The following is a 55,663-nucleotide window of genomic DNA, read 5'->3' on the forward strand; positions in this document are numbered from 1 at the left end:
GGGAACAGCAGACATCGAAGGCTCCGGGGAACTCATGGGTGGCCTGCCGGGCGCGCTGGCGCCGCTGCAGCAGGGGGCGTGGCAACGGTGGTGTCGCCAGGCCCGGTCAGACGGACGAACAATTCTTCCAGCCGGTTGCTCTTGGTGCGCATCGAGCGCACCCGGATGCCGGCATCGCCCAGGGTGGCGAACACGCGGTTGAGGTCCATCGCGCGCGGCATGTCCAGATCCAGCGTATGGCCGTCGATCGCGGTGAGCGTGGTGCCTTCGATCACCGGCAGCTGCGCCGGCAACTCACCATCGATATCGAACAGGAAGCCTTCCACGTCGAGCTTGGCCAGCAGCTCGCGCATCGGGCCCTGGGTGACGATCTGGCCGTGGTTGATGATGGCCAGGTTGCGGCACAGGTGCTCGGCCTCTTCCAGGTAGTGGGTGGTCAGGATGATCGTGGTGCCGGCGGCATTGATCTCCTTGAGCACGCGCCACATGTCGCGGCGGATCTCGATATCCACACCGGCGGTGGGCTCGTCCAGGATCAGCAGCCGCGGCTGGGTCATCATGGCGCGGGCGATCATCAGGCGGCGCTTCATGCCACCGGAGAGCGTGCGGCTCATCACCTGCGCCTTTTCCCACAGATGCGCGCGGCGCAGCTCGGCCTCCGCCAGGGCGGCAGCCTGCTCGCGCGGCATGCCGTAGAAACCGGCGTAATTGACCAGGATGTCGAAGGGCTTTTCGAACAGGTTGAAGTTCACTTCCTGCGGGACCAGGCCGATCAGCCGCATCGCATCGCTGCGGTGGCGGACCAGATCGGTGCCGAAGACCTCGACCTGGCCCTGCGAGAGGTTCACCAGCGAGCTGATGATGCCGATCAGGGTGGACTTTCCTGCCCCGTTGGGGCCGAGCAGGGCGAAAAAGTCGCCAGGCGCCACGTCCAGCGACACGCCCTTGAGCGCCTGGGTGCCGTTGTCGTAGGTCTTGCGCAGGTCGCACACGCGCAGGGCGGGTGCCGCGGTCGGGGATGGGGAATTCAAGATGGTCCTTCGCGTCAGCGTGACGGCGCAGCGAGTTGCAGCCGCTATTATAGAAGCCCGTGGGGGTTCGCCCCGATCACAGACTGTCCTAAATCCGTTCGTGCCCGTTCAATTCCCCCTCAAGCTTGTCGACAGGCGCATGCTCGCGCCCACTGTGGCCCACTGCCAGTTCCTGCGTGATGACGGGCAGCCGCTGGATTTCCAGCCCGGGCAGTTCATTCAGATCCATTTCCAGTACGCCGATGGCACCGATGCCAAGCGCAGCTATTCGCTGGCGACCATCCACGACCACGCGCTGGGACCGGGCGAGGCGGTGGAGATCGCGGTGAGCTTCGTGCCCGGCGGCTCGGCCACCGCGCTGTTCGAAGGCCTGGAGATTGGCGACCAGCTGCAGGCCAGCGGCCCCTACGGCAAGTTCTGTCTGCTGCCGGGCGACCACAACCGGCGCTACCTGCTGATCGCCACCGGCACCGGGGTGACGCCGTATCGCTCGATGCTGCCGCTGCTGGCCGAGGCAATCGCCAGCCGTGGGCTGGAGGTGGTGCTGCTGCAAGGTGCACGCACGCCCGCCGAGCTGCTGTACGGCGATGACTTCCGCGCGTTTGCCGATGCGCATCCGCAGTTCCGCTACGTGCCGTGCTTCTCGCGCGAGTTGCCCGAACACCCGCATGCCGACGTACGGCATGGCTACGTGCAGCAACATCTGGCCGAGTTCGCGCCGACGGCCGATGGCGACATCGCCTACCTGTGCGGCAACCCGGACATGGTGGACACCTGCGCGGTGGCGCTGCGCGAGGCCGGCCTGCCGAATGCACAGATCCGCCGCGAGAAATACGTGAGCTCGTCACCGCCCAAGCCTGCGGCTTGAGCGCGGTGCGTTAAGGCGGCCGCCTGCAACGTGTGTGCAGGCGCAGCGTCAAGGCAGGGAGGCGGCAACGCTCAGCGCGTTGCCGGTTCCAGCGTCAGCAGCACCACATCGTTGCTGCGCATCGGCACCGTGACCGCAACCGCACCGTCGGCGCCCACGCGCACGCGACGGTCCTGCTCGGGCGCATCGCGCGTGGCCTGCTGCAGCCGGGTCAGCTGGTCTGCAGCAAGTTGCTTGGGCATGCCCATGTCGATGTAGAGCGACAGCGGGTCATTGCGGCGGTAGCCGGTCTTGCGCACCTGCAGCCGATAGGTACCCGCCGGCACATGCGCCAACCGGAACACGATCGCTTTGCTGTCGCTTGCCGGCACCTGGCGGGTATAGAACGGCGTATTGCTCACCGCCTGCACCGGCTGCTGCCAATCCCAGGCCACCGCGGCAATGCGCTTGCCGTCCACTGCGGCAAGCGTGTGCGCATCGTCCACCGCAAGGCTGCGCCCCTGCAGGGCATTCAAATACTTGTAGGCGAACCAGGCTGGCTTGCGGATGCCTTCGCGGTTCATCAGCCCGAAGCCGCCGTGGAAGGGCGTCGGCGGCGGGCCGGGCTCTTCGAACAGGTCGGTATAGGTCCAGTAGCTCATGCCCTGCACCACGCCCTGCACCTGCTTGAGTTTGGTCAGGATGTACGGCGCGCTGATGTAGCTGTCGTGGACGAAATCGCGCGGCGTGTAGCTGCTGCTCCACTCGGTGAAAAACAGCGGCAGATCCGGATATGGCGAGGCCTGGATTTGCGCACGCACGCGCCGCACATCGCCCACGATGGCCTCGGGCGATGCGGAGAGCTTGGTGTCCTGCTTGCCGTCTTCATCGAGAAACCCGCCATCTACGCCATAGGTGTGGGTGGTGACGAAGTCGATCGGCAACTTGTTTTTTTGCACGAAGGCCAGCAGCTCCGGCACCCACGCCGCGCCGGCGGTGGAAGGGCCGCCCACGCGCAGCTGTGGGTCGATGGCCTTGATGGTGCGCGCGGTGTTGGCGTACAGATCGAAGTAGGCCTGCTGGTCGGCGTTCTCCCAGAAGTCCTTCAGATTGGGCTCGTTCCATACTTCGAAATACCACTGGCGCACTTCATCCGCACCGTAGCGCGCGCGAATGTGGCGCACGTATGCATCGATCAGCTGCGTCCACTTGGCCGGGTCCGGATGCGAGGTGTTGCCCTTCCAGTAGAACAGGGTCTGCTCGGAGGTCTTCATCGCGGTCGGGGTGAAGCCCAGTTCGACGAATGGGCGGATCTTCTTGGCCAGTAGTGCGTCATAGAGTTTGTCCAGCTGCGTCCAGTCGTACACGAGCGTGCCGTCGACCTCCTTGACCGTGCCGAGCACGTCATGGAACACGTCGTGGAAGCGGATGTAGCGAAAGCCCAGTTCCTGCACCGTGGGCACCAGATGCGCCTGGGTGTCGTCGCGGATCAAGGTGCCTGGAAAATCCGAGCCGACCGATAGCGCATAGAACCGATCCACCGGTGCGCCGGCGCTGGCGATGTCCAACTGGATCTCACGTTGCGCGGCAGGTTGCGCCGAGGCCGCGGTTGCCAGGCAACATGTCAGCGTCGTGGCCAGTAACAGGGTCAAGCGCATCGCGACTCCCGAGCATGAGTGATGCGCAAGCGTAGCGCACTCCTGCACGTGTGACGGCTGCGCGCGCACTGCTGCGCCCGCTGAAAAGCGCGCTCAAGCGCACGTTGCACGGCGGTGGGCGATGCACTGCTGCCATGCGCGATCGCACGGCGCATTACGCGTCTTACACCACTGCAGAAGCGCCGTCGGGGCGCTGCACTTCCACCGTGATGTGCACCAGTTCTTCGTGGATCTGTAGCGCGGCGCGGATGGCTTCTGCGGCGACGGTGGCTTCGGTGACGAGACTGATCAGACAGGCGTAGCGGTCTGTGCCGATGCGCCACACATGCAGGTCGGCAATGCGTGCGGCGTAGGGCAGTGCAGCGATCACCTCGCGGATTTCCTTCACCACCGGCGCATCCATCTCTGCATCCAGCAACACCCGGCCGGTGCTGCGCAACAGCCCCCAGGCCCATACGGTGACCAGCACCGCACCAACGATGCCCATGAGCGGATCCATCCAGGTCACGCCCCAGCGCATGCCGACCACCAGCGCCACGATCGCCAGCACCGAGGTGGCTGCATCCGCCACCACGTGCAGATACGCCGCGCGCAGGTTCAGATCGCCGTGGCCGTGCGTGTGCGCGTGGCCATGTGGTCCATGTCGGTGCGCATGTCCATGCCCATGCGCGTGATCATGGTGATGCGCATGGCCGTGCGAATCGCGCAGCCACCACGCACAGATCAGATTGACCAGCAGGCCGACGACCGCGATCGCGGTGGCTTCCGGGTAATGCACCGGTTTGGGCGAGACCAGCCGCTCCACCGACTGGAAGGCCATCAACCCGGCCACGCCCAACAGCAGGATTGCGCTGGTGTAGCCGCCCAGCACTTCGACTTTCCAGGTGCCAAACGCGAAGCGCCCGTCGCGGGCGTGGCGGCGCGCGAACGCGTAGGCGAACAACGCCAAGCCCAGTGCCAGCGTGTGCGAGCTCATATGCCAGCCGTCGGCAAGCAGGGCCATGGAGTTGAGCACCCAACCGCCCACGATCTCCACCACCATCATCAGCGCGGTCAGCACGACCGCCTTGCGGGTGCTGCGCTCGGCAAGCGGGTTGCCACCGACAAAGGCCTGCGGTTGCGCGCAGTGCGGAATAGGCGGGGTGTTCGACATGGGCGAGGGGCCTGACTAAGATACCCCCCGATGGTATCCGAAATACCCCAGGGGGGTATCTGCATGGCGCATTTACATCAGGACAAATCCAAGCTGCTCGCGCGGGTCCGCAAGATTCGCGGGCAGGTCGAGGCACTGGAGAAAGCGCTGGCGCAGGACGTGGAATGTACCGCCTTGCTGACCCAAGTCGCTGCCTTCCGCGGGGCTGCGCAAGGCCTGATGGTGGAGCTGCTGACAGAGCATCTGCAGCACCATGTCGCCGCACCGGACGCGCGCGGCACGCGCGAGCAGGCCGTGGACGAGGTGGCGGCGATTCTCAAGACGTATTTGAAGTAGCGCGCGGCGCGCGCTGCATGCGGCGATTGAAGCGTCGTATGCAATCGCGTGGCCGCCAATAACGACTCATCAATCGCATCGCTGCCGGCACGCGCGCTGCGGCGCTGGCGCAGAAAGTTTTGACTCGGCGGCTCCGGAGATATTCCCTCGTCTTCGGGACGTCACGATCGCCTCGAAGCCGCTCCCAGGTCGAATTCGTGCGTGCCCGGACCCGCAACGCTCAGCCTCTGGCGCATGATCCACCAACCGGTGATCCATGGCAGCCAGGACGCCCACGTGCCGCCTGCCGCGCCGCGCAACATGTAAAGGACGCTTGACAGTCTGCCCGGCGCCGCGCATTGTGCCTGTCAAGTGAACTTGACAGGCATGTCGCATGCATCAGCACCTCCCGCCGCACTGGGCGTCAGTGCCTCCGGCAGCACCGCGTCGCCGCAACCACGCGCACGCTGATGCACTGCAATTGCACGCAGCATCCGCAAAGGCCCAACGCGCATGAGCGGCTGCAAACGCAGTGCACTGGTGGCGTTGGGCATCAGCTTGAGCTTGCTGGGCGGCGGTGCACTTGGGTATTGGCGGGTGCTGCCGCTGGGCCAGTATCTGATTGGCCTGTGCGTCGGTATGGGAGCGGCGGGCCTGTTGATGGCGCTGATGCTGTGGCTGTCACCCGGCGGCATGCGCGACAGTGCACTGCCGGCGCTGGCGCGGCGTTACTACCGTGAATTCGGCATCCCCATGCTGTTGTATGTAGCGGTGATGCTGTGCTGGCCAACGCTGCTGGCGCGCGTGGGGCCGCACTGGGCGCGCACGCTGATCGCGTTGTTGCCTGCGCTGTTGTTGATGCTGGTGATCCGTGCGGTGGCGCGTTTCGTGCGTGATTCGGACGAGATGCAGCGGCGGATCGAACTGGAATCGATCGCCATCGCTGCCGGGCTGGTGAGTGCTGCGTACATGACCGGCGGGTTCCTGCAGGCGGCGCAGTTGATCGACATTCCGGCCACGGTCGCGATGTTGTGGGTGTTCCCGGTCCTGTGCGCCACCTACGGCATCACCAAGGGCGTCAACGCGCGCCGCTATCAATGAACAGCCGCGTGCGGGAACTGCGCGAGGCCAGTGGCTGGTCGCAAGGGGAGTTGGGCGAACGGCTGGGCGTGTCGCGGCAAACGATCAACGCACTGGAGACCGGCAAGTACGATCCCAGCCTGCCGTTGGCGTTTCGCATCGCGCGTCTGTTTGGGGAATCGATCGAGCACGTTTTTCTGTTTGAAGACGGGCAGTAGCCGCAGCGGTCACGTCTGGCCGGATGCAGCGTCACAGGACCATGGATCACACGGAGAGCAGCGGGAATGGCAAAGCACGTCAGGATAATAACGCTGGTGCTTGCGCTGGCAGTGGCGCTGGGCGGCTGCCAGCGCGCGGGCGAGGGCGCCGTGGCGGCCACGGGCAAGGGGCAGGCCGCGGCCAGCACGGGGGCGGGCAATGCCTACGGCCGCCTGCAGTTTTCGCCATGCACGCTCAGCTCCGGCAGCGCCGCCGGCAACATCGAGGCGCAGTGCGCACAGTTGCAGGTACCGGAAAATCCGGCCGCGCCGAACGGGCGCAAGCTCGCGCTCAAGATCGCCTGGCTGGAAAGTGACGCAGGTGCCAGCCACGCGCCGGACCCGGTGTTCTTCATCGCCGGCGGGCCCGGGCAATCGGCCACGCAGGTGGCGGCGATCGTCGACATGGGCCTGCGCGAAGTGCGCAAGCAACGCGACATCTTTCTGGTCGATCAGCGCGGCACCGGCGGCTCGCATCCGCTGGAATGTCGCGATGCCGACGGCACGCCGCTGGCACTGGAAAACGACAGCGCCGCCACCGCCGAGCAGCTGAGCGCCTATGCGGCGCGCTGTGCTGCAGGGCTGCGCAACGATGCCGACCCGCGTTATTTCACCACCAGCGAAGCCATCGGCGATCTGGATGCGGTACGTGAGGCGCTGGGCGCGCAACAGATCAACCTGATCGGCGGCTCCTACGGCACGCGCGTCGCGCAGCAGTACGCGGCGCGTTACCCGCAGCACACGCGCACCGTGGTGCTCGATGGCGTGGCTCCCAACGATCTGGTCATTGGCGGCGAATTTGCGCGCACCTTTGAAGACGCGATTGCGTTGCAGACCACCCAATGCAAGGCGCAGCCAGCCTGCGCCAAGCGCTTCCCGGTGGACACGCGCACCCAGCTGCGCCAGGTGGTGGAGCGCCTGCGCCAGGCGCCGGTCGCGGTGGATTACCGCGACCCACGCACCGGTGAACTGCACCACCAGGAGGTCAACGCCGATACCGTGGCCGGCCTGGCATTCGGGTTTTCGTATGCGCCGGAAACCGCGTCGCTGCTGCCGCTGGTGCTGGACGAAGCCGCCGCGGGGCGCTACGCGTCGTTGATGGCGCTGGCGCAGATGAGCGGCTCGGACATGGCCGACCAGATGAATCGCCCGATGCAGTGGTCGGTGCTGTGCAGCGAAGATGCGGGGCGCTATCGCGCGCCGGCTGCGCAGGACGACACCTTGCTGGGCGCGCAGGTGGCGGAGATGTTCTTCGCAGCGTGCAAGACATGGCCGTCCAAGCCCACTCCGGCGGCGGCATTTGCGCCCTTCCGCTCCACGCTGCCGGTGCTGTTGTTGTCCGGCCAGCTCGATCCGGTGACCCCGCCGCGCTATGCCGCGCGCGTGCTGCAAGGCCTGCCCAACGGCCGGCATCTGATCGCACCCGGGCAGAGCCACGGTGTGTTCCGGCTGGGCTGCATGCCCAAGGTGCTGGGGCAATTCCTGCAGACCGCCGATGCCAAGGGCCTGGACGCGCGCTGCGTGGACAGCCTGACCGATGTGCCCGCGTTTACCTCGTTCAATGGATGGGAACCATGAGCCGCACCGACCACGCCACGGAGGCGCACGCATGATCGTCGTCGACAGCTTGCACAAGTCGTTCAAGACCAAGACCGGCCTGGTGAAGGCGGTCAACGGGGTCAGCTTCAACGCCGCCGATGGCCAGATCACCGGCTTGCTCGGCCCCAATGGTGCCGGCAAGACCACCACCTTGCGCATGCTCTACACCTTGATGACGCCCGACCAGGGCAGCGTCCGCGTGGACGGCGTCGATGCCGCGCACGACCCGATCGCGGTACGCCGCGCGCTGGGCGTGTTGCCGGATGCGCGCGGCGTATACAAGCGTTTGAGCGCACGCGAGAACATCGCCTACTTCGGTGAATTGCATGGCATGTCGCGCACGCAGATCGCCGAGCGTACGCGCCTGCTGTCGCATGCACTGGACATGGACGACATCCTGGACCGGCAGACCGAAGGTTTCAGCCAGGGCCAGCGCACCAAGACCGCCATTGCACGCGCGCTGGTGCACGACCCACGCAACGTCATCCTGGACGAACCCACCAACGGGCTGGACGTGATGACCACGCGCGCGATGCGCGGCTTCCTGCAGCAACTGCGTGCCGAAGGGCGCTGCGTGATCTTCTCCAGCCACATCATGCAGGAGGTGGCGGCGCTGTGCGATCGCATCGTCATCATTGCCAAGGGCACCGTGGTGGCCGCCGGCACCGCCGATGAACTGCGCGCGGCTACTGGCGAAGACAACCTGGAAGACGCCTTCGTCAAGGCGATCGGTTCGGACGAGGGACTGCACGCATGAGCAAGATGTCATTTTTCGCCACGTTGGGTACCGTGCTGCGCAAGGAACTGCGCGACATCGGCCGCGACCGCCGCACCCTGGCACTGGCCTTGTTGTTGTCGCCCTTGCTGTATCCGATCCTGATCCTGGGCATGGGCGCGCTCAGCGAAAGCCGCGTGCGCACGCAGATCGACAAGCCGCTGGACATCCCGGTGCTTGGCCGCGAGCACGCGCCCAATCTGGTGCGTTTTCTCGCCGCACAAGGGCTCAACGCAGTGGACGCGCCGGCCGATCTGACCGCCGCCATCCGCGACCAGGACGTGGACGTGGCGCTGCGCATCAGCGCGCACTACGCCGACGACTGGCGTGCCGGGCGGCCGGCGCTGGTGGAGATCATCAAGGACAGCACGCGCCGCGAAGCCGACGTGCCGGCGATGCGCCTGCAGGCCGCGCTCAGCGGCTACAGCCAGCAAGTGGGTGCGTTGCGCCTGCTCGCACGCGGGATCGATGCGCAGGTGGCGCGGCCGCTGGAGATCGCCGCGCAGGACCTGGCCACCGCCGAGGCCAAGCGCGGGCAGATGATGGCGATGCTGTTGCCGGTGCTGCTGGTGATCACCTCGTTCCTGGGCGGCGCGTCGTTGATCCTGGACGCCACCGCCGGCGAACGCGAACGGCAGTCGCTGGAACCGCTGCTGGCTACGCCCGCGCCCCGCAGTGCGATCGTCAGTGGCAAGATCGCCGCAGCCTGCGTGATCGGCATGGTGTCGCTGTTGCTGACGTTGCTTGCCTTCAAGCTCAGCGCGCAGTTGTCCAGCTCCAACCTGGGGCGCCAGCTCAACGTGGGCTTCGTGCCGATCCTGCAGATGCTCTTCATCCTGGTGCCGATGCTGTTCATCGGGACCTCGCTGCTGACCTATCTGGCCGCTGCCGCCAAGAGCATGAAGGAAGCGCAGGCGCACATGACCTGGCTGCTGCTGCTGCCAATGCTGCCCGGTTACGCGCTGATGGCGTATCCGCTGAAGACGCAGTTGTGGCATTTCGCGGTGCCGTTCCTGGCGCAGAACCAGATGTTGCTGAAGGTGATCCGCCACGAGCAGATCAACGCGCAGACCTGGGCGGTGTACCTGCTGGCCGGGTTCGGTCTGGCGGGGGTGCTGTGGTACGCCGCCGTGCGTCGGTATCACCAGGAGCGGCTGGCGATTTCGGGCTGATGTTCCTTCTCCCGTCGGGAGAAGGTGGCGCGCAGCGCCGGATGCGGGTACGGGTTGTTGGTGCGAATGCCTGTTACAGCTGTTGATGTTGAATGATTGAGCGTGGCTGTTGCCGATGCAGTTCGTGATGTCCAATCTGCCGCCGTACCCTCATCCCAACTCCTCTCCCGCAGGAGAGGGGCTTTAATCCTTCTCCCCTCGGGAGAAGGTGCCCGAAGGGCGGATGAGGGTACGGATGGCCAGCCAACAAAAAGCCCGCATCGCTGCGGGTTTTTTGTTGGGCGCCTGGTATTTGCCAGAAGTGCAGTGCATCAATCGTCAGCAACCATCAACCATCAACCATCAACCATCAACCATCAACCATCAGCCATTGGCCATTGGCCATCAACAACGACCAACGTACCAACTCAGCCGCGCGTAGACCCTGCAAGCACCCAACCACTCACTCAGCCGCCCGGGTTGAACGATAGCGTGCGGCGGGTGGTCACCGGCGCGGCCACCGGCTCGAAGCGCCAGCGCTTCACGGCGTTGAGGGCTTCACGGTCGAACACGCGCGGCGGGTTGGCACGCAGCACGCGCGAGGCGGTGATCGAGCCATCGGTGCCCACGGTGATCTCCACCAGCACTTCGCCGGAGGTACCGGCGCGCAGGGCTTCGGGGGGATAACGCGGGGCCGGGGTGCTGATCGGGCGCAGCGACGCGGCCGCCGGAGCGGCAGCTGCAGCGGCCGGCGCCGGGCGTGGTGCGGCGGGCATGGGTGCCGGCTCGGCGGGGCGCTTGGCGGCGGCCTGGCGTTCGGCTTCGGCCGCCTGCTGGCGCGCTGTTTCCTGTTGGGCGGCGATCTGCTGGGCCGCAGCGGCCTCGCGCGATTGCTGCTCGGCCAGGCGCTTCTGCTCGGCGGCCTGCTTGGCCTTGTCTTCAACCAGCTTCTTGGCCTGCTCGGCGTCCTGCTCGGTGCGATTGGCGGCCGTCTTCATGCCGGTTTCCAGGCCGCTCTTCAGACGCGGCAGCGCCGGTGCCTTGGGGTCGACCTTTTCGATCAGCGCGATCAGGCGCTGCGCTTCAGGGAATTCTTCACGGCTGATGCCTTGTTCGGCGGCGATCAGCGTGTACGGCATCAGGTCGGTCAGCGCGCTGTTGACGGTGGCGTCCTGCGGCTGCTTCTCGCGCAGCGCCAGGTAGTACTCCACCGCGTTGTCGCCGGCCGGGGCGTACATGCGGTTGTCCTGCAGCGCCTTGGTGGCCGATTCGCGCAGCTGATCGGCTGCCATCGACTGCACCTGCGGGGAGACCGCGGTGGCTGCCGTAGGTGCCGGCGCGGTGGCCGGTGCCGCTGGCGTGGTGCCCGCGCTGGCGGCAGGTTTTTCTTCCTGCTTGGAGCAGGCGGCCAGGCCAACCAGCAAAATGACCGGCGTGATCCGGCGTGCCATACGGCCCTGTGTCAGATCCAACATGCGTCCCCCTTACCCCGAGTGCGAAAGATAACGTTGCTGCGGTGAGCGCCGGCCCTTGTTCCCGCAAGGGTCGGCAATGCCGCAATCTAGCATTGCTGGGGCGGTCTAAGCCAAGGGTTGCCGAGATGCCCGCGAAATTCAGGCAGCCGGTGCGGCGAGCGGCGTGCCCGGTGCCGGCTGTGGCATGGGCGCGGGCAGTGCCGGGGCCGGGCAATAGCGGCGCAGGAACTCGGAATGCGGCGGCAGGCGGGCCAGGGTGGCCTCCACGCGCTGGCGGATGCCCTCCAGGAACTGGCTCAGCTCGACATCGCCCATCAGGTCGGCCACCGGGTGGTGGTGCCGCGGCACGATGCCCTGGCCCAGCATCACCTGGATCCAGGAATTCTCCGCGAACAACTCATTGCCCTGGTGGAACACGCGCCCGCTCTGGCGGAACAGCTCCATGCGGTGGCGCAGGCTGTCGGGGATCTCCATACCGGCGCAATCGCGCCAGAACGCCGTGTCGCGGCGGTCGGTGGCGTGGTAATGCAGGATCACGAAATCGCGGATATGCGCGATCTCCTCGGCCGCCTGTCGGTTGTATTCGGCGATGTCCACCGGGTCGATGACCTGCGGAAACGTCTGCAGCAGGCGGACGATGCCGCGCTGGATCAGATGGATGTTGGTGGACTCGATCGGCTCCAGAAAGCCGCTGGCCAGGCCCAGCGCCACGCAATTCTTTTCCCACACGCGGTGGCGCTGGTTGGGGGTGAAGCGCAATGCCCGCGGGGTGGTGAGCGCGCGGCCCTGCAGGTTGTGTTCCAGCACCTGCGCGGCGCTGTCCTGGTCCATGTAGCGGCTGGAATACACGATGCCGTTGCCCACCCGGTGCTGCAGTGGAATGCGCCACATCCAGCCGGCGCGATCGGCGCGCGCGCGGGTGAAGGTCACTGGCGCGCCCACCGATTCGGTCTGCACGGCCAGCGCGCTGTCGGCGAACAACCAGCGCGACCAGTCTTCGCTGCCGACGCCCAGCGTCTGGCCGATCAGCAGCGCGCGGAAGCCGGTGCAATCCAGGAACAGGTCGCCCTCGATGCGGGTGCCGTCGTCCAGCACCAGGGCGGCGATGTCGCCGCTATGCGCGTCGGTCTGCACGCTGCCGATGTGGCCTTCGATGCGCTGCACGCCGAAGCCTTCGCTGAAGCGACGCAGGAAGCGCGCGTACAGCCCGGCGTCCAGGTGATAGGCGTAGTTCATGCCGCCGTTGGGCAGATGCGCAAAGCGGCCTTCCTGCGCGGCCCGCAGCTCCAGGCAGTAATCGCCGAAGTCGCGCGCCATGCCGCGTGCGCGCGCCTTCAGCCAGAAGTGCTGAAAGCCCGCGCTCCAGTGATCGGTACCGGTGTGACCAAAGGAATGGATGTAGTGGCGGTCCACATCGCGCCAATGTTCGAACGCGATGCCGACCTTGAAGGTGGCCTGGGTGGCGGCCATGAACTGCGCTTCGTCGATCTCCAGCAATCGGTGGAAGGTCACCAGGCTGGGGATGGTGGCTTCGCCCACGCCCACGGTGCCGATCTCGTCCGATTCCACCAGGGTGATTTGCAACTGCCGGCCGAGCAGCTTGGACAGCGCGGCGGCGGCCATCCAGCCGGCGGTACCGCCACCGGCGATGACCACGCGGCGGACCAGGCGTTGCGACTCGGAGGGGGCAGGGGCGTGCATGGGAAATCCTCAGCGATTCAAGCGTTGCAGCAGGCGCGCGCGCAGTGCGCGGGCGCGGGCGTCGTCCATCGGGGCGAGCACGCCGCGCGCGGCCTCGGGCAGATGTGCGGCGGTGTCGGCATCGGCGTCGAACACATAGTGGCGGAACACTTCCTGCCAGGTGGCGCGTTGTTCGGCCGGCAGGTCGCGGATGGTGAGCAGCGCCAGCATCAGCGCGTTCATTGGCGAATCCATGTAGGCCGGGCTTTGCCGCCACCAGAAATTGACCAGCACGTTGAAGCCGTCCAGTGCCTGGATGTGGTGCCACCACATGCTGGGCATGAACACCGCATCGCCCGGTTCCAGGTCGGCCACCAATGCGTGTTCCAGCGCCTGGGCATAGCGCGGGAAGCGCTCCAGGTCCGGCGCGGTGATATCCACCAGGCTGACCGGTTGGCCGGCCGGGGTCAGATCCAGCGGGCCGATGTAGAGATTGGCCAGCTGCTCCGGTGGAAACAGCGTGAAGCGGCGGCGCCCGGCCACCACGCAGGCGAGGTTGTCGGGCAGGTCCTGGTGGGCGGCAATGCGGGTGCGGTTGCCGATCCAGATGCTGGCCAGCGGCTCGGCCTGCGGCAGGGTGATGGGGTTGTCCGCGCGCAGGCCGGGCAGGTAGGTGTCCAGCGTGGTGGAGCCGACGTAGATCGCCGGCGGCTGCGCAACCTCCAGATCGCGCAGCAAGGTCTCCAGCACCACCGCCAGCGGCACCCGCTCGGGCCGGAAGTTGAAGCCACTCATGTCGGCGTTGTAGAAGAACCGCCCCGCGATCTCCGGTGGCCCGACCTGCGCCACCACCGCCTCGCCGCGGTCGAACCTGCGCAGGTACTGGGCGGCGGCCTGCGCAGACTGCGCGCCGGCGCGGGCCAGCGGCCAGTCGCGCACCAGCCCGCGCAACACCAGTGGCGTGGTCGCGCGCAGCAGTGCCGGATCCAGTTGCTGTGGATCCAGCCCGTGCAGTTCGGCGATGGGGCGCGGCTCAGCCGGCATGGCGGCGGTTCATGCGGTCCAGCAGGTGGCGGAACTGCGCGATCGAGGCCACCGCCATGTACAGCGGTTCCAGATCGCCATGCTTGTGCAGGCTGAGCAGTGCTTCGTCACCCAGCGCGCGCAGGCGCTCTTCGTGCACCGCATACAGGCCGGCGAGCCGGCATTCCACGCCGTTGTCCAGCGTGGCCTCGAACACGAACGGTTCCAGCAGGTCGTGCGCCAGCACGCGGCCCATGAAGTCCCGCGTGGCATGCAGCCCGTCATGCAGCGTACGCAGCACCTGGCTGATGTGCTCCAGAAACTCGGTGGTGCCACCGTGCTCGCGGAACAGCGGCTCGCCTTCGGCGGTGCTGATGCGCGGGCTGTCCAGGTCCACATGCACCATCGGCCCGTCGGGCTGCTGGCCGATCAAGAACGGTTGGCGCTGGATCGCCAGTGGCACATATGGCGCATCCCAGCGCGCGCCGTCCAGGAACAGGTTTTCGCCCATGCGCAGGCCCAGCAGGGCCAGCGGCTGGAACTGCCCGTCGGCATCGCGATGGAACACGATTGGGTATTGCGCCTGAAGCTGGCGGAATTCCAGCGGAAAAGTGGCGGCCGACATCACGTTGTCGCCATAGGCGGCGCCGTGTGTGGTGATCACACGCAGGTCGCGGTGATCGAGATTGTTCAACAGCACGGGATCGGTCATGGGGAATGGCACAGCACGCGGGGCGCGTGGCCCATGCTTCAACGAATCGCCGTGCGACGGCAAGCCCCATGGCGCAACGCCGCAGGGCCGGCCGCAACGGCCATGTACGTTTCCCGACAGCCAGGCTGCCGGGAGACGCGTTGGATCAACACAGCAATCGCATCAGAACCGCATCACCAGAACTTGTAGCGCACGCCCAGCATGTAGCGCGGGCCGGTCTGGGTGGCATAGACGATCTGGTTCGACTGCCTGCCGTGCTGGCGCTGCACCTCGTCGGTGAGGTTGATCGCCTCCAGGCTCAGCGACAGGTTCTCGGTCCACTGGTAGCCGATGCTCAGATCCAGCTGACCATAGGCTTCGGTATAGACCGGGTTGGGCTGGCCGCTACCATCGAAGCGCGCGGCCAGGAACTCGTCGCGCCAGTTGTAGGCCGCACGCACCTGCCACTTGTCCCGGTCGTAGAAGCCCACCACGTTGGCCGAATCGCTCAGCCCTTCCAGCGCGAACTGCTCGCCGATCACATAGTTGTCGTAGGTCAGGCCCGAGTCGACCATGGTGTAGTTGGCCGAGACGCCGAACCCGCTGTCTCCGAACATGTGCTGCAGGTTGAATTCCCAACCGTCCAGCGACGCCGAGCGCTGGTTGGCCGGCGCGGTGATGGCGAAGTTGGCCACGGGGTCGCCGGGCTGGCCGCTGATCACGCCAGTGGCGTTGCCGTTGGCATCGTCGGCCCCGCGCACCACGCCGGGCGCGCCGCCGCGGTTGCGGAAGATGTAGTTGCGGATACAGGTCAGGTCGGCCGAGGCGCAGCCGTTGCCGAGCGCTTCGTTCCAGTACGCGCCGCCGACCGGGGTGTTCAGGCCCAGCGAGGCATCGTTACGCGTGGTCACACCGATGTAGTTGTCGATGTTCTTGCGGAAGAAGCCCACCGAGGCGTAGCTGGCATCGCTGTAGTACCACTCCAGCGAGAAATCGATGTTGTGCGAGAGCAGCGGCTTCAGGCCGGGATTACCTTCCTGGCCGGTGCCGCCTTCCAGACGTGCGATCTGGTTGAGCGTCTGCCCGCCCTGGATATCGCCCCAGCCAGGCCGGCCGATGGTTTCGCCATAGCTGGCGCGCAGCACCAGGTCGTCGGTGAGCTTGAAGCTCAGGTCCAGGCTGGGCAGCCAGTATTCGTACTTGCCGCTGCCGCTGGCGAATGCCGAGTCGGCCAGGCGAATCGGCAATTCGTTGTTGGCGACCCAATCGATGCCCACTGCCACCGGCACCAGTGCCTGTGCGTCCACCTTGGTTTCTTCGTAACGCACACCGGCGGCCAAGCTGATCGGCACGCGCAGATCGTCCCAGCTGTTGTTCCACTGCAGGTAGGCGTTCTTGGATTTTTCGGTCACGCGGCGGTCGGTGGTGAACACCGGCGAGATGCGGTACAGCGCGTCATCGCCCGCCGCTTGCGCGGCGGCCTGACGTGCGCGTTCGAAGTCGAACAGGAACAACTGGTTGAACTGCGCCGGGTTGCCGCTGCCGTCGATCGCATCGAAATACTGCGCAAACGAACTGGGAATCCACAGATCGTCCGGGTAGTCGGCCGCGGTGCCGTTGCCGCCCCAGGTATCGCGCTGCACGTTGGAGAACGCCGAGCGGTTCTTGACTTCGGTGCTGCCGATACCGAACTTCAACTGCGAATAATTTTCGAAGGTGAAGTCGCCGTTGACCTGCGCCTGGTCGATCTCTGACTTCATGTAGCTATTGCGGAATGCCGAGCCGGTGACCAGCGTGCGCGAGGGGTCCAGCCCGTTCAGGCCAAAGCCCAACTGCTGCTGCAACACCGGGAAATCCTTGCTGAAATCCACCACCGAGGTGCCGCGGTAAAAGCCGGACACGCCCAGCGAATTGCTAGAACCGTACGGGCTGTCCGCACCGGCTTCGGCCGTGGAGCGGTGGATATCGAAGTTGAGCTTGAACTGATCGTTCACCGCCCAGTCCACGTTGAAGCCCAGCGACTTGTTCTGGTTGCGCGTGGCCGCGTTGGAGCCGGCGGTGGCCAGATCGCTGGTGGCCGGATTGACGATTTCAGAATAGGTCACCGGGCCGGCGACCGGACCATTGGTCCAGGCGCTGGCCGAAGGCCCATAGTTGAACCACACCGACATTTCATTACGCTGCTGCTGGATCTTGTTTTCCGAGTACGTGTAATCCAGCGTGGTGGTGATGTTGTCCAGTGGCTTGTACTGCAGCACCAGCTGACCGTTGGTGCGTTGGCGTTCGACGCCGACCACGCGGTAGTTGAGGTTCTGCGGCACCGAGTAGATGTCGTTCGGGCCGGGGCGGTTGGTGATGTTCTCCGAGCCCGGCGCACCCGGCTGCGGGATGGTGCCGTAGGCGGTGGAATCGCCACGGAATGAGCGCCAGCCGTTGGGCACGCCGACCTGGCTGTAGCCGAAGTCGCGCTCCTGGTAGCTGCCGCTTAGCGACACGCCAAAGCGTCCATCAGCCGAGGTGTTGCTGAAGATGCCGGAGATTTCCGGCGTCAGCGCATCGCCCTGCAGGCGGCCGGGCAGGTTCTCGTTGGACGCATCGTGCACGCCCTTCAGCCCCACATTGGCATGCATGCCCGGGTTGTCCAGCGGCCGGGCGGTCTTGATGTTGATGGTGGCGCCAATGCCGCCGGTGGGCGTGCTGGCGCGGCTGGTCTTGAACACTTCGATGCCTGAGATCGACTCGGACGCCAGGTTGGCGAAGTCGAACGCACGCGAGTTGGACGCATTGGATTCTTCGATGCTGGCGCCGGGCATCTGCCGGCCGTTCAACAGCACCAGGTTGAAGTCCGGGCCGACGCCACGCACGGTGACGCGCGAGCCTTCGCCCAGCGAGCGGTCGATCGACACACCGCTGATGCGCTGCAGCGACTCGGCCAGGTTGGTGTCGGGAAACTTGCCGATGTCCTCGGCCACGATGCCATCGACGATGCCCTGCGCATCGCGCTTGACGTTCATCGACGAGGTGAGACTGCCGCGGATACCGCTGACCTGCACGGTATCGAGCGTGGCGGGGTCGGCCTGGCTGGAGCCGGGGACGGTCGAGGCCGACTGCGGCGCCGGCGCGGTTTGCGCGGCCAGCGGTGCGGACAGTGCAAACAGCAAGGCAGACGTCAGGCGTCGCGTACGCGGCAAGGTGCGTGGCTCTCTCACGGTGTTTCTTCCCCAAATGAACAAAACGCCGGTCCGAGCTGGACAGGCAAGGTTAATTAAGCAGTCGTGCATTTGTTAGCGCGGCTCTTAACAAGTCAACTTGCACTGCAGCATCGGCCGCGAGCCAATCGCGTCACACATCGTTCCAGCCGGCGCGACATTGGGCACCGTTGCCTCGCTGCGCTTGGCCGTACCATCGGAAGCTGCTGGCGCGCCGCCGCGTGCATCTTCCTTCCGAACTGGAGCATCTAATGATCGACCTGTACTACTGGCCCACCCCCAATGGCCACAAGGTCACCTTGTTTCTGGAAGAGGCCGGGCTGGAGTACACGCTCAAGCCGGTGAATATCGGCAAAGGCGCCCAGTTCGAGCCCGCCTTCCTGCAGATTTCGCCCAACAACAAGATGCCGGCCATCGTGGACCACGCACCGGCCGGCGGTGGCGCGCCCCTGAGCGTGTTCGAGTCCGGCGCGATCCTGCTGTACCTGGCCGAGAAAACCGGGCGCTTTCTGCCGCGCGACGCACGCGGCCGCATCGCGGCGCTGGAATGGCTGTTCTGGCAGATGGGCGGGCTGGGCCCGATGAGCGGCCAGATGGGCCATTTCACTGTCTATGCGCCGGAAAAGATTCCCTACGCTATCGAACGCTACAACGCCGAGGTGCGCCGGCTGCATGGCGTGCTCGACAAGCGCCTGGCCGAGCACGCGTTCCTGGCCGGCCCGGAATACGGCATCGCCGACATGGCCAGCTACCCGTGGATCGAAGTGTATGGCGACCTCAAGCCGGACTACGCCGCGTTCCCTCATGTGAAGCGCTGGCACGACGCCATCGCCGCACGCCCGGCCACCCAGCGCGCGTACGCGTTGAAGGACAAGGTCAACCCGGATGCCGGCAAGCCGCTGAGCGAGGAAGAGCGCAAGCACCTGTTCGGCAAGCGCTGAGGCGAAGCGGCAGGAGCGGTCGCGCAAGAGGCCATACGGTGAGAGCGGCGACTGTTGCAACTGCGCAGCAAGAATCAGCGCAAAACCGCATCAGCAAGCAACAAAGACAAGCAGCAAGCAGCAAGCAGCAAGCAGCATCAGGGGTTGGCAGCGGCACGCGCATACATCAACCGCGCACGACACAAACCCAGCAGCTTGAACCCCTCTCCCCCCGGGAGAGGGGTTGGGGTGAGGGTACGCAAGTGGCGCCAGATCCACCGCTCCCGCAACGTGCGCCGCATGAAATGCGCGCCCCGCATCCGCAGCGCGCCAACTGCAACCACCAGCCCACAGGCACCCCTGCTCGCCGGAAAGCAGCGCAACCACAACACCCCAGCACCACGCTGCAGCGCACGCGCACCGCCGCATACACCGCCCCTCATCGCACACACGCACCACCACCGCGCTTCTCAAATACCCCACGCGCCCGCATCCTGTGTGCTGTCTCCAGACAGGATCTTCAATGCGCGCCCTGTTCGCCGCCCTTGCCCTCATGCTCAGCACCGTCGCCACCGCCCACGCCGAAAAGCTCACCCTGGAGGCCATCACCGGCCCGTTGCCGTTGTCTGGCCCGACGCTGATGAAGCCCAAGGTTGCGCCCGATGGGTCGCGGGTGACCTTCCTGCGCGGCAAGGACAGCGACCGTAACCAGTTGGACCTGTGGGAATACGACATCGCCAGTGGCCAGACCCGGCTGCTGGTGGATTCCAAGGTGGTGCTGCCCGGCACCGAGACCCTGAGCGATGCTGAAAAGGCCCGCCGCGAGCGTCAGCGCATCGCGGCCTTTGCCGGCATTGTCGATTACCAATGGGCACCTGATGCGCACGCGCTGCTGTTCCCGCTGGGCGGCGAGCTGTATCTGTACGACCTGCGCAAGACCGGCAGCGCTGCGGTGCGCCAACTCACGCATGGCGAAGGCTTCGCCACCGATGCCAAGCTCTCGCCCAAGGGCGGCTTTGTCAGTTTCGTGCTGGCGCGCAATCTGTGGGTGATCGATCTTGCCAGCGGCAAACAGCTGCAACTGACCCGCGATGGCAGCGACACCATTGGCAATGGCGTGGCCGAATTCGTCGCCGACGAAGAAATGGATCGCCACACCGGGTATTGGTGGGCACCGGACGATTCGGCGATCGCCTTCGCGCGCATCGATGAATCCGCCGTGCCCATCCAGAAGCGCCCGGAGGTCTACGCCGACCACACCGAAGTGATCGACCAGCGCTATCCGCAGGCCGGCCAACCGAATGTCGCCGTGCAGCTGGGCGTGATCGCCCCGCGCGCGTCAGCGAAACCACAGTGGATCGACCTCGGCAAGCAAGCGGACATCTACCTGGCGCGGGTGGACTGGCGCGATGCGCAGCGGCTGACCTTTCAGCGCCAGTCACGCGACCAGAAAACCCTGCAGCTGATCGAAGCCACGCTGGCCAGCGGCAAGCAGCGTGTGCTGATCACCGAGACCTCGCCGACCTGGGTGCCGCTCACCAACGATCTGCGCTTTCTCAAGGACGGCCGCTTTCTCTGGAACTCCGAACGCAGCGGCTACGAGCATCTGTATGTTGCCTCCGAAGACGGCACCACGCTCACGCCGCTGACCTCCGGCGCCTGGGTGGTGGATGCACTGCTGGCGGTCGATGAGCAGGCTGGCCTGGTGTACTTCGCCGGCAGCAAGGACTCGCCGACGCAAACCCACATCTACGCGGTGCCACTGGGCGGCGGCGCCATAAAAAAACGCTCGGCATCCAACGGCACGCATGCGGCCAGCTTCGCCAACAACGCCAGCGTGTATGTGGATACGTGGTCCAACACCACCACCCCGCCGCAGATCGAACTGTTTCGCGCCAATGGCGAAAAGATCGCCACCTTGTTGCAGAACGATGTGGCCGACCCGCAGCATCCCTATGCCAAATACCGCCAGGCGCAGCGCCCGGTGGAATTCGGCACGCTCACTGCCGCCGATGGCAGCACGCCGTTGCACTACCGGCTGATCAAGCCGGCCGATTTCGACCCGTCAAAACGCTATCCGGTCGTGGTGTATGTCTACGGCGGCCCGGCCGCGCAGACCGTGGTCGATGCCTGGCCCGGTCGTAGCGATGCACTGTTCGATCAATACCTGGCGCAGCGTGGCTACGTGGTGTTTTCACTCGACAACCGCGGCACCCCGCGGCGTGGCCGCGCGTTTGGTGGCGCGCTGTACGGCAAGCAGGGCACGGTGGAAGTGGACGACCAGTTGCAGGGCGTGGCGTGGCTCAAGACGCAACGCTGGGTGGACGCGGCGCGCATCGGCGTGCAGGGCTGGTCCAACGGCGGTTACATGACCTTGATGCTGCTGGCCAAGCACAGCGAGGCGTATGCCTGCGGGGTGGCGGGCGCACCGGTCACCGATTGGGGCCTGTACGACACCCATTACACCGAGCGCTACATGGACCTGCCTGCCGGCAACCCGGCCGGTTATCGCGAGGCACGCATCGCCACCCACCTGGATGGCCTGCGCGCCAAGCTGCTGCTGATCCACGGCATGGCCGACGACAATGTGCTGTTCACCAACTCCACCGCGCTGATGAGCGGGTTGCAACAACGCGGCGCCCCATTCGAACTGATGACCTATCCCGGCGCCAAGCATGGGTTGTCGGGCAAGACCGCATTGCATCGCTACAAGACGGCAGAAGCGTTCCTGGCGCGTTGCCTGCAGCCCTGAGCAGCTCAGCACGCTGCGCGTTATAAAGCGAGTACGCGCTACAGTGCGAACGAGAGGTTGGACGCCAGATATTTGCGCAGCGAAGTCAGGTCTAGCAGCTGAGGTGGGCCTGCATGCACGCACTTACGCATGTCAGCGTTCGAAACAGACAACGCCACAAGCGCACAGGTTCGCAGGCTTTAGTGACGATCAATCCTTCACCTGGCGCAGCATTGCTGATTCACACAGGCAATTGCTGCGCCAGGGTAGGCAAGCGCGGCACCACTTAGATGGTGGTGCTCAGTGGTCGAAAGGGACATTCTCCGGTTTTTCTTTGCCTTTCCACTGGCCTTGTTTTTTTGCCTCCGGGCAGATGCTCATGTACTGGCCGACGGCAGTCACTGCAGTCTGCGTCCACACCTGAAAACAGACGTTACCGACACAGCAGGGCCCCGTGCTTGTTGGCCACGGGCAGTAGCCAGGAACAGCGACCCACGTGCCTGAAATTGGATCGATCGGCGTCCAATTTTTATCTTCGTCCTTGCATCCCTGCGTGCAAAACACGAAAGGATCGTTCTTACGGCACACGAGCTCTTGGTAGACACTTTGTCCCGCTGCGCTAGCTACCTGAGTGAACAGCAGAAGTGCAAACATCCCTATCCAGCGTTTCATGACAATTCCTTAAAAGTGCTGAGGCTTGAAGTGTACGGGCTACATATGGTAAGGCAAAGCTCGCTTGTGTGCAGCTGCGTCCTGGCATGAGAGGTTCTCATGCCAGCTCTCGGGGTTACTGAGCACAAAAGGAAGAACGTTACCCGTCCGATGTTGCAGGCTTGGGCGGCATTAGAGCTGGGGGGCAGCGAGCCTTACAGTGCTGGCGGCACAGAGCTCTTGTAGGGGCTTGTTGCCCAGGGTAGGGTCGGCTCATCCTTAAAATGAATCATCCAATGAAGCCACTTCTACTTGCGATTTCCCTCGTGCTGGCAGTGCCGACATATGCTGCGGCAAAAGACAGGCCGCAAACACCCGCAGCCCAACCCGCCACTCCGGCATGGGTCAAGACCAGCAACGGCTACGCGCAACTCCTGCTGACCGCCCAGGCACCGTTTCAGCCGGAATACGCCAGCTTTTTCGGTGTGCCCGGCTATGACGATCAGGTGGTCGACCTGGGCCCGAACAACGCAAAGCGCTACCGTGAGGCGATGGCCACCGCGCGCACCGCGCTGCAGGCCAAGCTGGCCAGCGAGCGCGATCCCAACGTGCGCCAGGACCTGCAGATCATGATCGGTGCGGCGACCGACAACATCGAAGGCAGCGAGCTCAACGAGCGCTACCTGCTGCCATGGAACGATGCGCCGCAGCTGGTCTTCAGTGGCCTCAACGGATTGTTGTCCGACCAGACCGCGCCGGATCGCCGCGCCAAGGCGCTCGACCGTCTCAAGCGCTACGTGGGCCTGGTCCCGGGCACCACCCCCACCACCACGCTGGCGCGCCAGCGCTACGAGGAACAGCTGGGCAACAAGACCTTGCTGCAGCCGACCGAGCGCGAGGTTGAGCAGGCTTTGGCGAACGTGGACACCTACGTGGCCGGCATCGGCGAGCTATTCGCCAAGTACAAGATCGCCGGTGCCGACGAGGCGCTCAAGGCCATGTCCACCCAGCTCAAGGACTACGCCAGCTGGACCCGCAGCACTGTGTTGCCAAAGGCGCGCAAGGACACCCGCCTGCCCGAGCCGCTGTATGCCTACCAGCTCAAGCAGGTGGGTATCGATATCGCGCCGCAGCAGCTGATCCAGCGCGCGCAGCTGGAGTTCATGGAAACCCGCTCGGCGATGCGCCAGCTGGCGCCGCTGGTGGCCAAGGCCAAAGGCGTGCAGGGCGAGGACTACGTGCAGGTGATCCGCGCGCTCAAGCGCAACACCATTGCCGATGACCAGCTGGAAACCCACTACCGCGGCGTGATCGACCAGATCGACCCGATCATCCGCCAGCAGCGCATCGTCGATGTGCCCAAGCGTCCGATGCAGATGCGCCTGGGCAGTGCTGCCGAAAGCGCCGCGCAGCCCGCGCCGCACTTCCTGCCCGCACCGCTGATCGGCAACACCGGCCAGCAGGGCCAGTTCGTGCTGCCGCTGGGCAACCCCAGCGCGGAGGGTGGCAAGAAGGAACAGTACGACGACTTCAACTTCGGCTCGGCCGCCTGGACGCTCAGCGCCCACGAAGGCCGCCCGGGGCACGAACTGCAGTTCACCGCGATGGTGGAGCGCGGCGTGTCGCTGGCGCGCAGCATGTTCGCCTTCAACTCGGTCAACGTCGAAGGCTGGGCGCTGTACGCCGAAGCCGAGATGGTGCCGTACGAACCGCTCGACGGGCAGCTGATCGCCCTGCAGTTCCGCCTGCTCCGCGCGGCCCGCGCCATGCTCGACCCGATGCTCAACCTGGGCCTGATCGACCGCGAACGCGCCCGCCAGGTGCTCGAAGACGACGTCGGCCTGTCGGCCGCCATGACCCGCCAGGAACTGGACCGCTACACCGTGCGCGCCCCCGGACAGGCCGGCAGCTACTTCTACGGCTACACCCGCATCCTGGAACTGCGTATGCGCACCGAACTGGCCCTGGGCAAGAAGTTCGACCGCCTGGCCTTCAACAACTTCCTGCTCGACCAGGGCCTGCTACCGCCGGACCAGCTGGCCCAGGCGGTGGAAAAGCAGTTCATTCCAGCGCAGCAGTCCAAGCGTTGATCAGCGTGTAGCCGGTCGTCAGGAGGGACGTGATGCCTGCAGCCTGCAGGCATCACGTCTGCACCGCAGGCCTTCGTCCAGCTGAGTGTGGCGCTGCGCCCTGGTCTGGCGTACCACGTAAAAACTAAGAGCGGCTGCTACAAACGTAGCGAGCCGCCAGCAACGCTACGAACCACGCGCGAGCACCGCATCGCTGCACCGTCCATCGTTTCCGCGCATTACTGCAAGCGGCTGTTGCGCTTCGACAGCCGCCGAATGTCAGCGCACGGGCGGCGCTGACTGCGGTGCGTCACGTTGCTCGGCCCCGGCCGGCACCCAGATCGCCATACCCGCCGCGCGCTTCTGGGTAGTGGGAATGCCGATGCCCAGGCCGCCGCCGACGCGGCCGCCGTAGCTGCCGCCGCCCACCGACAGCCCGCCGCCGGAGCGCTCGGAGCCCACGCCTACGATCACCACGCCGTTGGCGCCGAGCTTGGCGGCTTCGCGCTTGAGGCGTAGCACCGCAGCGTCGGTCTGACCTTGGGTGCCGAAGCCGGCGGCGCTGGTGGATTCGAGCTGGGCGATCTCGACCGAGCCCACTGGCGCGTTGGAGTAAACCTGCACCTGCGCCGGGTCGATCGGCGCGCGTGGCTGGCCCAGCATCACCTTGGAACTACTTGCACAGCCGGCCAGCAAGGCCGCTGCGGCGGCACCGATGGCCACCTGCCTGATGCGTGACTGCATGTTCATACCTGGCCCCCCGTGGGTAATGGCAGTGATCATCCGGCGCCTGGACTGAATCGCGCCGGACTTTGCGCACACCCTAGGCCGGCCGATGTGAGCCCGCCGCCAAGCCGCCATTGGTCACGGTGACCACCCGCCCACGGCGCGCTGGCACCGGCACCGCTAAGCTGGGGCCTTCTGAGGCACGTGTGAGGTGATGTGTGGGATTGATCAGCCTGCTGTGGGGCATTGTGGCGTTGCTGTGGATGGTCCTGGCCTTCATTCCGCTGCTGGGCTGGGGCAACTGGTTTCTGATCCCGTTCGCGGCCTTTGGTGCGCTGATCGCGGCCATCGTCTTGTTGTTCACCTCGGCCGGCAACCGTGGCCGGGCCAAGACCGGCCTGTTGCTCAACGGCCTGGTGATCGTGGTGGGCGTCATCCGCCTGAGCCTGGGCGGTGGGGTGATCTAAGCGTTGCAGCGCTGCGACACAGCGTCGCAGCGCATTCCGCCGCTGCTGGCGGGCGTAGACTTGTGCGCTGTCCATCGCCTGCCACCGCTGGCCTGCCACCGTGTTGCAGGCGACTTCGATGCTCTTCGCCCGTTCGTTCCATGCACCAGTCTGTCTGTCAGCACGTTCGCGTCTCTCGCGGCGACTGTTGTGGTTAGGCAGCGGGGTCAGTGCGCAGTTTTCAGGCGCCGCATTGCCAGCGGTTGCGTGCGCGGAGCGTCCGTGCAGGCAGGCCGGCCTTGGAGCGACGCACGACAGTGCCGTGCCGATGGCCCGCCCCACTCTTTTCTTCGACTTCAGGAGCCCGTGATGGCCCACCCCCACTACCGTCCGCGTCGTATGCGCCACGATGCGTTTTCGCGCCGGTTGATGCGCGAGAACACGTTGACCACCGACGATCTGATCTGGCCAGTGTTCGTGCATGAGTTGCCAGGGCGCGCGCCGATTGCCTCGATGCCTGGCGTCGAACGTCTGTCGCTGGACGAGTTGCTGCGCGAGGCGGAAAACGCGCTGGAACTGGGCATCCCGGTGATCGATCTGTTCCCGGTGATCGACCCCGCCGGCAAGAGCCTGGACGCTGCCGAAGCCTGGAATCCGGATGGGCTGGCGCAGCGCGCGGTGCGGGCGTTGAAAGCGCGCTTTCCCGAGCTGGGCATCATGACCGACGTGGCGCTGGATCCGTACACCACGCACGGCCAGGACGGCATCATCGACGCCAAGGGCTATGTGCTCAACGAGATCACCGTCGAAGCGCTGGTGAAGCAATCGCTGTCGCATGCGCAGGCGGGCGTGGACATCATTTCGCCCTCGGACATGATGGACGGGCGCATCGGTGCGATCCGCCGCGCGCTGGATGCCGAGGACCATCTCAACGTGCGCATCATGGCGTATTCGGCCAAGTACGCCTCCGCGTTCTACGGCCCGTTCCGCGATGCGGTGGGCAGCGCCGGCAATCTCGGCAAGGCCGACAAGACCACCTATCAGATGGACCCGGCCAACAGCGACGAGGCCATGCGCGAGATCGCGCTGGACCTGGAAGAGGGCGCGGACATGGTGATGGTCAAGCCGGGCATGCCGTATCTGGATGTGGTGCGGCGGGTCAAGGAAGAGTTCCGCGTGCCGACCTTCGCCTACCAGGTCAGCGGCGAGTACGCGATGTTGAAGGCCGCCAGCGCCAATGGCTGGCTGGACGAACGCAAGTGCGTGCTGGAAGCGCTGATGGCGTTCAAGCGCGCCGGTGCCGATGGCGTGCTGACCTACTTCGCGCCGCAAGTGGCGCGCTGGCTGCGCGAGGGCTAAGCGCAGCAGCAAGCCCGCGAACAGGCGCCTGCGGGCGCCTTTTTTTATGTGTGTGGTGAGCGGTTGAATACGGTGCGCGGCGCTCCCGCGTCTGCGCAACTGCGATAACGATTCTCATCTACAATGGCAAGCCCTCTGCTTCAGGCTGCTCGCGCGTGTTTAAGACGGTTGTGTTCCAACTGCACTGGTTGCTGGGCATCACTGCCGGGCTGGTGCTGTCCGTCATGGGACTGACCGGCGCGCTGATGTCCTTCGAGAACGAGATCGTGCGCCTGGCCAACCCGGCCATCGCGCAGCTGGCCGAGCGGCATGCCGCCGGGCAGGCGCCACTGCCCGTGGATGTGCTGGTGCGCCGGCTCGACTTGGCGCCGGGGCAGGGCATCACCCGGATGCTGATCGACCCGACCGGTGGGCGCCCGTCCACGGTGCGTCTGGCCGGCAAGCCCGGCGGCCGTGTGTATTTCGATCCCTACACCGGCGCGCGCGTGGGCGCGCCACGGCTGAGCGGGGCATTCGCCTTTATCGAAGACCTGCACCGGCATCTCACCGCCGGCGAGCGCGGCCAGGCCATTACCGGCGCCAGTACGCTGATCCTGCTGTTCTTCTGCGCCTCGGGCCTGTATCTGCGCTGGCCGCGTCGCTGGTGGAGCCTGCGGACCTGGTGGGCGGTGGAATGGCGGCGGCAGGGGCGCAGTTTTCTGTGGAGCCTGCATGCGGTGTTCGGCACCTGGTGCCTGCTGGTGTATCTGTTGATTGCCTTGACCGGGCTGACCTGGTCTTACACCTGGTACCGCGACGGCATGGTGGCGCTGCTGGGTACTGAGCCTGCGATGCGCGGCGATGGACGCGGGCACCGGCCGCCCGCAGTGGATTTCACCCGTGTGCAACGCACCCTCGACGGGATTGCGGGAACCCGCAGCGCGGCGATGGATCTGCGCATTCCCACCCGCGCCGGCCAGCCGCTGAGCGTGCGTTTCCTGCCGGATGCGCCCGCCCATGATCGCGCCTACGACAACCTGGAGCTGGATGCGCACAGCGGCGTGCTGTTGCGGCGCCAGGACTACGCCCGGCTGCCGCTTGGCCAGCAACTGTTGGTGAGCATGTTCCCGCTGCATTCGGGCAGTTTCTTCGGCCTGCCCGGGCGCATCGTGGTGCTGCTGGCCAGTGCGGGCATGTCGGCGTTCTTCGTGACCGGCTGGATGCTGTATCTGGATCGCCGGCGCAAGAAGCGCGCGCTGCGCGCAGCGCGCGAGGTGCTGCAGAGCGCGCCGCCCGCCTCGCAGGCCGCGCCGTGGCTGATCGGGTTTGCCAGTCAAAGCGGATTTGCCGAGCGGCTGGCCTGGCAGGCCGCCGGCCATCTGCAATCGGCCGGTGTGCCAGTGCAGGTGCGCTCGCTGGCACAACTGGATGCGGCGCAGTTGCAGCAGTCGCGGCATGCGTTGTTTGTCATCAGCACCTTCGGTGACGGCGAGCCGCCGGATGCGGCGCGCGGATTCGAGCGCGAAATGCTGCGGCAGACACTGGCATTACCGCAGTTGGCGTACGCGGTGCTGGCGTTGGGCGACCGGCAGTACGCGCGGTTTTGCGGGTTTTCGCGGCGTATCGAACAGTGGCTGGAGGCGCAGGGCGCACGTGCGCTGTTCCCTACAGTGGAAATGGACCAGGCCGATCCGCAGGCCCTGGCGCAGTGGCATGCGCAGCTGGCGCAGGTCAGCGGCGCGCCGGTGGCGGCCGTGCCGCTGGCACGCCCGGCGCTGATGGACTGGCCGGTGCTATCGCGGACCCAGCTCAATCCAGGCAGCGTGGGCGCACCGATCTGGCAGGTGGACCTGCAACCGCCGGCAGGGGCGCAGTGGTTGGCCGGCGACATCCTGGAAGTGCAACCTGCGCATGCCGACGCCGCCGTGCGCGCGTGCTTGCAGGCCTGGGGCTTGGCGGCCGATGCGCTGGTGCATGTGGATGCGCAATTGCTGCTGCTGCACCAGGCCGCCGCCGAACGCGTGCTGCCCAAGCCGCCTGCGCAGCCGCCTGTGCCGGGCACTGTGGCGCAGGCCTGGCTCGATGGCTGCGCGTGGCTGCCGACGCGCGACTATTCCATCGCCAGCGTGCCCGCCGATGGCAGCGCGCAAGTGGTGGTGCGGCTGACCACGCGTGCCGATGGCAGCCCGGGCCTGGGCTCTGGCTGGCTGGTCTGCCATGCGCCGCTGGGCGCACCGGTGCGCGCACGCCTGCGCACCAATCCCGGCTTCCACCGTGTGGACGGTGCGCCGCTGGTGCTGATCGGCAACGGCACCGGCATTGCCGGATTACGCGCGTTGTTGCGTGACGCCGAGCTGGCGGGCGTGCATGGCCACTGGCTGCTGTTCGGCGAACGCCATCGCGCGCACGACCGCTTGTTTGGCGATGAATTGCAGGCCTGGCAGGCCGCCGGACATCTGCAGGAACTGGATTGGGTGTTCTCTCGCGACCAGGCTGACAAGCGCTATGTGCAGCACCGCCTGCGCGAGCGCGGCGAGACGCTGCGGCACTGGATCGACCGCGGCGCCGTCCTTTATGTGTGCGGCAGCCTGGACAGCATGGCGCGTGAGGTGGATGCGGCCTTGCGCGAGATCCTGGGCGAGACGCGGCTGGAGTTGCTCACCGCCGCCGGCCGGTATCGACGGGACGTGTATTGAGTGCAGTCCGCAGGCGTACCTTGTGCGCCGACACAGGACGCCAAGCGCATTGTTATCTGAAGTGACGAGCAGCGTCGATGGATCGAACGTGCTTCAGGCAAACCTTACCTGCGCTGGCAGCATGGCGATGACATCGCCATCGCCATCGATATCGGAAAAGCCAACACCGCCATTCCCACGTGCATTGAGAGGATGGCGTCCCACGCAGCGCGCACTAAGCCAACGCCTGCGAAACAGGCGACCTGATGTTCTCGATCAGCATAGGGTTGGGGGTGTCAACCTGCCTGCCCTGGTGGCGAGACGCCGCGGCCGCGCAACCAGACTTGCCGGTGGCTAAAACCGTGCCATTCCGACGGCCAACTACCCCATCGAGCTCGCCCGCAACACGGTCAACGCAGCATCACCTGACGCAGCGCACCACCGCACCAGTTCAACTCACCGACACCCCATCTCGCCATCCGCCACCGGTGCCTTCATCCGGTAGATATCCAGCTGGCCGGCGCGCGGTGCGCGGGCGCTGCCGGTCACCAGCAGTTCGCCGGGCTTTGCTGCGTCCACCACTGCGCCAAAGGTGCGTTCCTGCGGGCCGTTGAACGACAGCGGCAGCGGCTGGCCCTGGCCGTAGTGGCCGCCCTTGCAGGCAGCCAGCAACAGCTGACTCGGCCCCGCGAACGTGCCGCGCGCCCACACCAGTGCGCGGCCATCGCCAAGCCAGGACGCGTCAAGTTCGTCCTCGACGCTGTTGATCTCGCCCAGGACTGCCGGGGCGATGAAGGCGGCTCCGTTCCAGTGCGCGACGAACAGATCCAGGCCGCCGGCACCGCCATGGCCGTCACTGGCGAACAGCAGGGCGGTACCGTCCAGCGACAGCGTCGGCGCGGTCTCGTTGCCGCGGCTGTTGATCGCCGGGCCCAGCGATTGCACCGCACCCAGTTGCCCTTGCGCGTCCACCGGCACGCGATACAGATCGCTCCCTCCGGCGCCGCCGGCGCGCGTGGAGGCGAACAGCAACCAGCGCCCGTTGGCACTGAACACCGGCGTGGTCTCGTCCAGCGCCGTGTTCAACGGCAGCGGCGTGGCCTGCTGCCAGCGTCCGCCGACCAGCTGCGCCTGCCACAGGTCCCAGCCACCGGCGCCGCCTGCCCGATCGCTGGCCCAGACGATGCGCTGGCCGTCGGGGCTGAGCGTGGCGCGTGCCTCGTTGGCGGGCGTGGAGACCACGCCCATGCCCTCGATGCCGAATTCGGCAAGTCCCGAAGCAGACGGGACGAAGAGTAAACTTGCCGCCAGCGCGAGCAGCGTCACTCGAAGTTGCATGGGGTGTTCCTGCCTGAGTCGCGCCCAGTCTAGTCAACCCAGAGAGCGTTTCATGCCCGTATCCCGTTATGCCGTGTTCGGACACCCCGTCGCCCATTCGCTGTCGCCGGCCATCCATGCCGACTTCGGGAAGCAGACCGGCATCGCGCTGGACTACACCGCCATCGACGCCGCGCCGGAGGAATTCACCGCCGCGCTGGAGCGCTTCGCGGCCGACGGTGGCAAGGGTGCCAACGTGACCCTGCCGCTGAAGGAAGCCGCGTTCGCGCTGTCGGCGAGCCTGAGCGACCGCGCGCGCGTGGCCGGTGCGGTGAACACGCTGGTACGCAACGACGGCCAGTGGCAGGGCGACAACACCGATGGCGCCGGCCTGGTGCGTGACCTCACCGAGCGGCACGGCCTGGATCTGCGCGGCCGCCGCGTGCTGCTGCTGGGCGCCGGCGGTGCCGCACGCGGCGTTGCGCCGGCGCTGCTGGAGGCCGGCATCACCGAGATGGTGGTGGTGAACCGCTCGCCCGAGCGTGCCGATGCGCTGTGCGATGCGCTGGGCGAACCCGGGCGCGTGGTGTCGCGCTATCTGGAAGACCTGCGCGAGCTGGGCGACTTCGAGCTGATCGTCAATGCCACCGCTGCCGGCCGCGATCGCGATGCCGGTGCGTTCGCGCTGCCGCTGGGCCTGGTCAATAGCCTCACTGCGGCGGTGGACCTCAATTACGGCGCCACCGCCATCGCCTTCCTGGCCTGGGCACGTGCGGCGCAGTGCCGCTACGCCATCGACGGCCTGGGCATGCTGGTGGAACAGGCCGCGGAAAGCTTTGCGCTGTGGCACGGCGTGCGTCCGCAGACCGACCCGGTGTACGACGCGCTGCGTGCGCGCGACGCCGTCCTGGTCAGCGCCGACTGAGCATTGCGATGACCACCACCGATCTGCTGTTGTCCATCGTCACCAGCCTGCTGTCGCGGGTGCCGGTGCTGATTGCCCTGGTGCTGGGCCTGGTGCTGGTCTGGCGCACGCCGCCGGTGGCGGCACGCCGGGCTGCGCTGGCGGCGCTGTGGTTGCTGCTGGTCTGCTCGGTGGCCGAAGTCGCGATCCAGGCAGTGGCGTTGTGGTTGATGCAGCAGGGCAGTGTGGCGCGCATCTCGATGGTGATGAGCGTGTCGCGGCTGGTGCTGGTCAGTGTGCAGGGCGTGGCGCTGGGCGTGCTGGTCTGGACCCTGGCCAGTAGCCTGCAACGGGCGCGGCCTACGCCGGAAGCGTTGCAGTGATCCCGCTCAAGGCGATCGCGTTGACCCTGGTCGGGCTGGTCTGTGCCGGGCAGGGCGGTTGGACGCTGCTGCACCCGGAGCGGCTGGCCACGGTCAACCGTGGCGGCCTGCTGTACGAACGCTTCGGGCCAAACGGCGTGGGCGTGGGCATGCTGGTGATGGGCCTGGCGATGCTGGTGATCGGCCTGGTCTGGGCCCGCTACGCCTGGCCACGCCGCGTCTGAAACGGGCAAGCGGCAGTCAGGCGAGCGGCAGTCACAGGAGGTGATCGCGCCCGAACTGGCGGCACGCCGGCCCGGTGGCGCGTGGTGCTCAGGCCCGCCGCAGCGCGTGCCTGATCGCGCCATCCTTGCACTTTGCCCAGCGGTTCAGCCGGTGCGCGGCGCGGTCGCAGGCGCTGCGTCGGTCCGTGCGAAAATAGCGCGATGAGTGACATTGCCACACCGGCCGCCCCGTCGGCGCCCGTTCCTACCCAGCGCACCCTGACCGAGCCGGTCAAGGCCGGCATCCGCGAGGCCTACGCCAAGCTGCAGGCCAATACACCCGGCTTCGCCACCCGCCGCGCGCAGAGCCAGATGATCGGCCTGGTGTCGCGCGCGCTCGCCACCTCCGGCGGCATTGGCGTGGCCGAGGCACCGACCGGCGTGGGCAAGAGCCTGGGGTACTTGACCGCTGGCGTGCCGATCGCGCTGGCCACCAAGAAGAAGCTGGTGATCAGCACCGGCACGGTCGCACTGCAATCGCAGTTGGTGGAACGCGACATCCCCGCCTTCCTCAAGGCCACCGGCCTGGAGGCGACTGTCGCGCTGGCCAAGGGCCGCACCCGGTACCTGTGCACGCGCAATGCCGCCGAGCTGGAAGGCGAAACCAGCCAGAACGGCATGTTTGAAGACGAGCAGGTGCTGTACGACCGCCCGCTCAGCCCGGCCGATGCCGACCTGGCCAAGCGGCTGGCCAAGGCCTACGCCGCACGCACCTGGAACGGTGACCTGGACGACGCCCCGGAGCCGGTGTCGGTGCCGCTGCGCATGCGCGTCACCACGCCGGCTTCCGGCTGCGCCGGACGTCGCTGCAGCTATGCGGCGCAGTGCCCGGTGCTCAAGGCGCGCACCGATGTGCGCGAGGCGCAGATTGTGGTCACCAATCACGCCTTGTTGCTGTCGTCGCTGTCGCTGGGCGATGCCGAGAACGGCCAGCCGCTGATTGCGCCGCCGTCTGACATGTTGCTGGTGCTCGACGAAGGCCATCACATTGCCGGCGTGGCGATTGACCAGGGCGCGGCCAACCTGCCGCTGGACGACATGGCCAAGCGCACCGGCCGCATGCAGATCCTGATCGCCGCCGCGTACCGCGCGGTGGACAAGGACAAGATCGGCAACCTGCTGCCCAGCGAAGCCATCGAGGTGGCCGCGCGCGTGTCCAAGTTGCTCAAGGCGTTCCATACCGAAGTCGAACGCGTCTGGAAGCCCGAACCCGGTGAGCGCGATCCGTTGTGGCGTGCGCCCAACGGCAAGCTGCCGCCGCAATGGGGCCCGGCGATCGAAGAACTGGGCGAGGAGACCCGCGCGCTGTTCAACTGGGTGCACGCCGCACACGGCACCGTGGCGAAGGGCAAGCAGGACGATGCCGCGCGCGAGCGCCTGCAGCGCAGCCTGGGCATGGCGCTGGAAATGGCCGAGCAGCAGCACAATCTGTGGAGCGGTTGGCGCCGCGAAGACAAGGACGGACAACCGCCGATGGCGCGCTGGATCACGCTCTCGCGCGATGGTGATCTGATCTGCCATTGCTCGCCGGTCTCCGCCGCCCAGGTGCTACGCACTCTGCTGTGGAACGAAGTCGATTCGGTGGTGATGACCTCGGCCACGCTGACCGGCGGCGGCGATTTCCAATCCTTCGCCATCGACAACGGTTTGCCCGACCATGCCGAAATGGCCTCGCTGGCCTCGCCGTTCGATCTGCCCAATCAGGCTGAATTGATCGTGCCCAATTTCCCGGTCACTCCCGACGATCGCGAAGGCCATCCCAAGGAAGTCGCCAAATATCTGGTGCGCGAACTGGACTGGGCCGGCAAGGGAAGCATCGTGTTGTTCACCTCGCGCTGGAAGATGGAAAAGGTTGCCGACCTGCTGCCGCTGGCCCAGCGCAACCGCGTGCTGGTACAGGGCGAAGGCAACAAGTCGCAACTGATCACCGAGCATCTGCGCCGGATCGCGGCAGGCGAGGGCTCGGTGCTGTTCGGCTTGAACTCCTTCGGCGAAGGTCTGGATCTGCCCGGCGAAGCCTGCACCACGGTGGTGATCACCCAGGTGCCGTTCGCCGTGCCCACCGACCCGCAGACCTCCACCTTGAGCGAGTGGCTGGAAAGCCGCGGCCACAACGCGTTCAACCTGATCGCCATCCCGCACGCACTGCGCACGCTCACCCAGTTTGCTGGCCGTTTGATCCGCAGTTCCAACGACCACGGCCGCGTCATCATCCTCGATTCGCGCCTGCTCACGCGCCGCTATGGCAAACGCATCCTCGATGCGCTGCCGCCGTTCAAGCGGGTGATCGGGCGCTGAGCTGGGTGTAAGTGCATCGCCTGTGCGCTTGACGGATGCGCGCGGCGCGCGGCGCGGCGGATGGATGCGCGATGCCAGGCACATGCACATCCATGCACCACACTGCTGCCTTGACGAGGTGGGCGTGAGCTAGTCTCGCGCGCAGCCATGGTGATCGTTGCGGCATCAGTGGCAGCTGGGCAGGCGTGTCGTGAGGTGATGCAGGCGAAACAGCCTGCTTCCATGCAAGAAGCGAGCAGCCCGCTGGAGCGTGCGTCTCGCAAGCGCACCGCATGTCGCTGTCGCGCGTTTGAGAAATGCGGTGCCTGCTTCGTTATTCGAACGCACACCCGAGTATCGCTGCCTTGATCAGGCCTGCCAAGTAAGCCACCGTCTTGACCAAGCCGCGCGCGTGCAGCGCAGCATTCATAGCGCGCAGCGCACGCAGCGCACGGCAGCCGCCGACCATCGCCGCGAGATGCTCAACGCAAAGACGAAGCGTGCAGCGACGATCTGCAACACGCTGCCGATGCATTTGGCGATGCATATCACGCTACGCAGTCATCATCATGTTCCCCTATCGCAGCGATCAGAACTAACGACTTCTCACGCATCAGCTGGCTAGCCATGATTCAGCACCTTCAACTTGAGCTGACGCCATGCGCCCTGGATCCCTCATGGTGCTAGCCCTGCTAGCCCCCACGCTGATCGCCCCGCCGGTCTTCGCCCAATCCGTCCTGACCCGCGACAACGGCGCCAAGGTCGGTGACAACCAGAATTCGCAGACCGCCGGTGCCACCGGCCCGACGTTGCTGCAGGACGTGCAACTGATCCAGAAGCTGCAGCGCTTCGATCGCGAGCGCATTCCCGAGCGCGTGGTGCATGCGCGCGGCACCGGCGTCAAAGGCGAGTTCACCGCCACTGCCGATCTTTCCAACCTGACCAAGGCCAAGGTGTTCAGCGCCGGCGAAAAAACTCCGGTGTTCGTGCGGTTCTCCTCGGTGGTGCACGGCAACCATTCGCCGGAAACGCTGCGCGACCCGCACGGCTTCGCCACCAAGTTCTACACCAGCGAAGGCAACTGGGATCTGGTCGGCAACAACTTCCCCACCTTCTTCATCCGCGACGCGATCAAGTTCCCCGACATGGTCCACGCGTTCAAGCCGGATCCGCGCACCAACCTGGACGATGATTCGCGTCGTTTCGATTTCTTCTCGCACGTGCCCGAATCCACCCGCACGCTGACCCTGCTGTATTCCAATGAAGGCACCCCGGCCGGCTATCGCTTCATGGATGGCAACGGCGTGCACGCCTACAAGCTGGTCAACGCGCAGGGCGAAGTGCATTACGTCAAGTTCCACTGGAAGACGCTGCAGGGCATCAAGAATCTCGACCCCAAGCAGGTCGCCGCGGTGCAGGCCAAGGACTACAGCCATCTGACCAACGATCTGGTCGGCGCGATCAAGAAGGGCGATTACCCGAAGTGGGATCTGTACGTGCAGGTGCTCAAGCCGGACGACCTGGCCAAGTTTGATTTCGACCCACTCGATGCCACCAAGATCTGGCCGGATGTGCCGGAGCAGAAGGTCGGCCAGATGGTATTGAACAAGAACGTCGACAACTTCTTCCAGGAGACCGAACAGGTCGCGATGGCGCCGGCCAATCTGGTGCCGGGTATCGAACCCTCGGAAGACCGCCTGCTGCAGGGCCGTATCTTTTCGTACGCCGACACGCAGCTGTACCGCATCGGCACCAATGGCCTGAGCCTGCCGGTCAACCGTCCGCGCGTGGCCGTCAACAATGGCAACCAGGACGGCGAAGCCAACACCGGGCACACCACCAGCGGCGTGAACTACGAGCCGAGCCGTTTGGAACCGCGTCCGCAGGACACCGCCGCGCGTTACAGCGAGCTGCCGTTGTCGGGCACCACCCAGCAGGCCAAGATCACCCGCGAGCAGAACTTCAAGCAGGCCGGTGAGTTGTATCGGTCCTACAGCAAGAAGGATCGCGCCGATCTGGTGCAGAGTTTTGGCGAGTCGCTGGCCACCACCGACACCGAGAGCAAGCACCTGGTGCTGTCGTTCCTGTACAAGGCCGACCCCGAGTACGGCGCCGGTGTCACCCGCGTGGCCAAGGGCGATCTGGCGCGCGTGAAGCAGCTCGCGTCGACCCTGCAGGACTGATCCACCCGACGGCATCGCGGCGCCATGCCGCGGTGCCGTCCTTCGTTTCGGGAGAGCGAGATGCGCACTCTGTTGTTTTTAGCGTGGTCGGCGTTGGCCGTGACCGCCAACGCTGCCTCGCCGGCACCGGTCGCCACCAAGGCGCCGACCGCGGCGGCAACGCCTGCACAGATCAAGACACAGCTGCAGACCTACTTCTTCGACGCCGCGCGTGAGGGGCGTCAGGACATGCTGCGCGAGTTCATCCGCTCGCATTACGACCTCAATACGCGCGACGAAAAGGGTTACACCGCGTTGATCCTGGCCGCGTATCACGGCCAGGCCCCGGCAGTGGAGCAGTTACTGCAGGCCGGCGCGGACCCGTGTGCGCAGGACAAGCGTGGCAACACCGCGCTGATGGGCGCGATCTTCAAGGGCGAGCTGGCCATCGCCAAGCGGCTGATGCAGGCCGACTGCGCCCCGGACCAGCGCAACAATGCCGGCCAGACCGCGGCGATGTACGCCGCGCTGTTCCAGCGCACCGATGTGCTCAAGGATCTCGCCGCCAAGGGAGCGGACCTGAGCATCAAGGATGCGCAGGGCAATGAAGTGACCAAGCTGCAACGCGGCGAATTCGCCACCGCGCCGACACGCTGAAGGCGCAGCAGCGCTTCAGCGTGCGAGAGGGTAATCGTTCGTGTGCGTGCCGAACGATCCCGCAGGCGGCCTTCGGGGGTGGTGATGTCGCCCTGCCCCTGCAACACGCCAGGCGACAGCCAGGGATGAGGGTCCCTGCTGCTGGCTCCTCTTTGCACCGTCGCAATGATCTGGCGCTCCGGCATAGACATCCACGGTGGCGCGCAGCCCGTCTACCCCCCCGATTTCCGCCGACCAAACCTCACCAACAACGCCGTCGGTTTTCCGCCGCGCGTGCGTTGGAATGCCGACACGCGTGGTCGTTTTTCTGCGCTGCTGTCAGGGAATTTCTGACGCGCAAACCCTTGCACGCCAAGGGTTTGACATTTATCTGAGCGCCCGCTGACTTGCAAAAAAAGCAGCGAGAAAAACCTCAAAAAATCCTTCAAGAAAGGTCGGCGAACGCCGATGCTGGAGCTATCGCACCCTGGAACCCCCGGACCATGAAGCTCGATCCCTCCATCCCGTTTCTGATGTCCCTGCTGGCCATGGTGCTGTGCACCGCGACAGCTGTCGTGGCCCTGGTGTTCGGTCAGGTGCATCTGCTGGCCAAGTCGTGGAGCTTCTACACCGTGATGGGCACCGCCCTGATCACGCTGGTCGCCTCGTACCACGCACTCGGCAAGCCGCTGAGCGTTGAAGAACGTGCCAGCATCCGCAGCTGAGGCGGATGGTGATGGGGAGCGCCGCAGCGCTCACCCCCCAGTAGCGGACGAAAGAAGCTCCGCTCGTCACTGATGATGCACCGCGTGCGCTCGGCATACGCAAACGCCGCCAGGCACTCGGCTTCCTCTAGCGAAGCGCTCCGATAGCGCTCGTACGCGGCAAGCGACGGGACGAAAACAACGCCAGCGCGCTGTGGTTCCCCCCTTCGAACGGCAGGAAGTCGCCATGATGCTGGCCGCCACAGCGCGTCACCAGCGGGATCCACAAGCACGCGTACTGTTCGAACTCGGCCAGCAGGTAGGGGCGATCACATAGCGCAGCGAACAGCTGATTCTCGAGCAGGGCCCGACAGCAAGGGCGCCAGCATGCACGCCGCGCTGCCGCAGATTCAGCGCCTGCCGTGTAAGCTGTTGATCCTGCTCCGCATTCCAGGCCGCCGGTTGCGCGGCCCACCGTCGATGACTCTGCCCCCTCCCGCTGCGTATGCCGATTCCCTGCGCCTGTCCGTCGCCCCGATGATGGACTGGACCGACCGCCATTGCCGGGTCTTCCACCGGCTGCTGGCGCCGTCGGCGCGGCTGTACACGGAAATGGTGCACGCCAATGCGGTGATCCATGGCGATCGCCAGCGCCTGGTCGGCTTCGATGCGGTCGAGCACCCGCTGGCCCTGCAACTGGGCGGCAGCGATCCTGCGTTGCTCGCGCAGGCGGCGCAGATCGCCCAGGCGTGGGGTTATGACGAGATCAATCTCAATTGCGGCTGCCCATCCGATCGGGTGCAGGCCGGGCGCTTTGGCGCCTGCCTGATGCGCGAGCCGGCGCTGGTGGCGGACTGCGTCGCGGCCATGTGCGCGGCCACCGCCCTGCCGGTTACGGTCAAGTGCCGCCTGGGTGTGGACGACGATGACGACTACGCCGTGTTTGCCGGCTTCATCGACCAGGTGGTCGGCGCCGGCGCCGCCATGGTGGTGGTGCACGCGCGCAACGCCTGGCTCAAGGGCCTGTCGCCGAAAGAGAACCGCGAAGTCCCGCCGTTACGGTACGACTGGGCCTACCGCCTCAAGCAGGAGCGGCCGGCCTTGCCGGTGGTGCTCAATGGCGGCATCGCCAGCGTCGAGGCCTCCCTGGCACATCTGCAGCACACCGACGGAGTGATGCTGGGCCGGGCCGCCTATCACGACCCGTACGTGCTGCATCAGCTGGAGGCGGCCTTGTCCGGGCGCCCCGAGCGCGCGCGCGCAGACCTGCTGCAGGCCTACCAGCCCTACGTGCAGGCGCAACTGGATCAGGGGCTGGCCCTGAAGCACATGACCCGGCACATCCTCGGCTTGTTCCACGGGCAGCCCGGCGGCCGGGTATTCCGCCAAGTGCTGAGCGAGGGCGCCCACCGCCCCGGCGCGGGTTGGGAGCTGGTGGAGCAGGCATTGCAGCGCACCGACGATCAGGCGCGGCGTATTGCTGCCTGAACAGTCGGCACCTCCAGGACGAAAGTTCGGCCCGGTTTTTGCAATCTTCGGGCATGGGCGGCTGCTGTACGGTTGAGGCTGCCAGCGGTATGCGCCACCGCGATTGCGCCAGATATCCACTCTCATTCTTTCCCGGAATTGCCACTTAGATGTTCATTTCACTGAATGGCGTTAACACCGAGCTAAAAAGTTCAGATCGGATTCACCCCGAAAAATCAAGAATTTGGCTCGATTTCTGCGGCTGGCATCGGTGTGACACGGTGCCGGTTTCACGAATTTTGAATGTTCCTGAACAACCCGCTAGGATTCATCCGTGACCCAGCCCTTCCACACGTCCCGTCGTCTCGCCCTGGTGGCCCTCTGGGTTGCTGTGGTCGCGCCGTCCGCGTGGGGGCAGGGATATCCGATGGCGCAGGCCGGTCGCGAAGGCGTTGGCCCGCGCGACAGCCGTTCTTTTTCGGACACCATTCGCCGCGTGCAGCGGTCTACCGGTGGACAGATTCTTGGTGCGGAGAGTGTTCCGTTTGGCGATAGCCGGCTGACGCGCGTCAAGTACATGGACGAACGCGGCCGCGTGCATATCGTCTACCACCCCGAAGGCGGGCAGGGCGGTCCACCGCCGGCCAATGCACGCAGCCCGGCACCATCTCCGTCCGACGCGCCTCCACCACCACGCGCCGATCACCAGTAAGCGCAGATACTTCTGCGTTCAGTGACATAAATCCCCTGGCCTGTGGCCACACAACGTAAGTAGGGAGAGTGCATGCGTATCCTTTTGGTCGAAGACGAAGCTCCGCTGCGCGAGACCCTTGCCGCGCGCTTGAAGCGCGAAGGCTTTGCTGTTGACGCTGCACAGGACGGCGAAGAAGGTCTCTACATGGGCCGTGAAGTGCCGTTCGATGTCGGCATCATCGACCTCGGGCTGCCCAAGATGTCGGGCATGGAATTGATCAAGGCGCTGCGCGACGAGGGCAAGAAATTCCCCGTACTGATCCTGACCGCGCGTTCGAGCTGGCAGGACAAGGTGGAAGGCCTCAAGCAGGGTGCCGACGATTACCTGGTCAAGCCGTTCCACGTCGAAGAGTTGCTGGCGCGCGTCAATGCGCTGCTGCGTCGTGCGGCCGGCTGGAGCAAGCCGACGCTGGAATGCGGCCCGGTGGCCCTGGATCTTGCTGCGCAGACGGTCAGCGTCAACGGCGCTAACGTGGATCTGACCAGCTACGAGTACAAGGTGCTGGAATACCTGATGATGCATGCCGGCGAACTGGTCTCCAAGGCCGACCTCACCGAGCATATCTATCAGCAGGATTTCGACCGCGATTCCAACGTGCTGGAAGTGTTCATCGGTCGCCTGCGCAAGAAGCTCGACCCGGATGGTGAGTTGAAGCCGATCGAGACCGTGCGCGGCCGCGGCTACCGCTTCGCCATCCCGCGTACCGAAGGCTGAGTCAGCGCAGCGGCGATCGGCCAGTGTCGGGACGTTCCAAGTGGTATCGGCGCTGGCGGCCGCGCTCGTTGCAGGCCCGCCAGCTGCTGGCCGCCAGCCTCAGTCTGGTGGCCTTTCTGGCCTTGGCTGGCTACGCCCTCGACGTGGCGTTTGCCGACACTGCAGAAAAAAATCTGCGTGAGCGGCTGAAGAACTACGCCAACGCCTACACCTACAACATCGACTTCGTCCGCGATGGCTCGCTGTATCTCGGCGGCCAGCCGCCGGACCCGCGCTTCGACGTGCCGGGCGGCGGGCTGTATGTAGAAGTGGTGCGCCCTGATGAAAGCTATACGTCCGTATCGGCCGAGGGACCGAGCATTCCGCATGGGCGCATGCTGGAGCCGCGGCAGGAAGAATTCATCGGCCCGTTGGAAATGACCCAGATCGACGGCAGCCTTGGGCAGGTCTATCGCTACGGCCTGGGCGTGAGCTATGTCGAGCGCGAGAACGGCGGCGAGATCCCGTACACCATTTATGTGATGGAAGATGCGCGCTCGATGGGCGCGCAGTTGCGCGTGTTCCGCGGCGCGGTGTGGTTCTACCTGGGCAGTGCCGGTGTGGTGCTGCTGGTGTTGCAGGCCTTCATCCTGCAGTGGAGCCTGCGCCCGCTGCGGCGAGTGATCAACGAGCTGACCAAGGTGCAGCGCGGCGAGATTCAGCGCATGAGCGAACAGCATCCACGCGAGCTCGAACCGCTGACCGAAAGCATCAACGCCTTCATCGAAAGTGAGCGCGACAACCTGGATCGCCAGCGCAACACGCTGGCCGATCTGGCGCATAGCCTGAAAACGCCGCTGGCAGTGCTGCGCACCCAATTGGACAGCGGCGCCTCCGAGCGCGATTTGCACGAAGAAATGGACGTGCAACTGCGCCGCATGAACGATCTGGTGTCCTACCAGTTGGCGCGCGCTGCTTCCAGCGGCCACAAGCTGTTTGCCGCGCCATTGCCGATCGAGCCAACCGCCGAGGAAATCGTGCGTGGCCTGGAAAAGGTCTACGCGGCCAAGGGTGTATTGTGCGAATTCGATATTTCGCCCGATGCGCGTTTCCACGGCGAGCCTGGTGACTTGCAGGAGCTGTTGGGCAACCTGCTGGAGAACGGCTTCAAGTGGGCGCGCAGCCGCGTGCTGCTGACCGCGCAGCCGGGCCCGACCACCGGCAGCCGCCGCGCCGGCATGATTTTGTCGGTGGAAGACGATGGCCCCGGCATTGCGCCGGAAGATGTGGCCAAGATCCTGCAGCGCGGTGTGCGTGGCGATGAGCGCGTGCAGGGTCATGGCATCGGCATGTCGATCGTGCAGGACCTGATCAAGGCCTACCGCGGCGAGCTGCAGGTGCTGCGCTCGCAGGAGTTGGGCGGCGCACGCTTCGAAGTCACCCTGCCGCCAGGCTTGTAACTGACCCCCACGGTTGCATGAACCCGTTGCGACTGCCGCGCGGCGCACCGACAACCGTTTAACGCCTCGCGCGTTGCCTTGACCATACTGGGCCGGTATTCGGCCGCCACGATGGAGAGCGACGCCATGCAGAGTGAAGCTGCCACGTCCACGCTGGCGATGTGCCGCCGCGATTGGGTTGGCGTGTTTGCCGCGGGCTGCCTGTTTGTCTGCAGCGCGGTGGCCACCGCCGCGCCGGCGCTGACACCGCAGCAACTGCAATGGCTGCAGCGCGCCACCTACGGCGCCAGTGCGGAGAACGTGGCGCAGTTGCAGCGGCTGGGCCAGGCGCGTTACAGCGCGGCCCTGCTGCAAGCCAGCGACGATGCAGCGTTGCCTGCACCGGTGCGCGCGCAGCTGCAGCAGTTCGATGCGTTGCATACCCCGCTCGACACCTTGCTGGTGCAATACGAGGCCGACAAGGCGCGCTTGCAGGCGATGCCCGAGGGCGATGACAAGGTGGCCGCGAGCAAACAGTGGCGCGCGCGCGGTGGGCAGATGCTCACCCAGGCGCGCCAGGCGCAATTATTGCGCGCGGTGTATGCGCCGGATCAGATGCGCGAGCAACTGGTGTGGTTCTGGCTCAATCATTTCAGCGTGTATGCCGACAAGGGCCGCGTGAAGTGGATGGCGGCCGATTACATGGAAACGGCCATCCGCCCCAATGCCACCGGCAAGTTCGCCGATCTGGTGATGGCCACGCTGCAGAGCCCGGCGATGCTGGAGTATCTGGACAACGCCAAGAATGCCAAGGGCAAGGTCAACGAGAACTACGCGCGTGAGCTGATGGAGCTGCATACGCTCGGCGTGGATGGCGGCTACACGCAGCAGGATGTGCAGCAGCTGGCCTTGATACTCACTGGCGCCGGCCTGGTGCAGGTCAAACGCGAAGGCTTGGTGCTGCCGCCCGCCAAGGATCAGGCACAGGTCGTGCGCAAGGGGCTGTTCGAATTCAACCCGGCCCGTCATCAGCCTGGCGACAAGACCTTGCTGGGTCAGCGCATTGCCGGTGGCGGCCTGGATGAGATCGAACGGGCCGTGCAACTGCTGGTGCGGCAGCCGGCGTGTGCGCAATTCATTTCGCACAAGCTCGCCGAATACTTCGTCAGCGACAAGCCGCCTGCGGCGTTGGTGAAGCGCATGGCCGCCACGTTCCAGCGCAGCGACGGCGACATCGCCCAAGTGATGCAGACCATGCTCGCCGCACCGGAATTTGCCACTGCGCAACCGCGCAAATTCAAGGACCCGAATCGTCTGGTGGTATCGGCGATGCGACTTGCCTACGACGGGGAAGTCATCACCAATGCCGCGCCGATGGTGAGCTGGGTGCAGCAACTCGGTGAGCCATTGTTCGGGCGGATCACGCCGGATGGATGGTCGCTGCAATCGCAGGCCTGGACCAGTTCCGGGCAGCTGGCGCGTCGGTTCGAAGTGGCACGCACGCTGGGCAGCGCACCGGTGCAATTGTTTCAAGGTGACGATGTGCCGCAAGAGCTGAGCAACGCGCGCAAACCACCACTGACGCGCATCGATGCGCGCCCTGCGTACCGCTGGCTGCAACCGTCGCTGTCGGTGCAGACGCGCCAGGCGCTGGAGCAGGCGCGCACACCGCAGGAGTGGAATGGGTTCTTGCTGTCTTCGCCGGATTTCAACTATCGCTGAGCGGGAGTGCACCGATGCAACGACGTCAATTTTTGCTAGCCTCCGCTGCCGCCGCGAGTCTGCCGTGGAGCGGCCGCCTGTTTGCTGCCCCACGCGACAGCGCACGCATGCTGGTGGTGTTCCTGCGCGGCGGCTACGACAGCAACAATCTGTTGGTGCCGCATGGCAGCGATTTCTATTACCAGGCGCGTCCGACGCTGGCGATCGCCCGGCCAGACACAAGCAATCCGCGCAGCGCGCTGGCACTTGATGCCCAGTGGGGTCTCAACCCGGTAGTGGGTGAGTCATTGCTGCCACTGTGGCAACGCAAGCAACTAGCGTTCGTGCCGTTCGCCGGTACCGATGATCTGTCGCGTAGCCATTTCGAAACCCAGGACGATATCGAATCGGGCCAGGTGGCCACGCAGCGCCGCGATTACCGCTCCGGCTTCATGGCGCGATTGTCGGGTGTGCTCAGCGGGGTGCCGGCGATCGCCTTTACCGACTCTTTGCCGCTGACGTTCCAGGGCGCAGGCGATCTGCCGAATGTCTCGCTCAAGGGCATTGGCAAGCGCGGCCTCGATGACCGCCAGGCGCAGATCCTGGCGCAGATGTATGGCGCCACGCCGTTGGCCGCGGCCGCGCGCGATGGCCTGGCGTTGCGGCAGCAGGTGACCACCCAACTGCGCGAGGAAATGGAACAGGCCGGCCGCGGTGCGGCCAGCGCACGCACCTTTGCCGACGAGACCCGGCGCATGGCGACCCTGATGCGCGACCGCTACCGCCTGGGATTTGTGGATGTCGGTGGATGGGACACGCATGCCAACCAGGGCAGCGTCGAAGGTGGGCTGGCCAATAACCTGCGTAACCTCGGGCAGGGCCTGGCCGCCTATGCGGACGCGCTGGGGCCGGCATGGCAGGACACCGTGGTGGTGGTGATTTCCGAGTTCGGACGCACCTTCCGCGAAAACGGCAGCAAGGGCACCGATCATGGTCACGGCACTGCGTACTGGGTGCTGGGCGGCGCTGTGCATGGCGGGCGCATCGCCGGCGAGCAGGTCGCGGTGGCGCAGGCGCAACTGCTGCAGAACCGCGATTACCCGGTACTCAACAATTACCGCGACCTGTTTGGTGGCCTGTTGGGCCGGCTGTGGGGGCTGTCGCCATCGCAGTTGGAGCGGGTATTCCCCGGCGCCAGGCCGCGCGATCTTGGGCTGGTCTAAGGCAGTAAACCAATGCAGTCACGATGATGCAGAACCTGCGGCACGGCGTATCAGGCGCGTGCGTTGCCGGCACTGCGGCAGTGATCGCAAGCGATGCCGTGGCCGTCGTGTTACTTCAGTCTGGCGGCGTGTGCGCGAACGGCGAGGCGCCGTAGAAACGGGCTAAGTGTGCGGCCACGCGCGGCATCTCGCGTGCGATCACCTGCGGTGCGGAGAAGTGATACTCACTGAGCACGGCGAAGAATTCTTCGGGCGCTTCGGCGGCATACGGGTCGATGTCGGTCTGTGTGCCGGCGTCAACCTGGCGGCAGAACGCGGTATAGGCCTGCTGGAAATCGCGTGCCCAGTCGCGGTACTGCGCTGCCGGCAGCGGCGGCGTGCCGTCGAGCGCGCCATCCAGTGCATCGAGCTTGTGCGCCATCTCGTGCACCACCACGTTGAAACCGGCGGTGGGGTCGGCCAGATCGGCCTGCACATCGGCCCAACTGACGATCAGCGGGCCATGCTCCCAGGCCTCGCCGATCAGGGTGTCGTCCCAGGCATGCATGACACCGGCCGCATCCATGTGGGTGCGCTGCACGCGGAAGGCATCCGGATACACGATCAATGCGACCAGCCGCGCCAGCCGGCGGCGCCGATGTTCAACAGCGTCAGGCAACAGGTGGCCGCCAGCAGCACGGCATCGTGCGGGGTCAGGGTCAGCCCATGCACCGGCGAAATGGTCTTTTGCTGCAGGAATTGCGTGGTCAGTGCACGCAGGCGGTGTTGCCGCGGCGGATCGAGCGCGGCAACCCAGGCGCAGTCGGTACAGACCGCCTGCCACAGTGCATCGTCAAGGGCAGCAGGTGGCCGGCGTAGCCAGCGCAACACCCACTGGATCAGCGGAACATGCCCGGCAGGAAGCTGTGCCAGCGCGGCATCATGCGCATGCGCGGGAACAGCGCATCGCCTTCGCCACCGCCGCCATTGGAGGCGGGTGCAGGCTTGTGGGCTGGTGCGCGCGACGCGGCGGGTGCCTCGCCATTTGGCGTTCTGCCGCGTGCTGCCGAGTTGCTGCTGACGCAGCTCTCATGATCGCCGTCGGCCAGCTGGTCCGTTGCCAGAGCGGCGAGCGGAGCCAACAACAAGAGCAGGCAGAGCGTGAGTCGGCGCATCGTCCACATCCAGGGCAAGCGGCGTAAGTCCCCGATCATAACGTGGTTTTCACTCCATCACGCAAGCCGCGCTGGGCGCCTGGGGGAGCTTGGCGCATAATTTCACGGATCGATTTGGGGACCTTGCCGTGGACGACCGCGCGTTGCTGGCCAAACTTGCGACTGGCCGGCTCTCCGGCGACACGCTGGCGCGCGAGGCCGGGCTGACCCGCGCCGCGGTGTGGAAGCGCATTCAGAATCTGCGCGCGGCCGGGGTTGCGATCGACGGCCAGGCCGGCGAGGGCTACCAGCTTGCGGCGCCGCTGGACCTGCTCGACGCCCAGCGCGTCCGCGCCGCCCTGCAAGCCGATGCCGCCGCCGGGCTGGCGGCGCTGGAGGTGGCCTGGACGCTGGAATCCACCAACACCACGCTGCTGGCGCGCCCGGCGCCGGAACACGGCGTGTCTGTGTTGCTGGCCGAGCGGCAGACCGGCGGGCGCGGTCGCCGGGGCCGGCAATGGGCCTCGCCGTTGGGCGCGCACCTGTACCTGTCGGCATCGCGTCGCTTCAGCGGTGGGCTCGGTCAGCTGGCCGGCTTGAGCCTGGCGGTCGGAGTGGCAGTGGCCGAGGCCTTGCGCGGGTGTGGGTTCGATGAAGTCGGGCTGAAGTGGCCCAACGACCTGCTGGCCCGCGGGCGCAAGCTCGGCGGCCTGTTGATCGAAGGTGGCGGTGAGATGGCCGGCAATGCGCGCGCGGTGATCGGGCTGGGGTTGAATGTGCACATGCCGCCGGCTGCGGCTGCCAGCATCGACCAGCCCTGGGTGGACCTGGATACCCTGGCCGGCCGGCCGGTGTCGCGCGACCAGATGGTGGCGGCCGTGCTGTCCGGGCTGATCCCGGCGCTGGCGTTGTTCGAGGCGCAGGGGCTGGCCCCGTTCCTGACCCGCTATGCCGCGCTGGACCTGCTGAGCGGGCGCGCGGTGCAGGTGGAGGAGGCCGGCAGCCTGCACCGCGGCACCGCGCTTGGCCTGGCGGCCGATGGCGCGCTGCGTGTGCAGATCGGCAGCGATGTGCGCCTGTTCCACTCCGGAGAAGTGAGCGTGAGACCTGCATGAGTGAGTGGCTGTTCGACCTGGGTAATTCGCGTTTCAAATACGCGCCGCTGGACGGCCATCGCGCCGGCGATGTGCAGGCCTGGGCGCACGGTGCCGAGGCGATGGATAGCGCCGCGTTGTCGGCGCTGCCGTCGGGCAAGGTTGCGCACGTGGCCAGCGTGGCCGCAGCGGGTCTGACCGAGCGCGTGCTGGCCAGCCTGCGCACGCGCTTCGAGCAGGTGCGGGTGGTGCGCACCGCCGCTGCCTGTGCCGGCGTGCGGATTGCCTATGCCGACCCGAGCCGGTTCGGGGTGGACCGCTTCCTGGCCCTGCTGGGCGCGCGCGGTAATGCGCCGGTGCTGGTGGCCGGGGTCGGCACCGCGCTGACCATCGACGTGCTGGGCGCAGACGGCCAGCATCACGGCGGGCGGATCGCTGCCTCGCCGACCACCATGCGCGAGGCGCTGCATGCGCGTGCTGTGCAGTTGCCGCCTACCGGGGGTGCCTATGCCGAACTGGCCAACGACACCGACGATGCGCTGACCTCCGGCTGCGATGGCGCGGCGGTGGCCTTGATCGAACGCAGCCTGCAACACGCCGCGCGCACCCTTGGCATGCCGGTGCGCTTGCTGGTGCACGGCGGTGGCGCGCCGCCGTTGCTGCCGTTGCTGCCCACGGCCGAGTTCCGCGCCGCTTTGGTGCTGGACGGCCTGGCGACCTGGGCGACGCATTCGGCCGCGCCGTAGAATCGGCCGCATGTACGTACGCGCACTCATCGTTGTCCTGATCATCCTCAACGCCGGCGTGGCGCTGTGGTGGGCACTGCAACCGGTCGCTGCCCCGCCGGCGGCGCCGTCGCAACCGGCAGGTGTGGCGCGGCTGGAACTGCTGCCCACGCCGCCCACTGCTGCCGCACCCACCGTTGCCACGGTGGCGCCAGCAGCAGCGCCCGTGCCGCCCCCGGCGGCCCCTGCGGCGCAGCCGGCTGTCGCAGCGGTGGAGAACACACCACCGCCCAAGCCGGCGGCAACCGCCGCTGTCACCCCAGCGGTGCCGGCCGCAAGCCCGCCGCCCGCCGTTGCCGCACCCGCCCCCGAGCGCTGTGCCAGCTTGGGGCCGTACCCGGCGCGTGCCGAGGCCGATGCGGCCTTGCCCGCACTGCGCGGGCAGGCCAGCCGTGCCAGCGTGCGCGAGGACAAGGATGCGGGAGTGAGTACCTTTCGGGTGATGCTGCCGAATGTCGGCGACCGCGCCGCGGCGCAGGCGCTGGTCAAGCGCATAGCTGCGGCCGGAATCGGCGACTACTACGTCATCGCCCAGGGGGAGGACAACAGCATCGCGCTGGGGCAGTACCAGAGCCGTGAGCGTGCAGAGCGGCGCCAGGCCAGCCTGGTCAGCGCCGGCTTTCCCGCGCAACTGGTGCCCAGTGGCACCGGCCAGTCGCGCTGGTGGATCGACGTGCGCAGCAGTGCGTCGGTGTCCAGCCTGCAGCGCAGTGCGGGCGCGAGCCGGCAACGATCGCTAGACTGCACCGCGCTGCGCTAGAATGCGCACCCTGCGCGATGCGCGCACGCCTTTGCCGGCATAGCTCAGTTGGTAGAGCAACCGCCTTGTAAGCGGTAGGTCCCCAGTTCGAATCCGGGTGTCGGCACCATCCCCGTTCTTCAGTCACCACAGTGCGCACCGTCTGGCGCGCGCTGATCTGTTGTGCGTGGATGTCTGGTTCCATGACGCGCAGCGGGCGACGCATGGTTTGGTCACGGCGCAGGTGACGTGTCGACAACCGCTAGAGCGTTTGTCGGTGAGGCCAGCCAGCGCGTTGGCCGGCGGCGACCTCGGCTCAGGCCGGGCGGCCGGCCGAGAGCAATCCCAGTACGTCCTGCTCGGTGCCTGCGCCATGGCCGGACACGCGTTCGGCCAGTGCGGCCACCACCAGCGCATGCGCCTGGCGCAGCACGCTGTCCGCATCGGTGCTGGCGTCGATGACGTGCTTGCCCGGCAGCTGCAGTGCCGCAAAGATCGCGCGGCAGCGTTCCAGGTTGTCCTGGGTTTCGAAATGATTGGGGGCATCGCCGCGTGCGCGGATGCGCGCCAGACCGGTGGGCGGCGGCAGGTCGAGCAGCAGCAGCAGGTCCGGGCGCGGCGCGAAATCGTTGGCGGCCAGCAGCGCATCCAGTGGCAGGCCGGCGGCGCCCTGGTAGGCAACCATGGACGGGAAATAACGGTCCAGGATCACGATCTCTCCGCGCGCCAGCGCCGGGGCGATCAAGGCTTCCACATGCTCGCGGCGGTCGCGGAGCAGCAGGTCGACCTCGTCCTGGGCACTTAGCCGCCCGGTGGCGGCCGACTGCCGCAGCTGTGTGCCCCAGGGGCCGTTGGTTGGCTCCTTGCTCAGCACGACGCGCGCGCCGGCCTGCTCCAACAGCGTGGCCAAGCTCCTGGCGAGGGTGGTCTTGCCGGCTCCGTCGATCCCTTCGATCGCGATCAACAAGCCGCCTGGCGTGAGTTCGATAGTCATCACGCTACTTTAGCCGATCCCCCTGAATCCGCCGATTGCTACGTGCAGTCGCGCGCTGGTCAGTGCACCGACAACCGCATGCAGCATTCGCCGCCGTATGTGTCAGGAATGTCCCGATGCCGCCGCTCGTGCCCGGTTGTCATACTGAACAAGTCAGGCACGGTGCTCAACCGTGTAGCGTTTGAGCGACGCTTTACTGACTTCAAGGATGAAGGACGCGTCGCCGCCACCCTAGAGGCGGCATCCCCCGCGTGACGCCCTCTGCAGGCACCGTCGTGACCGGATTCCTTGACTCACTTTGTGTGCGCGTTGATTGCGCACGGCCACCTTCCGCTCAGACCGGCGCGGAGGTGTAGCGATAGGACAGCAGCGTTTTCACCAGGAAGGTGATCTGGGTGGCCGAGCGCGCATCCACGCGCATGACCGGGATGCGGAAGCCTTCGGCCACCAGTGCTTCGCGGAACGGCGGCAGCAGGAATTCCTGCACCTCGTCGGTCATGGTGACGCCAACGGCGAGGCTGGCCTCTGGCGCAATCCGCGAAAATTCGCGCAGCAGCTCCAGCGTGGTGTCGCGCATCTGCGTATCGCGTGCGCTGGTCAGCACGATCACGCCCAGGGCGCCGTCGCACACCAGCGGCCACATGAAATCCAGGTATTTCTGGCCGGGTACGCCGTAGACGTGCAGCAGCTCGCCGTCTTCGAGCTCGATCGAGCTGTAGTCCAGCGCCACCGTGGTGTAGGTCTTGTCGCCATAGGCATCCTGGCTCAGCGGCATTTCGGTGCTGACCGGCTCCACGTCGGAGATCGCACGCACCGCGGTGGTCTTGCCCGCACCCATGCCGCCCACGAACACCAATTTGTTGGCCGGAAGACTCATGACTGCGCCTGGGAGAGGGTGAGACCGAACCGACGCGCAACCCAGGAAAAGAACCGGGAATTGCTGCTGTTCTGACGACGCGGCGTGGACGGCACGGCAATCTCCGCAGTCTGGGCAAGGCCGCTGGCCAGCGCGGCGGCGAACAGGCATTCCACCGTTTGCAGCGGCAGCTTGCAAGCATTGGCCAGCGCCTGCGGGCGCCACGGCCGGGCATGCAGGTGCGCGATGGCCAGCAACTGTGACGGCGTGCTGGTATCGGCGCTGAGTTCCGGCCATTGGCGTAGTTGCAGCGCGTGGCCCGGTTCCACCGCCGGCAGTGCCGGGCGCAGGTGTTCGGGCAAGGCGAAATACAGCGCTTCCATTGAGATGCGTTGGGTGGCGGCGGTGCCGATATCGCCCATTGCGCGTTGCCAATCGGGGCGATCCAGCGCAGCCACCAAGGCGGCCAGCGGCAGTGTGGCGGGCAACTCCAGCCAACCATTGCCCGGGTCCACACGCACGCGCAGCTGCGCCTGTTGCAGCACCACCGCATCGGTACCGAATTCCCCGCGGCAATGCCGCAGCAACAGCGCCGGCTCGGCGGCCGGGGCGTGCTGTGGCGAGGACAGCAGCAGGCGTAATTGTTCGTTGAGTTCGCGCACAGTGGCACCGTGCCTGAGCCATGCGCCCGCCACGGGCGTGCGCGACACCACCAACACCCGCACCGGCTGGCCTTGCAAGGCCTGCCACGCGGCCAGGCCATCGGCACTTTCCAGACCCAGCACCACCACATCGGCGGCGTGCTCGGGCCACTCGCCCAGCTGCACGTCGATGCGTTCGGCGAGCAGCAGCGAGCAGGCCAGTTTCAGGCGCGTGGTGTGCAGCAGGTCCAGGCCGGCCGTGGCGACCCGCATGGTGTGGATGGGTGTGGTCATGATCTGGCGCCTGGCGGCGCATCGAGGCAGCAACGCCTGCCGGCGGGCGCCGGCAGGCCAATAGCAACGGCGCAGTGGCGCCGTTCTTTAACGATCAGCCGATCAACCGAAGTCGAGGGTCTTCTCGAACGCCTTCAGTTCGTGACGTGCCATGGCCAGGTTGGCCTTGGCGCGGTCCAGCACTACGTACAGAAACAGCGCGCCGTTGCTTTCCAGCGGACGCAACAGGTGGTACTGCTTGCTCAGGGTGATCAGGATGTCTTCGATGGTGTCGTTCAAGCCCAGCTGTTCGGCGATGCGGCGCTTGGCGCGCACTACTTCAGTGTTGCCGGCCGCAGCCAGTTCCAGGTTGAGCTCGGTGCCGCCGGTCATGCCCAGCGCCATGCCGCTGTCGCTGTCGACCAGCGCGGCGCCAACGAAACCGGCCAGCGAATGCAGTTGTTCCAGATTGAGTTTTGACACGAGTCGTCCTTACCAGCGTTGAGAAATGAGTGGGCGGATGCCGTGCGCACACGCAAGCACGAACAGTGCCAAGCGAGCAGTGCTACGCGGTGGCCGGCGGTGGCGTTGCCAGCGCCGTGGCCAGCCGGCCCGCGCAATCACGTGCGTTGAACAGCAGCGCGGCGGCATTGAGATCGCTGGCGCCCACGGCGGTCAGCGTCAATGGTCTGTCGGCACGGATGCGGATCAGCACCAGCTGCCCGCCACGGGTGCTGATGGTGGCGTAATCGGCTTCGCTCAGGCCCGATTCGCGCGCCAGCGTCTCGCCCAGCGTCAAAAACGAATTGGCCATGGCGGCAAGCCGGCGGCCATCGGCGTCGAGGCTGGATTGCTCGGTGATCGCGCGCCCGTCGGCGGTGGACAACATCAGCAGCCGGATCCCCGGTTCGCGCTCGATGGTCTGCGCAAATTCGCGCCCGATGCGCTGCAGGTCGTACTGATGCGACGCCCGCGCGACTTCGCCCACGGCAGCCTTGACGACCTGGTTGACGGCGTTGTGCGGCATTAAAATTTTCCCCCTGTTGCGAACGGCCTGCGCGAATAAGTGACACCGGTCCTGCGCTGGCGGGCGAACGATACCATCGGCATATGAGGGCAAAGTCATACCGGCCTCAGCTTCTTAACTGTGCGGTCAGACAAGTACAGTCCGCAAAGCTGCGCGTGCCACAAACTGCCCCGCAACGTCACTTATGACGGTGCTCACGGCAGTCATGACGACTACGCACCACGATGCAAGCGGTGTGCCGTGCTGCGCTGCCGCGCGTAGTTGCGCGATGCGACGACTAGACTGCGCGACTTTCCCGATGCTGGAGCAATGCATGGCAACGCAGTACGTGCCGGTTTCCCTGATTGGCGTGCCCACCGACATCGGTGCCGGCCACCGTGGTGCCCGGATGGGGCCGGAGGCATTGCGCATCGCCGGGCTGCAGGAGGCCTTGATCGGGCGCGGCGTCGAGGTGCGTGACCTGGGCAATCTGGATGGCCCGCGCAATCCCTGGCAGGCACCGCAGGCCGGGTACCGGCATCTGGACGAGGTGGTGGCCTGGAACCAGGCGCTGATGGACGCCAGCTACGCGGAGCTGTGCGCAGGCCGCATGCCCGTCATGCTGGGCGGCGACCATTGCCTGGGCATCGGTTCGATCACCGCGGTGGCCAAGTACTGCCGCGAGCAGCATCGCCCGCTGCGGGTGCTGTGGCTGGATGCGCATTCGGACTTCAATACCAGCGAGGTAACCCCGTCCGGCAACGTGCACGGCATGCCCGTGGCCTGCCTGTGCGGCCTTGGCCCGCAGGCGCTAACCCACCTGGGCGGCAGCGCGCCGGCCGTGTTGCCCGAGCAGATCCGGCAGATCGGCATCCGCTCGGTGGACCCGGACGAGAAGCGCCTGATCAAGCAGCACCGCATCGACGTCTACGACATGCGCTACATCGACGAAGCCGGCATGAAGCGCACCATGGAAGCGGCCCTGCAAGGCATGAGCGCCGATACCCACCTGCATGTGAGCTTCGATGTGGATTTTCTGGACCCCGGCATTGCGCCGGGCGTAGGCACCACCGTGCCGGGTGGGCCGAACTATCGCGAGGCCCAGCTGGTGATGGAGATGATCGCCGACACCGGGCGAATGGGGTCGCTGGATATCGTGGAGCTCAATCCGGTACTGGACAACCGCAACGCCACCGCCGAGCTGGCGGTGGATCTGGTGGAAAGCCTGTTCGGCAAGTCGACGCTGATGCGAGATTGATCGGTGCCTGAACGTCTGGCCCGGCGTTCACATCAAATCCACGGTCGCGCAGTCAGATTTGGCGCCAAGCGGGGTGCATCGGCACCGGACGCGGAACCGAGGAAGACCAAATGAAGCGACTGCTGACACTGATGGTGCTGGGCCTATTCTCGGCCGGCATGATGACTGGCTGTAACACCATGGCTGGTGCCGGAAAGGACATGCAGGGTGCGGGTGACAAGGTCGAGAAGACCGCCGACAAATGCAGCGACGGTAAGTGCTGATCGGTTTTGTTTGATCTGTTTGGTTGGTCTTGATTGATCTGCGGCGACCGCCGCGTGCCTATGAAGGAGTGAGTTTATGAAGCGTGCAATTGCATTGTTGGTGCTGTCGATGTTGTCGGTTGGAATGCTGGCGGGTTGCAACACCGTCGCAGGTGCCGGCAAGGACGTGCAGGGCGCTGGCGAGAAGGTGGAAGACGCCGCGCGCAAGTGATCCACTTGCTGCATCGGTGAACAAAAACGGGCCGAAAGGCCCGTTTTTTTTGTGGATGACGCAATGGCGCGCGGCGCCACGTGCGGGTGCAGGCACCTCCGTCGCACCCGCTGCGATGGCAACCGTTCATCGCGGTGAGTGCGCGCTCGACATCTTTTGACCTGTGCCGAACGCGGCCAGAATCAAGCTGGCGCCACGGTCAATCGCGGCCGCAAGCAGCGGAGAATCGCAATGAACACTGACATCATTTCCGGCAAGTGGACCCAGCTCAAGGGCCAGATGCAGGCCAAGTGGGGCGACCTCACCGACGACGATTTCAAGGTGGCCGAAGGCAATGCGGAATACCTGCAAGGCAAGCTCCAGGAGCGCTATGGCTGGGACCGTGATCGCGCCCAGACCGAGGTGCGCGCCTTCGAGAAGTCGCTGCGCGACGACCGCTAAGGCACGCCGCGCCCGCTCGCCCATCGGCTGAGCAGCGTGTGCAAGGGACGGGCCGCACTGCGGCCCGTCTTTCGTTGTACGCGGCACCGGCGCCAGGCGCTGACGGATGCCCTGGCGCGGAACCGTTAAACTTGCAGGCTGATTCCCTGGCCTATGCAGATGACCACTCGCGTTCTTACCGGCATCACTCCCTCCGGCACACCGCACCTGGGCAACTACGTCGGTGCGATCCGCCCGGCCATCCAGGCCAGCACGGCTACCGATGCCGAGAGCTTCTACTTCCTGGCCGACCTGCACAGCCTGATCAAGGCGCAGGACCCGGCGCGGACGCAGCGCTCCACGCTGGAAATCGCGGCCAGCTGGCTGGCCTGTGGCCTGGATCCGGACAAGGTGTGGTTCTACCGCCAGTCCGATGTGCCGGAGACCACCGAGTTGATGTGGCTACTGACCTGCGTGGCCGGCAAGGGCATCCTCAACCGCGCGCATGCCTACAAGGCGGCGATGGACAAGAACCGCGCCGAGGGCGAGGACGAAGACGCCGGAGTC

At 66.0% G+C, this 55,663-nt stretch carries 54 protein-coding genes, 1 tRNA gene and 1 pseudogene (2 of these 56 cut by a window edge); 37 read left to right on the forward strand and 19 right to left on the reverse strand.

Annotated elements, in window-relative coordinates:
* Positions 1-36, reverse strand: partial view of an ABC transporter permease gene (locus tag ACCQ01_RS01420; protein ID WP_170873844.1) — the 5' end (the start) only. The gene continues 777 nt to the left of window position 1, outside the view; only the first 36 of its 813 coding nucleotides appear in the window; it begins with the start codon at positions 34-36; its stop codon lies off the left edge, out of view.
* A complete protein-coding gene (locus ACCQ01_RS01425; RefSeq protein WP_068574204.1) occupies positions 33-1,031 on the reverse strand; it encodes an ABC transporter ATP-binding protein in 999 nt (332 codons plus the stop codon). Before ACCQ01_RS01425 ends, ACCQ01_RS01420 begins: the two co-directional genes overlap by 4 nt.
* 1 nt (position 1,032) lies before the next feature.
* Here ACCQ01_RS01425 and ACCQ01_RS01430 point away from each other — a divergent pair, with 1 nt between their 5' ends.
* The gene (locus ACCQ01_RS01430) at positions 1,033-1,899 is read left to right on the forward strand and encodes a ferredoxin--NADP reductase (RefSeq protein ID WP_161960430.1); all 867 of its coding nucleotides are present in this window, start codon (positions 1,033-1,035) and stop codon (positions 1,897-1,899) included.
* Between the two features lie 71 nt (positions 1,900-1,970).
* Here the strand turns inward: ACCQ01_RS01430 and ACCQ01_RS01435 are convergent, their stop codons facing one another.
* Positions 1,971-3,536 (reverse strand): GH39 family glycosyl hydrolase, encoded by a 1,566-nt coding sequence (locus ACCQ01_RS01435; RefSeq protein WP_228433181.1) that lies wholly within the window; start codon positions 3,534-3,536, stop codon positions 1,971-1,973.
* Positions 3,537-3,699: 163 nt separating this feature from the next.
* Positions 3,700-4,689, reverse strand: coding sequence for a CDF family Co(II)/Ni(II) efflux transporter DmeF (gene dmeF, locus ACCQ01_RS01440; RefSeq protein ID WP_228433180.1), 990 nt, complete (start codon positions 4,687-4,689; stop codon positions 3,700-3,702).
* Between the two features lie 63 nt (positions 4,690-4,752).
* Here dmeF and ACCQ01_RS01445 point away from each other — a divergent pair, with 63 nt between their 5' ends.
* From ACCQ01_RS01445 to ACCQ01_RS01475, 7 genes are all read left to right on the forward strand, one after another.
* Positions 4,753-5,025 (forward strand): metal/formaldehyde-sensitive transcriptional repressor, encoded by a 273-nt coding sequence (locus tag ACCQ01_RS01445; RefSeq protein WP_012439534.1) that lies wholly within the window; start codon positions 4,753-4,755, stop codon positions 5,023-5,025.
* A 492-nt stretch (positions 5,026-5,517) separates the two neighbouring features.
* Positions 5,518-6,105 (forward strand): hypothetical protein, encoded by a 588-nt coding sequence (locus tag ACCQ01_RS01450; protein ID WP_012439532.1) that lies wholly within the window; start codon positions 5,518-5,520, stop codon positions 6,103-6,105.
* Entirely contained in the window at positions 6,102-6,302 is a 201-nt protein-coding gene (locus ACCQ01_RS01455; protein ID WP_006449488.1) for a helix-turn-helix transcriptional regulator, read from the forward strand. Before ACCQ01_RS01450 ends, ACCQ01_RS01455 begins: the two co-directional genes overlap by 4 nt.
* A 66-nt stretch (positions 6,303-6,368) precedes the next feature.
* On the forward strand, positions 6,369-7,919 hold the full coding sequence (locus ACCQ01_RS01460; protein ID WP_228433179.1) for an alpha/beta hydrolase: 1,551 nt from the start codon (positions 6,369-6,371) through the stop codon (positions 7,917-7,919).
* Between the two features lie 31 nt (positions 7,920-7,950).
* The gene (locus ACCQ01_RS01465; protein ID WP_228433178.1) at positions 7,951-8,697 is read left to right on the forward strand and encodes an ABC transporter ATP-binding protein; all 747 of its coding nucleotides are present in this window, start codon (positions 7,951-7,953) and stop codon (positions 8,695-8,697) included.
* Complete coding sequence (locus ACCQ01_RS01470) at positions 8,694-9,887, forward strand: ABC transporter permease (protein ID WP_115007614.1); 1,194 nt, start codon at positions 8,694-8,696, stop codon at positions 9,885-9,887. Before ACCQ01_RS01465 ends, ACCQ01_RS01470 begins: the two co-directional genes overlap by 4 nt.
* Before the next feature lie 235 nt (positions 9,888-10,122).
* On the forward strand, positions 10,123-10,308 hold the full coding sequence (locus ACCQ01_RS01475; RefSeq protein ID WP_228433177.1) for a hypothetical protein: 186 nt from the start codon (positions 10,123-10,125) through the stop codon (positions 10,306-10,308).
* Between the two features lie 25 nt (positions 10,309-10,333).
* On the opposite strand, the gene ACCQ01_RS01480 is transcribed toward ACCQ01_RS01475, so the two are convergent.
* From ACCQ01_RS01480 to ACCQ01_RS01500, 5 genes are all read right to left on the reverse strand, one after another.
* Positions 10,334-11,341 carry an energy transducer TonB gene (locus tag ACCQ01_RS01480; protein WP_228433176.1) on the reverse strand — a complete coding sequence of 336 codons (1,008 nt, stop codon included), beginning with the start codon at positions 11,339-11,341 and terminating at the stop codon, positions 10,334-10,336.
* Positions 11,342-11,479: 138 nt separating this feature from the next.
* A complete protein-coding gene (locus ACCQ01_RS01485; RefSeq protein ID WP_228433175.1) occupies positions 11,480-13,042 on the reverse strand; it encodes a tryptophan halogenase family protein in 1,563 nt (520 codons plus the stop codon).
* Positions 13,043-13,051: 9 nt separating this feature from the next.
* The gene (locus ACCQ01_RS01490; protein ID WP_103702466.1) at positions 13,052-14,065 is read right to left on the reverse strand and encodes a cupin-like domain-containing protein; all 1,014 of its coding nucleotides are present in this window, start codon (positions 14,063-14,065) and stop codon (positions 13,052-13,054) included.
* Complete coding sequence (locus ACCQ01_RS01495) at positions 14,055-14,756, reverse strand: SapC family protein (RefSeq protein ID WP_228433174.1); 702 nt, start codon at positions 14,754-14,756, stop codon at positions 14,055-14,057. Before ACCQ01_RS01495 ends, ACCQ01_RS01490 begins: the two co-directional genes overlap by 11 nt.
* Before the next feature lie 173 nt (positions 14,757-14,929).
* A complete protein-coding gene (locus ACCQ01_RS01500; protein ID WP_115577849.1) occupies positions 14,930-17,944 on the reverse strand; it encodes a TonB-dependent receptor in 3,015 nt (1,004 codons plus the stop codon).
* 251 nt (positions 17,945-18,195) lie between these two features.
* Between ACCQ01_RS01500 and ACCQ01_RS01505 the strand changes: the two genes are divergently transcribed.
* Complete coding sequence (locus ACCQ01_RS01505) at positions 18,196-18,885, forward strand: glutathione binding-like protein (RefSeq protein WP_103702462.1); 690 nt, start codon at positions 18,196-18,198, stop codon at positions 18,883-18,885.
* 502 nt (positions 18,886-19,387) lie between these two features.
* A complete protein-coding gene (locus ACCQ01_RS01510; RefSeq protein ID WP_228433173.1) occupies positions 19,388-21,616 on the forward strand; it encodes a S9 family peptidase in 2,229 nt (742 codons plus the stop codon).
* A 279-nt stretch (positions 21,617-21,895) separates the two neighbouring features.
* On the opposite strand, the gene ACCQ01_RS01515 is transcribed toward ACCQ01_RS01510, so the two are convergent.
* A complete protein-coding gene (locus ACCQ01_RS01515) occupies positions 21,896-22,267 on the reverse strand; it encodes a hypothetical protein (protein WP_225041015.1) in 372 nt (123 codons plus the stop codon).
* A gap of 275 nt (positions 22,268-22,542) precedes the next feature.
* Between ACCQ01_RS01515 and ACCQ01_RS01520 the strand changes: the two genes are divergently transcribed.
* A complete protein-coding gene (locus tag ACCQ01_RS01520) occupies positions 22,543-24,336 on the forward strand; it encodes a DUF885 domain-containing protein (protein WP_228433172.1) in 1,794 nt (597 codons plus the stop codon).
* Between the two features lie 258 nt (positions 24,337-24,594).
* Here ACCQ01_RS01520 and ACCQ01_RS01525 read toward each other — a convergent pair whose 3' ends face one another.
* Positions 24,595-25,065 (reverse strand): hypothetical protein, encoded by a 471-nt coding sequence (locus tag ACCQ01_RS01525; protein ID WP_054088446.1) that lies wholly within the window; start codon positions 25,063-25,065, stop codon positions 24,595-24,597.
* 200 nt (positions 25,066-25,265) lie between these two features.
* Here ACCQ01_RS01525 and ACCQ01_RS01530 point away from each other — a divergent pair, with 200 nt between their 5' ends.
* From ACCQ01_RS01530 to ACCQ01_RS01540, 3 genes are all read left to right on the forward strand, one after another.
* Positions 25,266-25,508: a hypothetical protein gene (locus ACCQ01_RS01530; RefSeq protein ID WP_228433171.1), complete on the forward strand. Its 243-nt coding sequence runs from the start codon at positions 25,266-25,268 to the stop codon at positions 25,506-25,508.
* A 348-nt stretch (positions 25,509-25,856) separates the two neighbouring features.
* Positions 25,857-26,846: a porphobilinogen synthase gene (hemB, locus tag ACCQ01_RS01535; RefSeq protein WP_228433170.1), complete on the forward strand. Its 990-nt coding sequence runs from the start codon at positions 25,857-25,859 to the stop codon at positions 26,844-26,846.
* Between the two features lie 155 nt (positions 26,847-27,001).
* Positions 27,002-29,521 (forward strand): PepSY domain-containing protein, encoded by a 2,520-nt coding sequence (locus ACCQ01_RS01540; protein ID WP_228433169.1) that lies wholly within the window; start codon positions 27,002-27,004, stop codon positions 29,519-29,521.
* A gap of 435 nt (positions 29,522-29,956) precedes the next feature.
* On the opposite strand, the gene ACCQ01_RS01545 is transcribed toward ACCQ01_RS01540, so the two are convergent.
* Complete coding sequence (locus ACCQ01_RS01545; protein WP_228433168.1) at positions 29,957-30,838, reverse strand: TolB family protein; 882 nt, start codon at positions 30,836-30,838, stop codon at positions 29,957-29,959.
* A 52-nt stretch (positions 30,839-30,890) separates the two neighbouring features.
* On the opposite strand from ACCQ01_RS01545, the gene aroE reads away from it, so the two are divergent.
* From aroE to ACCQ01_RS01615, 14 genes are all read left to right on the forward strand, one after another.
* A complete protein-coding gene (gene aroE, locus ACCQ01_RS01550; protein WP_076035803.1) occupies positions 30,891-31,742 on the forward strand; it encodes a shikimate dehydrogenase in 852 nt (283 codons plus the stop codon).
* Between the two features lie 8 nt (positions 31,743-31,750).
* Positions 31,751-32,104 (forward strand): hypothetical protein, encoded by a 354-nt coding sequence (locus ACCQ01_RS01555; RefSeq protein ID WP_228433167.1) that lies wholly within the window; start codon positions 31,751-31,753, stop codon positions 32,102-32,104.
* On the forward strand, positions 32,101-32,328 hold the full coding sequence (locus ACCQ01_RS01560; protein ID WP_050911798.1) for a hypothetical protein: 228 nt from the start codon (positions 32,101-32,103) through the stop codon (positions 32,326-32,328). Before ACCQ01_RS01555 ends, ACCQ01_RS01560 begins: the two co-directional genes overlap by 4 nt.
* Positions 32,329-32,529: 201 nt before the next feature.
* Complete coding sequence (dinG, locus tag ACCQ01_RS01565) at positions 32,530-34,665, forward strand: ATP-dependent DNA helicase DinG (protein ID WP_228433166.1); 2,136 nt, start codon at positions 32,530-32,532, stop codon at positions 34,663-34,665.
* Positions 34,666-35,321: 656 nt separating this feature from the next.
* Positions 35,322-36,827, forward strand: coding sequence for a catalase KatB (gene katB / locus ACCQ01_RS01570; protein WP_014506212.1), 1,506 nt, complete (start codon positions 35,322-35,324; stop codon positions 36,825-36,827).
* Between the two features lie 60 nt (positions 36,828-36,887).
* Positions 36,888-37,463 carry an ankyrin repeat domain-containing protein gene (locus ACCQ01_RS01575; protein WP_115531256.1) on the forward strand — a complete coding sequence of 192 codons (576 nt, stop codon included), beginning with the start codon at positions 36,888-36,890 and terminating at the stop codon, positions 37,461-37,463.
* A gap of 165 nt (positions 37,464-37,628) precedes the next feature.
* Positions 37,629-37,796 carry a hypothetical protein gene (locus tag ACCQ01_RS01580; RefSeq protein WP_228433165.1) on the forward strand — a complete coding sequence of 56 codons (168 nt, stop codon included), beginning with the start codon at positions 37,629-37,631 and terminating at the stop codon, positions 37,794-37,796.
* Between the two features lie 149 nt (positions 37,797-37,945).
* Complete coding sequence (locus ACCQ01_RS01585) at positions 37,946-38,167, forward strand: hypothetical protein (protein ID WP_014506215.1); 222 nt, start codon at positions 37,946-37,948, stop codon at positions 38,165-38,167.
* A 459-nt stretch (positions 38,168-38,626) separates the two neighbouring features.
* Positions 38,627-39,634 (forward strand): tRNA dihydrouridine(20/20a) synthase DusA, encoded by a 1,008-nt coding sequence (gene dusA / locus ACCQ01_RS01590; protein WP_228433164.1) that lies wholly within the window; start codon positions 38,627-38,629, stop codon positions 39,632-39,634.
* 370 nt (positions 39,635-40,004) lie between these two features.
* Positions 40,005-40,325 (forward strand): hypothetical protein, encoded by a 321-nt coding sequence (locus tag ACCQ01_RS01595; protein ID WP_223648076.1) that lies wholly within the window; start codon positions 40,005-40,007, stop codon positions 40,323-40,325.
* A 72-nt stretch (positions 40,326-40,397) separates the two neighbouring features.
* Positions 40,398-41,081, forward strand: a complete 684-nt coding sequence (locus ACCQ01_RS01600) for a response regulator transcription factor (RefSeq protein ID WP_002808458.1) — start codon at positions 40,398-40,400, stop codon at positions 41,079-41,081.
* Positions 41,082-41,149: 68 nt separating this feature from the next.
* The gene (locus tag ACCQ01_RS01605) at positions 41,150-42,520 is read left to right on the forward strand and encodes an ATP-binding protein (RefSeq protein ID WP_172666263.1); all 1,371 of its coding nucleotides are present in this window, start codon (positions 41,150-41,152) and stop codon (positions 42,518-42,520) included.
* A gap of 159 nt (positions 42,521-42,679) precedes the next feature.
* Positions 42,680-44,221, forward strand: coding sequence for a DUF1800 domain-containing protein (locus tag ACCQ01_RS01610; RefSeq protein ID WP_228433188.1), 1,542 nt, complete (start codon positions 42,680-42,682; stop codon positions 44,219-44,221).
* A 14-nt stretch (positions 44,222-44,235) separates the two neighbouring features.
* Positions 44,236-45,423 carry a DUF1501 domain-containing protein gene (locus ACCQ01_RS01615; protein WP_228433163.1) on the forward strand — a complete coding sequence of 396 codons (1,188 nt, stop codon included), beginning with the start codon at positions 44,236-44,238 and terminating at the stop codon, positions 45,421-45,423.
* 115 nt (positions 45,424-45,538) lie between these two features.
* Here ACCQ01_RS01615 and ACCQ01_RS01620 read toward each other — a convergent pair.
* A pseudogene (locus tag ACCQ01_RS01620) lies at positions 45,539-46,293 on the reverse strand (M90 family metallopeptidase).
* A gap of 8 nt (positions 46,294-46,301) precedes the next feature.
* On the reverse strand, positions 46,302-46,616 hold the full coding sequence (locus ACCQ01_RS01625) for a hypothetical protein (protein WP_040942016.1): 315 nt from the start codon (positions 46,614-46,616) through the stop codon (positions 46,302-46,304).
* Positions 46,617-46,705: 89 nt separating this feature from the next.
* Between ACCQ01_RS01625 and birA the strand changes: the two genes are divergently transcribed.
* The 4 genes from birA (at position 46,706) to ACCQ01_RS01645 (ending at position 49,304) form a co-directional block, all read left to right on the forward strand.
* Positions 46,706-47,671: a bifunctional biotin--[acetyl-CoA-carboxylase] ligase/biotin operon repressor BirA gene (gene birA, locus ACCQ01_RS01630; protein ID WP_228433162.1), complete on the forward strand. Its 966-nt coding sequence runs from the start codon at positions 46,706-46,708 to the stop codon at positions 47,669-47,671.
* Positions 47,668-48,396, forward strand: coding sequence for a type III pantothenate kinase (locus tag ACCQ01_RS01635; RefSeq protein WP_228433161.1), 729 nt, complete (start codon positions 47,668-47,670; stop codon positions 48,394-48,396). The genes birA and ACCQ01_RS01635 overlap by 4 nt, the downstream gene beginning before the upstream one ends.
* A gap of 10 nt (positions 48,397-48,406) precedes the next feature.
* Positions 48,407-49,195: an SPOR domain-containing protein gene (locus ACCQ01_RS01640; RefSeq protein ID WP_228433160.1), complete on the forward strand. Its 789-nt coding sequence runs from the start codon at positions 48,407-48,409 to the stop codon at positions 49,193-49,195.
* A gap of 33 nt (positions 49,196-49,228) precedes the next feature.
* Positions 49,229-49,304, forward strand: a tRNA-Thr gene (locus tag ACCQ01_RS01645).
* Between the two features lie 186 nt (positions 49,305-49,490).
* Here the strand turns inward: ACCQ01_RS01645 and tmk are convergent.
* The 5 genes from tmk to ACCQ01_RS01670 all read right to left on the reverse strand — a co-directional run bounded on the left by tmk (position 49,491) and on the right by ACCQ01_RS01670 (position 52,965).
* Positions 49,491-50,168, reverse strand: coding sequence for a dTMP kinase (gene tmk / locus ACCQ01_RS01650; protein WP_115541624.1), 678 nt, complete (start codon positions 50,166-50,168; stop codon positions 49,491-49,493).
* 334 nt (positions 50,169-50,502) lie between these two features.
* The gene (locus ACCQ01_RS01655; protein WP_042595653.1) at positions 50,503-51,045 is read right to left on the reverse strand and encodes a GTP-binding protein; all 543 of its coding nucleotides are present in this window, start codon (positions 51,043-51,045) and stop codon (positions 50,503-50,505) included.
* Positions 51,042-51,959: a hypothetical protein gene (locus ACCQ01_RS01660; RefSeq protein WP_228433159.1), complete on the reverse strand. Its 918-nt coding sequence runs from the start codon at positions 51,957-51,959 to the stop codon at positions 51,042-51,044. Before ACCQ01_RS01660 ends, ACCQ01_RS01655 begins: the two co-directional genes overlap by 4 nt.
* A gap of 102 nt (positions 51,960-52,061) precedes the next feature.
* Positions 52,062-52,421, reverse strand: a complete 360-nt coding sequence (locus ACCQ01_RS01665) for a roadblock/LC7 domain-containing protein (RefSeq protein ID WP_011039002.1) — start codon at positions 52,419-52,421, stop codon at positions 52,062-52,064.
* Between the two features lie 82 nt (positions 52,422-52,503).
* Positions 52,504-52,965, reverse strand: coding sequence for a roadblock/LC7 domain-containing protein (locus tag ACCQ01_RS01670; protein ID WP_228433158.1), 462 nt, complete (start codon positions 52,963-52,965; stop codon positions 52,504-52,506).
* 313 nt (positions 52,966-53,278) lie between these two features.
* Here ACCQ01_RS01670 and rocF point away from each other — a divergent pair, with 313 nt between their 5' ends.
* The 5 genes from rocF to ACCQ01_RS01695 form a co-directional block, all read left to right on the forward strand.
* Positions 53,279-54,202, forward strand: a complete 924-nt coding sequence (gene rocF, locus ACCQ01_RS01675) for an arginase (RefSeq protein ID WP_228433157.1) — start codon at positions 53,279-53,281, stop codon at positions 54,200-54,202.
* Positions 54,203-54,312: 110 nt separating this feature from the next.
* Positions 54,313-54,465 (forward strand): entericidin A/B family lipoprotein, encoded by a 153-nt coding sequence (locus tag ACCQ01_RS01680; RefSeq protein WP_011038999.1) that lies wholly within the window; start codon positions 54,313-54,315, stop codon positions 54,463-54,465.
* A 76-nt stretch (positions 54,466-54,541) separates the two neighbouring features.
* A complete protein-coding gene (locus ACCQ01_RS01685) occupies positions 54,542-54,676 on the forward strand; it encodes an entericidin A/B family lipoprotein (RefSeq protein ID WP_011270059.1) in 135 nt (44 codons plus the stop codon).
* 231 nt (positions 54,677-54,907) lie between these two features.
* Entirely contained in the window at positions 54,908-55,117 is a 210-nt protein-coding gene (locus tag ACCQ01_RS01690) for a CsbD family protein (protein WP_011038998.1), read from the forward strand.
* 159 nt (positions 55,118-55,276) lie between these two features.
* Positions 55,277-55,663 carry the 5' portion of a tryptophan--tRNA ligase gene (locus ACCQ01_RS01695; RefSeq protein ID WP_161960434.1) on the forward strand. 903 nt of this gene lie beyond the right edge of the window, so 387 of the gene's 1,290 nt are visible here — the first part of the coding sequence; it begins with the start codon at positions 55,277-55,279; its stop codon lies beyond the right edge, outside the window.

Source organism: Xanthomonas sp. NCPPB 4037, assembly GCF_041475695.2.
In the GTDB taxonomy this organism is placed as follows: Bacteria; Pseudomonadota; Gammaproteobacteria; order Xanthomonadales; family Xanthomonadaceae; genus Xanthomonas; species Xanthomonas campestris.

What these genes read in the sequence shown, in the direction of transcription:
- ACCQ01_RS01580 (WP_228433165.1), top strand. Translation starts at nt 37,629, where the DNA reads ATGATCTGGCGCTCCGGCATAGACATCCACGGTGGCGCGCAGCCCGTC.
- ACCQ01_RS01475 (WP_228433177.1), top strand. Translation starts at nt 10,123, where the DNA reads ATGGCCAGCCAACAAAAAGCCCGCATCGCTGCGGGTTTTTTGTTGGGC.
- dusA (WP_228433164.1), top strand. Translation starts at nt 38,627, where the DNA reads ATGACTCTGCCCCCTCCCGCTGCGTATGCCGATTCCCTGCGCCTGTCC.
- ACCQ01_RS01615 (WP_228433163.1), top strand. Translation starts at nt 44,236, where the DNA reads ATGCAACGACGTCAATTTTTGCTAGCCTCCGCTGCCGCCGCGAGTCTG.
- ACCQ01_RS01445 (WP_012439534.1), top strand. Translation starts at nt 4,753, where the DNA reads ATGGCGCATTTACATCAGGACAAATCCAAGCTGCTCGCGCGGGTCCGC.
- katB (WP_014506212.1), top strand. Translation starts at nt 35,322, where the DNA reads ATGGTGCTAGCCCTGCTAGCCCCCACGCTGATCGCCCCGCCGGTCTTC.
- ACCQ01_RS01505 (WP_103702462.1), top strand. Translation starts at nt 18,196, where the DNA reads ATGATCGACCTGTACTACTGGCCCACCCCCAATGGCCACAAGGTCACC.
- ACCQ01_RS01525 (WP_054088446.1), bottom strand. Translation starts at nt 25,065, where the DNA reads ATGAACATGCAGTCACGCATCAGGCAGGTGGCCATCGGTGCCGCCGCA.
- ACCQ01_RS01585 (WP_014506215.1), top strand. Translation starts at nt 37,946, where the DNA reads ATGAAGCTCGATCCCTCCATCCCGTTTCTGATGTCCCTGCTGGCCATG.
- ACCQ01_RS01555 (WP_228433167.1), top strand. Translation starts at nt 31,751, where the DNA reads ATGACCACCACCGATCTGCTGTTGTCCATCGTCACCAGCCTGCTGTCG.
- ACCQ01_RS01575 (WP_115531256.1), top strand. Translation starts at nt 36,888, where the DNA reads ATGCGCACTCTGTTGTTTTTAGCGTGGTCGGCGTTGGCCGTGACCGCC.
- tmk (WP_115541624.1), bottom strand. Translation starts at nt 50,168, where the DNA reads ATGACTATCGAACTCACGCCAGGCGGCTTGTTGATCGCGATCGAAGGG.
- ACCQ01_RS01450 (WP_012439532.1), top strand. Translation starts at nt 5,518, where the DNA reads ATGAGCGGCTGCAAACGCAGTGCACTGGTGGCGTTGGGCATCAGCTTG.
- ACCQ01_RS01515 (WP_225041015.1), bottom strand. Translation starts at nt 22,267, where the DNA reads ATGAAACGCTGGATAGGGATGTTTGCACTTCTGCTGTTCACTCAGGTA.
- hemB (WP_228433170.1), top strand. Translation starts at nt 25,857, where the DNA reads ATGGCCCACCCCCACTACCGTCCGCGTCGTATGCGCCACGATGCGTTT.
- ACCQ01_RS01495 (WP_228433174.1), bottom strand. Translation starts at nt 14,756, where the DNA reads ATGACCGATCCCGTGCTGTTGAACAATCTCGATCACCGCGACCTGCGT.
- ACCQ01_RS01680 (WP_011038999.1), top strand. Translation starts at nt 54,313, where the DNA reads ATGAAGCGACTGCTGACACTGATGGTGCTGGGCCTATTCTCGGCCGGC.
- ACCQ01_RS01455 (WP_006449488.1), top strand. Translation starts at nt 6,102, where the DNA reads ATGAACAGCCGCGTGCGGGAACTGCGCGAGGCCAGTGGCTGGTCGCAA.
- ACCQ01_RS01655 (WP_042595653.1), bottom strand. Translation starts at nt 51,045, where the DNA reads ATGAGTCTTCCGGCCAACAAATTGGTGTTCGTGGGCGGCATGGGTGCG.
- dinG (WP_228433166.1), top strand. Translation starts at nt 32,530, where the DNA reads ATGAGTGACATTGCCACACCGGCCGCCCCGTCGGCGCCCGTTCCTACC.
- ACCQ01_RS01625 (WP_040942016.1), bottom strand. Translation starts at nt 46,616, where the DNA reads ATGATCGGGGACTTACGCCGCTTGCCCTGGATGTGGACGATGCGCCGA.
- ACCQ01_RS01435 (WP_228433181.1), bottom strand. Translation starts at nt 3,536, where the DNA reads ATGCGCTTGACCCTGTTACTGGCCACGACGCTGACATGTTGCCTGGCA.
- ACCQ01_RS01470 (WP_115007614.1), top strand. Translation starts at nt 8,694, where the DNA reads ATGAGCAAGATGTCATTTTTCGCCACGTTGGGTACCGTGCTGCGCAAG.
- ACCQ01_RS01660 (WP_228433159.1), bottom strand. Translation starts at nt 51,959, where the DNA reads ATGACCACACCCATCCACACCATGCGGGTCGCCACGGCCGGCCTGGAC.
- ACCQ01_RS01520 (WP_228433172.1), top strand. Translation starts at nt 22,543, where the DNA reads ATGAAGCCACTTCTACTTGCGATTTCCCTCGTGCTGGCAGTGCCGACA.
- ACCQ01_RS01610 (WP_228433188.1), top strand. Translation starts at nt 42,680, where the DNA reads ATGTGCCGCCGCGATTGGGTTGGCGTGTTTGCCGCGGGCTGCCTGTTT.
- ACCQ01_RS01480 (WP_228433176.1), bottom strand. Translation starts at nt 11,341, where the DNA reads ATGTTGGATCTGACACAGGGCCGTATGGCACGCCGGATCACGCCGGTC.
- ACCQ01_RS01690 (WP_011038998.1), top strand. Translation starts at nt 54,908, where the DNA reads ATGAACACTGACATCATTTCCGGCAAGTGGACCCAGCTCAAGGGCCAG.
- ACCQ01_RS01490 (WP_103702466.1), bottom strand. Translation starts at nt 14,065, where the DNA reads ATGCCGGCTGAGCCGCGCCCCATCGCCGAACTGCACGGGCTGGATCCA.
- ACCQ01_RS01635 (WP_228433161.1), top strand. Translation starts at nt 47,668, where the DNA reads ATGAGTGAGTGGCTGTTCGACCTGGGTAATTCGCGTTTCAAATACGCG.
- ACCQ01_RS01545 (WP_228433168.1), bottom strand. Translation starts at nt 30,838, where the DNA reads ATGCAACTTCGAGTGACGCTGCTCGCGCTGGCGGCAAGTTTACTCTTC.
- dmeF (WP_228433180.1), bottom strand. Translation starts at nt 4,689, where the DNA reads ATGTCGAACACCCCGCCTATTCCGCACTGCGCGCAACCGCAGGCCTTT.
- ACCQ01_RS01510 (WP_228433173.1), top strand. Translation starts at nt 19,388, where the DNA reads ATGCGCGCCCTGTTCGCCGCCCTTGCCCTCATGCTCAGCACCGTCGCC.
- aroE (WP_076035803.1), top strand. Translation starts at nt 30,891, where the DNA reads ATGCCCGTATCCCGTTATGCCGTGTTCGGACACCCCGTCGCCCATTCG.
- ACCQ01_RS01430 (WP_161960430.1), top strand. Translation starts at nt 1,033, where the DNA reads ATGGTCCTTCGCGTCAGCGTGACGGCGCAGCGAGTTGCAGCCGCTATT.
- rocF (WP_228433157.1), top strand. Translation starts at nt 53,279, where the DNA reads ATGGCAACGCAGTACGTGCCGGTTTCCCTGATTGGCGTGCCCACCGAC.
- ACCQ01_RS01640 (WP_228433160.1), top strand. Translation starts at nt 48,407, where the DNA reads ATGTACGTACGCGCACTCATCGTTGTCCTGATCATCCTCAACGCCGGC.
- ACCQ01_RS01685 (WP_011270059.1), top strand. Translation starts at nt 54,542, where the DNA reads ATGAAGCGTGCAATTGCATTGTTGGTGCTGTCGATGTTGTCGGTTGGA.
- ACCQ01_RS01600 (WP_002808458.1), top strand. Translation starts at nt 40,398, where the DNA reads ATGCGTATCCTTTTGGTCGAAGACGAAGCTCCGCTGCGCGAGACCCTT.
- ACCQ01_RS01670 (WP_228433158.1), bottom strand. Translation starts at nt 52,965, where the DNA reads ATGCCGCACAACGCCGTCAACCAGGTCGTCAAGGCTGCCGTGGGCGAA.
- ACCQ01_RS01465 (WP_228433178.1), top strand. Translation starts at nt 7,951, where the DNA reads ATGATCGTCGTCGACAGCTTGCACAAGTCGTTCAAGACCAAGACCGGC.
- ACCQ01_RS01460 (WP_228433179.1), top strand. Translation starts at nt 6,369, where the DNA reads ATGGCAAAGCACGTCAGGATAATAACGCTGGTGCTTGCGCTGGCAGTG.
- ACCQ01_RS01485 (WP_228433175.1), bottom strand. Translation starts at nt 13,042, where the DNA reads ATGCACGCCCCTGCCCCCTCCGAGTCGCAACGCCTGGTCCGCCGCGTG.